We start from the raw sequence: 55,495 nt of genomic DNA, 5'->3' as shown, positions 1-55,495 counted from the left end.
CCTTCACGAACTCCGAGAGCTCGAGGAGGGTGAGTTCCTTGAACTGGTCGAGCAGTTCTTCAGTGCTGAGCTTCGCCATTGTGGCGTCCTTCCTGTAAGTCCCATGTCGCCGATCCGCGACCGGGCGGGGTTGTCAGTGATGCGCGGGTGCGGATCAGCTTTCGGCGGCCTCGGCGGACGACCCGCCCTCGGCAGCCTTCTTCTCCTGCAGCGCGGCGGCCAGACGGGCCACCTGCGACGCGGGAGCGTTGAACAGGCCTGCGGCCTTTGCCAAGTTGCCCTTCATCGCGCCGGCGAGCTTGGCCAGCAGGACCTCGCGGGACTCGAGGTCCGCGATCTGCTCGACCTGCTGCACGGACAGCGGAGCGCCGTCCATGTAGCCGCCCTTGATGACGAGAGCCTTGTTGTCCTTCGCGAAGTTCTTCAGCGCCTTCGCGGCGTCGACCGGCTCGCCCTTGATGAATGCAATGGCGGTCGGACCGACGAACAGATCGTCAAGACCCTCGACGCCCGCTTCTGCAGCGGCGCGCTTGACCAGGGTGTTCTTGGCGACGGAGTAGGTGGCACCTTCTCCGAGAGCGCGTCGCAGAGTCGTGATGCTGCCCACCGAGAGACCGCGGTACTCCGTGATCACAGCGGCAGTCGAACCCTTGAACTGCTCGGTGATCTCCGCAACCGCGGAAACCTTCTCAGGCTTTGCCATACTTCGCCTCCTCTCGTGACAGTCGTTGTCCCCAGCTTCGACCGCGCGCCGATCGGGGTTGCCGACTGACACACCCTGAACATGCAAAACGCCCCGGGCGCAGGCCACGGGGCGTCACAGAGAAGGCAGTCGCAGCTCGCACCGCGGCGCCGTCCCTCACCTCGTTCTCCTGCGTGGGCCGCCGGACAGGTCCGGGCTTTCAATCACGACCGGCGCAGCCGGACATGATCACCAACGGTCTCGGGTAGAACATGATTTCGGGATGGAGGACGCTCGAACCGAACGAACTCCGTAGGACAGAGTACGCGAAGCGCCCACCACCTGCAAAATCGTCCACGCTCGGACGACGGGGCGCACAACTCCGGGATATACCCGTTACACGTAGTTACATGTATTGCTACGGTGCTCGGCATGACGGTTCTCACCCCGCCCGTACCCGGGCTCTCCCGCGTACGCCGATTCGCGGCACTGGCCGTGATCTGCCTCGCCGAACTCCTCGTCGTGCTCGACAACACGGTCGTCAACGTCGCCCTGCCGTCGCTCGGCGTCGAACTGCGCACCTCGGTGAGCGGGCTGCAGTGGGTCGTCGACGCGTACACCCTCACCTTCGCGGGCCTGCTCCTCGCGTTCGGCAACCTCGGCGACCGGTACGGCCGAAGGCGGATCATGGTCGTCGGCCTCGTGGGCGTCGCGGCGATGTCGACCGCCGGTGCCCTCTCCGGCTCGCTCGAACAGGTGATCGCCGCACGCGCCGCGATGGGCGTGTTCGCCGCCGCGGTCTTCCCCGCGACGCTCGCGCTGATCATCAACATCTTCACCGACGCCCGCGAACGCGCACTCGCGATCGCGGCGTGGACCGCGATGGCCGGGTTCGCGATCGCGATCGGCCCCACGGCGGGCGGGTGGCTGCTCGAGCACTTCAGCTGGCACTCGGTGTTCTGGATGAACGTGCCGGTGGCAGCGGTCGCCGTGCTCGCCGTGCTCGCGCTCGTGCCCGAATCGCGCGCGACGACCGTCGGACGGTTCGACCTCGTCGGCATCGTGACCTCGGTCGTCGGCATCACCGTGCTCGTGTGGGCAATCATCGAAGCGCCGCACCACGGGTGGCTCTCGCCCACGACCCTCACCGCGGCCACGCTCGCCGTCGTCGCGCTCGCCGCGTTCGTGTGGCGCGAGCTGCGCGTGACGCACCCGATCCTCGACCTCCGGCTCTTCCGCAACCGCAGGTTCGCACTGCCCGCACTCGCCATCGCTGTCGCCTACTTCTCGCTGTTCGGCTTCCTGTTCCTCATCACGCAGTACTTCCAGGGAGTGCGGGAGTACAGCCCGCTCGCGTTCGGCATCGCGTCTCTCCCGTTCGCGGTCGCCGTCGCACTCGGCGCACCGATCGCGACCTTGCTCGCCCAACGCGTCGGCGCCGCCGCCGTCATCGTGCTCGGCCTCGCGTTCACCGCGGTCGGACTGTTCATCGCGGGCACGGTCGAGGTGGACAGCAGCTACCTCACGGTCGTGCTCCCGTCGATGGTGTCGATGGCCCTCGGCATCGGCATCGTGCAGGGCCCTGCGACCGAGTCGATCATGTCCACGCTCCCGCTCGACCAGGCAGGCGCGGGATCAGCCGTCAACGACACGACCCGCGAGATCGGCGGCACCCTCGGCGTCGCAGTGCTCGGCTCGATCGTCGCGTCGTACTACACGACCAGGATCCGTCCGGCTCTCGACGCGGTGCCCGCGACCCTCATGACCGACGACCAGAAGGACTTCGCGAGTGCATCGGTGCTCAGCGTCCTCGAGATCCGCAAGGCAGACCTGCCTGCCTTCCTCGACAGCCGCCGGGAGGAGCTGATCCTCACGATGAAGACCACGGTGCTCGAGGGCGTCACGACCGCGTCACTCGTCGCGAGCGGGGCCGTCGTGCTCGCGGCGATCGCGGTCGCGGTGTTCATGCCGTGGCGGCCCGACGGCCGCGGCACCATGCTCGCGTTCCGCGACGGTGACCGGACAGTCGCGTTCCGCGACGGTGACCGGACGGTCGCGTTCCGCGACGGTGACGAGTAGCGCGGCACCCACAGACACCAGAAGGGCCGGCACGGAATGTCCGTGCCGGCCCTTCTGCGCTGTTTCGTCGAAGCGACTTACGCGTCGGTGTCCTCGAGAAGGTTGCGCGTGCGGTTCGGGTCCACCGGGATGCCCGGTCCGGTGGTGGTCGAAACCGTGACCTTCTTGACGTAGCGGCCCTTCGCCGACGACGGCTTCGCACGCAGGATCTCGTCCAGCGCGGCGCCGTAGTTCTCGACCAGCTTCGCGTCGTCGAAGGACGCCTTGCCGATCACGAAGTGCAGGTTGGCCTGCTTGTCGACGCGGAAGTTGATCTTGCCGCCCTTGATGTCGTTGACAGCCTTCGTGACGTCCGCCGTGACCGTGCCGGTCTTCGGGTTCGGCATCAGGCCACGCGGTCCCAGCACGCGGGCGATGCGGCCGACCTTGGCCATCTGGTCCGGCGTCGCAATCGCGGCGTCGAAGTCGGTCCAGCCACCCTGGATGCGCTCGATGAGGTCCTCGGAGCCCACCGCGTCGGCGCCTGCGGCCTCGGCCTCGGCGGCCTTCTCGCCGACGGCGAACACGACGACACGTGCCGTCTTGCCGGTGCCGTTGGGCAGGTTGACGGTGCCGCGCACCATCTGGTCCGCCTTGCGGGGGTCGACGCCCAGGCGAACCGCGACCTCGACGGTCGCGTCCATCTTGGACGACGAGGTTTCCTTCGCGAGCTTCGCAGCCTGGAGGGGGCTGTAGAGCTTGCTGCTGTCGATCTTCTCGGCTGCGGCGCGATACGCCTTGCTGCGCTGTGCCATGTCTTCACGTCCTAACGTCTCGCCCGTGTGGGCGAATGGATCGATGTGGTGACGGGGCCTGGCCGGCCCTCCCACGGGGGTGCGGAGGCGGATCAGCCGTTGACGGTGATGCCCATCGAGCGCGCGGTGCCTGCGATGATCTTCGCGGCCTGCTCGATGTCCTTCGCGTTGAGGTCTTCCTGCTTGGTCTTCGCGATCTCGCGCACCTGGTCCATGGTGACCGACGCCACCTTGGTCTTGTGCGGCTCGCCCGAGCCCTTCTGCACGCCCGCTGCCTTGAGGAGCAGCTTGGCGGCAGGCGGGGTCTTGAGCTTGAAGTCGAACGAACGGTCTTCGTAGACCGAGATCTCGACCGGGATCACGTTGCCACGCTGCGACTCGGTCGCCGCGTTGTAGGCCTTGCAGAACTCCATGATGTTCACGCCGTGCTGGCCCAGCGCGGGACCGACGGGCGGAGCAGGGTTGGCCTGACCGGCCTGGATCTGAAGCTTGATCAGCCCTGCGAGCTTCTTCTTCTTGGGGGGCATCTTTTCGTTCCTAGTTTCTTGCTGGGTGTGGTTCTTGCGTACTGCAGTGCAAGTTCGATGTGCGGTCGCGCCGCGTCAGATCTTCTCGACCTGGTTGAAGCCCAACTCGACCGGCGTCTCACGACCGAAGATCGACACCAGGACCTTGAGCTTCTGCTGCTCGGCGTTGACCTCGCTGATGCTCGCGGGAAGCGTGGCGAACGGGCCGTCCATGACGGTGACCGACTCGCCGACCTCGAAGTCGACCTCGATGGCCGGCTTCGCGACCGCCTCGCCCGCGGCCTGTTCGCCACCGGCGGCCGGTGCTGCGGCCGTCTTCTTCTGGTCCTGCTGCGGGAGCAGGAACTTGACGACCTCGTTGATCGACAGCGGCGACGGCCTCGACGTGGCGCCGACGAAGCCTGTGACTCCCGGCGTGTTGCGCACCGCGCCCCACGACTCGTCGTTGAGTTCCATCCGCACCAGGATGTAGCCCGGCAGCACCTTGCGGTTGACCTGCTTGCGCTGGCCGTTCTTGATCTCGGTGACCGACTCGGTGGGCACCTCGACCTGGAAGATGTAGTCGCCCACGTCGAGGTTCTGGACGCGAGTCTCGAGGTTGGCCTTCACCTTGTTCTCGTAGCCGGCGTACGAGTGGATGACATACCAGTCGCCCGGCGCGCGCCGCTGCGCGGCCTTGAACTCCGCAACCGGGTCGACCTCTGCTTCGTCCACCTCTGCTTCGTCGACCGCTGCCGCGTCGCCGGACACGGCGGCGTCCGCATCGCCCGCGGCGTCGGCCTGGGAATCGGCGTCCTCCGTGGCAGCCTCGACGTCCACTTCGGCGGCCGCCTCGGCAGAGACACGCTCGTCGACCGCGGCGTCGTCGGCCGTGGCCTCATTCGTGTCGTTCTCGGGGGTGCTCACTGGGGCACTCGCTTCCTTTCGTGACTCGTGGCGTCGATCCAGCGGACCGGATCAGCCGAACAACCAGGTGACGCCCTTGATGACGCCGAGGTCGAGAAGTCCGATGAATGCCACCATGAACGCCACGAACACGAGCACGACGGTCGTGTAGGTGACCATCTGCTTGCGGTTGGGCCAGATGACCTTGCGGAGCTCGGCGACGACCTCGCGGAAGAACCGGACGAGCCGCTTGAAGATGTTCTCCTTGCGGTCGGCGGACTTCTTTTTCTTGGCTGCCTTGCCGTTGCCGGCTGTCTTGCCGTCTGCAGTTTTCGTGCGCGCGGACCGCGAGTCCGCGACAGTCACTTTGCCACGCGCACCTGCGCCGTCGTCGGAGTTCGCGCCGGTTGCCCGGCCGCGACGCTTGCCGCTCGGCTTGCCGGTGGGTGCGACGGAGCGAGCGGAGCCGGTGGCGTCGACGCCCTCGGGGTCGACGGACCCGGAAGTGTCGCCGTCGCGCTTCGCGCGATCCTCGCTCACGTCGTTCCTCTCGGTCGCTGGCATTCCAGGGCAGGGGCGACAGGACTTGAACCTGCAACCTGCGGTTTTGGAGACCGCTGCTCTGCCAATTGAGCTACGCCCCTTCGGTGGATCGGAACCCACCGCTCTGCGGCTACACAACACGCGCGCCACCCGTCACATCCGCCGAAACGGATCGAAGGGCAGCGCGCAGCGCTAGGCAACCCCAGAAATCTCAGTGTACTTCAATGCCCCGGAACTAACCCAATCCGCCTGGTCACGCCAGGCGAACCGTTGCCGTGGCCCGTCCGAAGATCTTCTTGCCCTCGGACTTCGCCACGATAGCGACCACTGCCGTCCTGTTTTCCCCGTCGACCGACTTCACCTTGCCGGTGAACTCGACCGACGCAGCCCTGCCCGCCTCGACGTAGACCGGGCTGGTGAACCTCACGCTGTACTCGGTGACCGCACCGGGGTCGCCGAGCCACTCGGTGACGAACCCCGCACCCAATCCCATCGACAGCATGCCGTGCGCGACCACATTCGGCAGGCCGGCCAGCGCCACGACCTCGTCGCTCCAGTGGATCGGGTTGGCATCGCCGGACACGCCTGCGTAGTTGACGAGATCGCCACGCGTGAGCTTGACGATGCGATCGGGCAACTCCTCCCCGACCTGGACGTCGTCGAATCTACGAAGCGACACCGTGCATCACCACCTCTCGCACCGAGTCCATCCACTGCTCGTCGACCTCGCCGCCGCTGCGTGCCACGAGCGTCGTGTACGTGGTCATGACCAGCTCGTCGTGCTGGTCGGACACGATGTTCTTCGTGACGATCAGATCGCTGCCCGCGACCTGCCGGAACGAATCGAGGTAGACATCGCACACGAGCCGGTCGCCGACCTGGATCGGACGATGGAACTGCAACACCTGATCGGTCTGCATGATCTGGCTCAAGTCGTATCCACGCACGATCTCGGAGAACAGCCGGTTCTGCGCGATGATGCCGACGAGCGAGATGAACGTGAGCGGCGCGAGCAGGCCGTCGTAGCCGAGCCCCTTCGCGGCGTCCTCGCTCCAGTGCGCGGGGTGGTAGTCCTGCACGGCCCGCGCGTACTCGCGCACCTTCTCGCGGCCGACCTCGTAGAAGTCCTCGACGCGGTAGTGGTGGCCGACCATGGCCTTCGCGTTCTCGGCGGGATCGAACGTCACGGCATCGGCAGGTACGGCGTCCGTCGCGGAGCCCTCTGGGTTCTTCACGTCGGTCTCAGTCACGCTCTGGTCACCTTTCACCCCGCGGCGCGACGGCCGGGCCGAGCCCGGCACGCGTCGCCGTCACGTCCTCACGAGCAAACGGGGCCCGACGGCGTGTGCCGCCGCGGCCCCGGTGCGACGCAGGTTCTACTTGGACTCGCGGTGCGCGCGATGCGTGCCGCAGTTCGGGCAGAACTTCTTCAGCTCGAGGCGGTCGGGATCGTTGCGACGATTCTTCTTGGTGATGTAGTTGCGGTGCTTGCAAACCTCGCAGGCCAAGGTGATCTTGGGCCGGACGTCAGTCGAGGAGGCCACGTGATGCCTTCTTTCGGGTGGTTCTGATCATGGTCGATCATTCGTACTGTGTAGCGGTGACCGGACTTGAACCGGCGACGCAACGATTATGAGTCGTTTGCTCTACCAACTGAGCTACACCGCCTCGGTGGTGCGGCACGCGAGGTGCCACCTCAATCCAGCGAGCCCCCTGACGGAATCGAACCGTCGACCTTTTCCTTACCATGGAAACGCTCTGCCGACTGAGCTAAGGGGGCGTGCTTCATTCGCGCAGTGCTGCGCGCCGAAGCCTTGACGAGATTACACAGAGTTCGCGCCCTCCACCAAATTGCCTGTTCAGCGACGTTCGGCGGACAACACCCCGTGCGCTCGCGGGTCGGCTCTCGACCCTCACGCCGGAACCCCCGGCGGGCATGTGCTCGCCGGGGGTTCCGGGGTGTGGCAGGTGTAGGATTCGAACCTACGTAGGCGTAAGCCGACGGATTTACAGTCCGCTCCCATTGGCCGCTCGGGCAACCTGCCGTTGCAGCGCATACCGGCCGAGGCCTCTGCGCTGCGGATGGAAGAATACAACGAACCGCCCCCCACAATGCAAACCGGGTGCATACAGCCATGCGGACCGGGTGCCTGCCGGCGGGCGAACGGGTGGATACCGGCGGTCCGCACCCGATAGCGTCGAGGCCGACCCGCCCGCAATGGGCACCTCGAACTCGAACCGGGAGAGATACCAGTGGCAGATTCGTCCTTCGACGTGGTGAGCAAAGTCGACCGTCAGGAGGTCGACAACGCGCTGCATCAGGCCGCCAAGGAGCTGTCGACCCGCTACGACTTCCGTGGCACCGGTGCGTCGATCGACTGGGCAGGCGACGAAGCGATCACCCTCACCGCGGAGACCGAGGAGCGTCTCCAGGCCGCGCTCGAGGTGTTCAAGGAGAAGCTGATCCGCCGCGACATCTCGCTCAAGGCCTTCGACGCCGGCGAACCGCAGCAATCGGGCAAGTCGTTCAAGCTCACCGGTTCCCTCGTACAGGGGATCTCCAGCGAGAACGCGAAGAAGATCTCGAAGAAGATCCGCGACGAAGGCCCGAAGGGTGTCAAGGCGCAGATCCAGGGCGACGAGTTGCGTGTCACCAGCAAGAAGCGCGACGACCTCCAGGCCGTGATCGCCCTGCTCAAGAACGAGGACTTCGGCATCGCGCTGCAGTTCGTCAACTACCGCTGACCCGCTCCCCCATGCCTGCCGACCCCGGCCCCGCGTCGGGGCCGGGGCGGGGCGGGGCCTCAGCGGTCGCCGTACGCCATGCGTTCGAGCCGCTCGATGCGTTCGTTCATGGGCGGGTGCGTCGAGAACAGCCGCGCCGCACGCTCGCCCGCGCGGAAGGGGTTCGCGATCATCGCGTGCGACTGCGCCTCGATCTTCGGGTCGGGCGGCAACGGTGCCGCCTGCGCGCCCGCCTCGATCTTGCGCAGCGCCGACGCCAGACCCAGCGGGTCGCCCGTCAGCTCGGCACCCGACTGATCGGCCTGGTACTCCCGCGAGCGCGACACCGCGAGCTTGACGACGGTCGCCGCGATCGGGCCGAGGAGAGACACGAGAAGCAGCGCGATCGGGTTCGCGTTCTGGCCCCCACCGCGGCCGCCGAACATGTTCGCGAACATCGCGAAGTTCGCGAGACCGGAGATGACCGCGGCCATCGCGCCCGCGATCGACGAGATGAGGATGTCGCGGTTGTACACGTGCGACAGCTCGTGCCCGAGCACCGCGCGCAACTCGCGCTCGTTGAGCAACTGCAGGATGCCGGTGGTGCAGCACACCGCCGCGTTACGCGGGTTGCGGCCCGTCGCGAAGGCATTGGGCGCCTGCGTCGGGCTGATGTAGAGCCGCGGCATCGGCTGGTGCGCGGTCGTCGCGAGTTCGCGCACGATCCGGTACATCTCGGGCGCCTGGACCTCGGTGACCGGCTGCGCGTGCATCGACTTGAGAGCGAGCTTGTCGCTGTTGAAGTAGACGTAGCCGTTCATCGCGACCGCGAATACGATCGCCACCACCAGGATCGTGCTGTTGTTGAACAGCGATCCGATGAAGACGATGAGTGCGGACATGCCCACGAGCAGTCCGAAAGTCTTCGCGCCGTTGGAGAAGCTGTTCACGGCTCCCGCCCTTCCTGTCGAGTCGTTCGCAAGAAGAACGTCCGAATCACACGCGCGAGTTCCCGATCACCCGACGGCAGGATTGCGGGATGCGCGAACGCGCGTCAGCCGACCCGCTCGATCGTGTAGTCGACGAGCCGGGCGAGCGCGTGGTTCGCGGGCCCCTGCGGCAACGCCGCGAGCTCCGTGCGGGCGCGATCGGCGTACTCGCCGAGTTTCGCCTTCGCGGCGGCCATGCCCGCCGAGCGCCCCAGCAGTTCGAGGGCCTCGGCGACGGCGGAGTCCTCGTCCACCGGACCGGCCAGCAGCTCGCGCAGCCGATCGGAGTCGGCACCCTCGTCGCGCAGCGCGTACAGCACGGGAAGGGTGTGCACGCCCTCGCGGAGGTCGGTGCCGGGCGTCTTGCCGGACTGTGCCGCAACCGAGGAGATGTCGATGATGTCGTCGGAGATCTGGAAGGCGGTGCCGACGATGTCGCCGAGCCGGCCGAGCCGCTCGACCTGGTCTTCGGACGCACCCGAGAAGGTGCCGCCGAAGCGGCCCGCCGCCGCGATGAGCGAACCCGTCTTCTCCCACACGACCTCGAGGTAGTGGTCGACGGGATCCTGTTCGGCCTTCGCGCCGATCGTCTCGCGCATCTGGCCGGTGACGAGTTCGGCGAACGTCTCGGCGATGGTGGTGACCGCTTCCGGGCCGAGCGTCGACACCAGCCGCGAGGCGTGTGCGAAGAGGTAGTCGCCCGCGAGGATCGCGACACTGTTGCCCCACCGGGCGTTCGCGCTGGTCGCACCGCGACGCATCGCGGCTTCGTCCATGACGTCGTCGTGGTAGAGCGTCGCCAGGTGCACGAGCTCGACCACGGTGGCCGCCGTGACGACGTCGGGGTCCGACGGCTTGGGGCCGAGTTGCGCGGTGAGCACCGTGAACAGCGGCCGGAACCGCTTGCCCCCGGCCTTCGCCAGGTGCAGTGCGGCTTCGGTGAGGAAGTCCTCGCCCCCGGACAGCTCGGTGACGAGCAGTTCCTCGACGTCGGCCAGACCCGCGCGGACCGTGGCCGCGAGCGCAGGCTCGCCCAGATCGACCCCTGCGACCACAGTGCCCTGTGCGTCCGCAGCGGCGTGCGCGGTCCCCTCGGTACTCACGATGTCTGATCCCAATCCTGTCGTCGGCGACGGCCGTGTTGTCACGGTAGAAGAACCTACTGTGTCGGACCCGAACCTACTTCCACCGAAACCTACTGTGTGCGCCCGGCCGGTGCGCGCTCGCCCGGGCCCGGCCATGTCGTCAGCCACACGAGTGCATGCCGTGACCGACGCGAGTGCGAGGATGACCGGCGTGTCCGATACGCAACATCCCGGCAGGCAACGTCCAGCGGGCGCGCTGCCCGACACCACCGAGGTCCTGGTCGTCGGGGCCGGGCCTGCGGGGTCGTCGGCGGCCGCGTGGGCCGCGCGTTCAGGCCGCGACGTCGTCCTGGCCGATGCCGCCGAGTTCCCGCGCGACAAGACGTGCGGCGACGGCCTGACGCCACGCGCGATCGCGGAACTGGACCGCCTCGGCCTCGGCGACTGGGTTCGGGAGCACACCAGGAGCAGGGGTCTGCGCCTGATCGGCTTCGGCCACACCCACGAGCTCGAATGGCCCGCCGGCCCGTTCCCGACGGTGGGCAGCGCCGTGCGGCGCACCGAGTTCGACGACCGCGTCCGTGCACAGGCGGCCGAGGAGGGCGCGACGGTCGTCGCACGGGCCCGCGCCGTCGACGTCGAACGCAGCGCGGGCCGCGTCACGGCCGTGGTGTTCGACACGCCGGACGGTACGCGCACGGTGCGCTGCCGCACGCTCGTCGTCGCGGACGGCGTGCGCTCCCCGCTCGGCAAGGTGCTCGGGCGTCGGTGGCACCGCGACACCGCATACGGCGTCGCGGCACGCAGTTACGTCGCGACTCCCCACAGCGACGACCCGTGGATCACGTCGCACCTCGAGTTGCGCGGCGACGACGGCACGCTCCATCCCGGCTACGGCTGGATCTTCCCGCTCGGCAGCGGCATCGGCGGTGGCGACGTCAACCTCGGTGTGGGCACGCTCGCGACGTCGAAGCGTGGCGCCCCGGGGGCACTGCGCCCGCTGCTCGACAGCTACGTCTCACGGATGCGCGACGAGTGGGATTTCACGACGCCGCCGCGCGACGTCACCTCGGCACTGCTGCCGATGGGCGGCGCGGTGTCGGGTGTCGCGGGACCCAACTGGGCGCTCGTCGGCGACGCGGCAGCATGCGTCAACCCACTCAACGGTGAAGGCATCGACTACGGGCTCGAGGGCGGCCGACTGCTCGCGCACCTGCTCGACGAGCCCGACCTGGCCGTCGCGTGGCCCGCGACGCTGCGCGAGCACTACGGCAGGGCGTTCTCCGTCGCACGGCGACTGGCTGCGATCGTGACGGTGCCACGGGTGCTGCCCGCCGCGGGGCCGGTCGCGATGCGCTCGCGGCTCGCGATGACGGCGGCGGTGCGGGTGATGGGCAATCTCGTCGACGACGCGGATGCCGATCTGACGGCGCGGCTGTGGCGGGGCGCAGGTACTGCTTCCCGCGCGCTCGACAGGCGGCCGCTGTTCGCCTAGCCCTGCCGCGCGCGTCGCGCAGAGCACTGCTCAGCGCGTCGCGCGATGCAGGGCGACGATGCCCCCGGTGAGATTGCGCCACTGCACGCCGTGCCAGCCGGCGGCGGCGATACGCTCGGCGAGTTCGGCCTGGTCGGGCCACGCACGGATCGACTCCGCGAGGTACACGTACGCGTCCGGGTTGCTGCTCACGGTCTCGGCGACCCGCGGGAGCGCCTTCATGAGGTACTCCATGTAGACGGTGCGGAAGGGCGCGAACACGGGCGTCGAGAACTCGCACACCACGAGCCTGCCGCCCGGCTTGGTGACGCGCGCGATCTCGCGCAGCCCCGCGTCGAAATCGGACACATTGCGCAGCCCGAACGAGATCGTCGCGGCGTCGAACACGCCGTCGGCGAACGGCAGGTGCATCGCATCGCCTGCCACCTTCGGCACGTTCCGCTCCGCGCCCGCCGACAGCATGCCGAGCGAGAAGTCGGTGGCCACGCACCATGCACCCGAGCGGGAGAGTTCGACGGTCGACACCCCGGTGCCCGCCGCGAGGTCGAGTACCCGCTCGCCGGGGTTCAAGCCGAGCGCGGTGCGCGTGGCACGACGCCAGCCCCGATCCTGACCGAACGACAGCACCGTGTTGGTGAGGTCGTAGCGCTTGGCGACGCCGTCGAACATCGACGCGACGTCGCGGGGATCCTTGTCGAGGGTCGCACGCGAGCCCTGCCTGGTAGCCACGGTAGCGACGCTACCAACGAGCCCGTGGGACGCGATCGTGGGCGTCGCCGGTGTCTGCGTCCTCCTCGGTCCCGGCCCCCGCCTCGTGCGGCGCCGCCGGTTCGCGCGCGACCTGCGGGCGGCCGATCCACTGCGCGACGAGCGGGTTCGACGTCGCGAGCGAGCGCACCGCGGTCGCGGTGACCGGATTGAGCAGGATCGCGACGGCGACCGTGACGAGGAGACCCCACGCAGCGCCTGCCACGACATCGTGCGGATAGTGCGCACCCTGCAGCACGCGCGCGGCGCCCGCGAGCGCGGCGACGGGCAGGGCCGCCCACAACAGGCGCGGCACGAGGATGCCGACGGCGGCCGCGAGGCCGAACGCGATGCCGGTGTGGTTGCTGGGGAACGACCAGTCGCCCACCTCGGGACACTCCGCGAGGACCACCTCGGCACGGCAGGGACGCTCCTCGGTGACGACGGTCTTGACGAGTTCGCTCGCGAGATATGCGACGACCACCCCCACCCCGCCCGTGAGTATCGCCGAGATGCGCGCGTACGGGCCGCCGCGCACGCTCCACGCGGCCCACGCGAACATCGCGATCAGCAACAGGATCGCGATTTCCGCGACGAGCCCCATACCGGGCAGCGACGCGGTGTGCGGGACGAGCGCGCGGTACACCGCGGCGCTGGGCGACGTCAGCGCGTGACACACCGTCAGCACGACGACCGCGACCGCCACGAGCGACGCGGGGAACACGAGTGACGTGGGGGCGAACGGGCGAGGGCGCATAGGTGAACGACGGTACAGGCGCCGGGGCACCTCGTCGCGAGGTGCCCGGGGATCACCCCGAGGTCGTCGAGGGTTCCGAGTGCGACGAAGCGTCGTCCTGGTCGGACCGCCGCAGGTACCACATGGCCGGTACCGCGACGAGCCACGTCACCACCACGACGGACGCCGCGGGCACGATCGCGACGGCGGCGGAGCGCCCCGCCACGCGTACGAGGTCGGGATCGGACTTCGCGTACTCGACCTCGATGCGCTGCCCGACCGTGAGGTTCGTGGGGTAGAGCACACCGAGCTCGGGATTGTGCGTGACGCCGTCGGGCGTGACGAAGCTGACAGCCGAGCGCAGCGAGCCCGCGGAGAGCACCTCGGCGGTGTCGACACCCATGTCCGCCTCGATCGTGCTGTCGTTACGCCACGCACCGACCACGAGCAGCGCCGCGAGCACCGAGATCCCGATCGCCGCGACGAGCACGCCGCGACGGATGCGTCCGAGGGCGCTCACAGTGCCGCACGGACTGCGGCGTGGAGCTCGCGCAGCCCGGAACGATCGGTGGCGACCTCGAGGACGCGGATGCCGTCGTTCGACGCGTCGAGGGCCTTGCGCAGTCCTTCGAGGTCGACGGCCTCGTGGTGGATGCGGTAGGCGGCGCACAACGCGGCGAGGTCCATGCCGTGTGGGGTGCCGAAGATCCGTTCGAACACGCCGGAGTACTGCGGGTCACCCTGTTCGAGGAGCTCGAAGATCCCTCCGCCGTCGTCGTTGGCGACGACGATCGTGAGGTCGGCGGGCCGCGGCTCGCCGCGACCGATCAGCAGCCCCGACGCGTCGTGCAGGAAGGTGAGGTCGCCGAGCAACGCGATCGTGCGGCCGGAATGGACGAGTGCGGCGCCGACGGCACTCGACACGGTGCCGTCGATGCCGGCGACACCGCGGTTCGACACGACCGCGACGCCGTCCGCGGGCCTGCCGACGAGCGCCGCGTCGCGGACCGGGTTGGACGCGCCGAGCAGCAGTTGGTCGCCGCTGCGCGCCGAGTCCACCACCGCGGCCGCGACGTGCAACCCGGTGACGTGCGGGTGCGACGCGAGCTGGCCACGCACCGCGGCGTCGGCACGCGACGAGACGTTCGCGCACCGGGCGAGCCACGCACCGTCCGGTGTGCCGGTGGTGACGGCGCGGGTGCCGGTGGCGCGGACGTTGCCGGACACGTCGGGCCAGCGGGGGCCGGTGGTGAGGGCGTAGACGTCGACGGCGGGATCGGCGAGCACCGCCGACACCTGCCGGTGCAGCGTGGGGCGGCCGGTGATGATCGCCTGCCGTGGGCTCAAGTGGGCCAACGCGAGTGGGTTGACTGCGAATCCGTGTACCGGTGCGGTGGGTTCGGCGACGGTGGGCAGGCCCGCGAGCTCGGGTCGCAGGGCGGAGCCGTGCCCGGAGACGACGAGCGTGTCGGGTGTGAGGTCGAGGTCCATCGGCACGTCGAGAGTGGCGTGCTGCGTCGTGGTCCAGGCGGCGCCGTCGGGGCGGCCCTCCGCGACGGACCCGGGCATGTGATGTTCGGGCACGAGCGGCTCACGGAGCGGAATGTCGAAGTGCACCGGGCCCGCGTTGCCGGATCGGGTGCCCCGTGCGGCCGCGAGGACGCGGCACACCGCCGCACGCCACTTGCTGTTCTGCTCGGCGAGCGTGCCCGCATCGGGGCCGCCTTCCGCGAGGCCCAGGCTGATCGTGGTGCGCACCTGACTGCCGAACAGACCGAGTTGCTCGACGGTCTGGTTGGCGCCGGTGCCGAGCATCTCGTAGGGCCGGTTGGCGCTGAGGACCACGAGCGGAAGGCGTGCGTAGTTGGCCTCGAGAACAGCGGGGCCGAGGTTCGCGACGGCGGTGCCGGAGGTCATCACGATCGGGACCGGCCTGCCGCTCGCGACGGCCAGTCCGAGCGCGAGAAAGCCCGCGGTGCGCTCGTCGATCCGCATGTGCAGGCGCAACCGTCCGTCGCGATCGGCCGCCTCGAGCGCGAAGGCCAGCGGCGCATTGCGCGAACCGGGGCACAGCACCACGTCGCGGACGCCGCCGCGCGCGAGTTCGTCGACGACTGCGGTGGCCTGGGCGGTGGACGGGTTCACTCCTCAAGATTGTCAGACTGCGGCGAGACGCGCCGCATCACCCCGATCGGCGATCGGCACTGCCGCCTCGCCCGATCCCAGGTTAGGGTTACCTATGAAGCAACTCGCACAGTAGAGGACAGCCGAATGGCACGAAGCAAGTACGTCAAGCCGGAGAACCCGAGCATCGTCCGCGCGCGCGTCGCCGCGAGCGAGCGCGTCAGTCCGCACTTCGTACGCGTCACGGTGACCGGGCCCGAGCTGGACTCGATCGCCCCGATGGGCGCCGATCAATGGTTCCGGCTGTTCCTCCCCCGACCGGGGCAGACTGAGCTCCGACTGCCCACCGCGTCGAGCAAGATGTGGTACGCGCAGTTCAAGCTCATGCCCGAGGCCGTGCGGCCGATCGTGCGCAACTACACGATCCGCGCGCTGCGTACGCCGGGCGCGGGGCGGTTCGGCGAGCACACCGAGATCGACATCGACTTCGCCGACCACGGCGACACCGGTCCGGCGTCACAGTGGGCGCGCTCCGCGTCGGAAGGCGACGAGGTGGGCCTGCTCGACGAGGGCCTGATCTACAACCCACCCGCCGCGTCCGACTGGCACCTGCTCGTGGGCGACGAGAGCGCACTGCCCGCGATCGCGGGGATCCTCGACTCGGCACCCGAGGGATTTCGCGCACACGTCTTCGTCGAGATCCCCGACGAACGCGACCGGCAGGAGGTGACGGTGCCCGACGGCGTCGAGATGCGATGGATCGTGCGCACGTCGGCCGAACACGGCATGGACGCGCTCGCGGCGGTGCGCGAGGCCGAGTTGCCGGCGGGGCGCGCCTACACCTTCGTCGCCGGCGAGAGCGCGCTGCCGACCGAGCTGCGCAGACACCTCGTGCGCGACCGGGGATTCGACAAGGGGGACATCAGTTTCACCGGGTTCTGGCGCCGCGGCCACGCCGCGTCGTGACACAGCGGCCACGCCGCGTCTCGACACCGAACGACGAACGCCGTTGGGGCGGGCAGGTACTCGACCCGCCCGCCCCAACGGCGTTGCATGCGCTGTGTCGCGTGAACTCAGCCCGCGTACTTCTGCACGAGCGCGCCCAGACGGGGAAGCGCCTCGACGACATGCTTCTTCGCCGAGCCACGCAGCGACGAGTACACCTTCTTGACGGCGGCGCGGTCGCTGCCCTCGATGCGCGTGTCGGTGACGCCGAGCAGGGAATCGGCCGCGGCGTCGCCCCGCGCGGCGAGGAAGTCGGCGAACGACGACTCGCCACTGCCTGCGAAGTCCTGCCAGTAGGGCTCGAGCTTGTCGACGAATGCGGGCAGCAGACCCTCGATGGCGTCGGGGACGATGGACGGCCCGACCTTCTTGACCGCGGCGTAGCCGCCCTTGAGTGCGAGTCCGGACGCTCCCGACTTGTCGGCGACCTCGGCGTCGACGAGGTTCTGGACGTCCGCGACGACCTCGCTGGTGCGGGACTCGTCGAGGAGTGTTTCCTTAAGTGCTGCAACCACTTTCAATGCCTCCGTATTCGGCTCTGCGATCAGTCCGGGCGCTTACGCTATACGACGATCTCGACCCCGCGCCGCTCGAGCACGGCGTGAGCGCGGCGCAGCCGGTCCGTCCACCAGCGCACGCGGTCGGGCGGTGCGGCGAGGGCACGCAGGCGGGCCCAGTCTGGCACGACCGTACCAGTCACGAGCGTGCCGGATTCGTCCGGCCCGTGGTCTGCAACGTCCTCCACGAACAGCCTCCCGGTGCCGAGGCCGCACGCGAAATCCAGCTCCGGCAGCGCCGCGGCCGCCGACGTGCCGACACCGATGCCGACGGCCGTGTCGAGGGCACTCGACACCACGACAGGCACGCCGTAATCCGCGAGTTCGGCGGCGAGACGCTGCAGCCGCCGAGCACCACCGAGCGGAGCGACCTTCACGACGGCGACGTCCGCGGCACCCGCGCGCACCACCGCGAGCGGATCGTCGGCGCGCCGGATGCTCTCGTCGGCCGCGACCCGCACACCGGGCACCCGGGCCCGCACCTGCGCGAGTTCGGCGACGGTCGCACACGGCTGTTCGGCGTACTCGAGGGTGCCGTTCTCGGTGAGCGCGCGCAAGGCCGTCACGGCGTCGTCGACGGACCAGCCACCGTTCGCATCGACGCGCACGTGCGGCACGAGCGCGCGCACCGCATCGACGCGCGCGAGATCGTCGGCCAGGGTCTGGCCGCGCTCGGCGACCTTGACCTTTGCGGTGCGCGCCCCGGCGAAGCGTGCGACGACGGCGGGCACGTCCGAGGCGGGCACCGCAGGCACCGTCGCATTGACCGGGACCCGCTCGCGCACCGGTGCGGGCACGCCTGCCCACGCGGCTTCGAGGCCCGCGAGCAGCCAGTCGGCGGCCTCGTCGTCGGGGTACTCGACGAACGGCGCGAACTCGCCCCATCCGGCGGGACCACGCACGAGCATCGCCTCGCGAACGGTGATGCCACGGAAGCGCACTCGCATGGGGAGTTGCAGCACGACGGCGTCGGCGAGGACGTCGGCGAGTGCGGGCAGTCGCACGGCTACCGCTGCCCCGGCAGCAGCTGGATCATGAGCGCCTCGCACTCCGCGAGCAGGGTGTCCCCGTGCAGCAGGCGCGCCTTGACGAACGTCTTGCGGCCGTCGACGCGCTCGACCGCGCCCTCGGCGACGAGTTCGGTGTCGAGCGGGGTGACGGCACGATAGTCGACGTGCAGGTAGGCGGTGCGACTGATCGGACGGCCGTACGCGTGCACGATCATGCCCATGAGGTCGTCGAACAGCAGCGGCAGCGTGCCGCCGTGCGCGACGCCGTTGCCGCCCAGGTGGTAGCGCCGGAACACGCCGCGGCTGCGGACACCGTCGGCGTCGAACTTCTCGATCTGCCACGGCAACATCAGCAGGCTGCCCCGGCCGGGCAGGTCGAGGACGCGACCTGCGGGCGAGCGGCCCTCGGGGACGACGTAGGGCGTGAGTTCGTCGACGATCTTCTCGAGCCGGTCGGCGACATCGGCGACGAGTTCGCCCGGTGCGTCGATAGACACGGCGCGATCCTGCATCGTGCGCATCGCCTCGACGAACCGCCCCCATTCGGGGCCGGGCTCGGCGATCTCGTACCTCGGGAAGCCGCCGTGGTGCTCGTATTCGGGATCGTCCTCGGGCACCACGCCGTCCGCCCGGTTCGCGTCGCTGGTCATGGCTGCACGGTAACCGGTCGCACCGCCGCATGCGGTCCGGGCCTATTGTCGAGGCGTGACCTTCGACCCGCAGCTCTGGCGCACCGTCCCCGGTTTCGAGGACCTCACCGACATCACGTACCACCGGCACGTCACGCACGGCATCGTCCGCGTCGCGTTCGACCGGCCCGAGGTACGCAACGCTTTCCGGCCACACACCGTCGACGAGCTCTACCGCGCACTCGACCACGCGCGGCAGACGTCCGACGTCGGTGCGGTGCTGCTCACCGGCAACGGGCCGAGCCCGAAGGACGGCGGGTGGGCGTTCTGCTCGGGTGGCGATCAACGTATCCGCGGCCGCAGTGGCTACCAGTACGCGGGAGGCGAGACCGCCGACACCGTCGACCCGGCACGTGCGGGCCGGCTGCACATCCTCGAGGTGCAGCGGCTCATCCGCTTCATGCCCAAGGTCGTCATCGCGCTCGTGGGCGGGTGGGCCGCGGGCGGCGGCCACAGCCTCCACGTCGTGTGCGACCTGACGCTCGCCTCGCGCGAGCACGCTCGGTTCAAGCAGACCGATGCCGATGTCGGCAGCTTCGACGGCGGCTTCGGCAGCGCGTACCTCGCGAAGATGGTGGGACAGAAGTTCGCCCGGGAGATCTTCTTCCTCGGCGAGCCGTACACCGCGGAGCAGATGCACCAGATGGGCGCGGTCAACCGCGTCGTCGACCACGACGAGCTCGAGAATGTCGGCATCGAGTGGGGACGCAAGATCCTCGGCAAGTCGCCACAGGCGCAGCGCATGCTCAAGTACGCGTTCAATCTCACCGACGACGGACTCGTGGGTCAGCAGTTGTTCGCGGGCGAGGCGACACGTCTCGCCTACATGACCGACGAGGCAGTCGAGGGCCGCGACTCGTTCCTCGAGAAGCGCGACCCCGACTGGTCCGGGCATCCCTGGCATTTCTGACCGGAACAGTCGAGGTCGCGGAAACGACGGCGTGGACGCGGCGGCGCGTGCGCGCAGGGGTTAGGAGGGCATGCACGTGGAAGTTCTCAGCAGCCGAACGATCCTTCGGCCGCGCGACTACGACGCGACACTCGCGTTCTACCGCGACGTGCTCGGGCTGGCGATCGCGCGTGAGTATCCCGGTGGCACGGTCTTCTTCGCGGGCCAAGGCCTCGTCGAGATCGCGGCGCACGGCGGGGCCGGCGAGTCGTCCCGCTTCGACGGCGCGCTGTGGCTGCAGGTGCGCGACATCACCGCCGCGCAGACCGAACTCGTGCTGGCAGGCATCAAGATCGTCCGCGAAGCGCGACAGGAGCCGTGGGGTCTGCACGAGCTGTGGATCGCCGACCCCGACGGCATCCCGATCGTCCTCGTCGAGATTCCGGCCGACCACCCGATCCGACGGGACTCGCGGACGCCGTGACGGCCGCGCACGGCCCCGGCCGTCGCTCGGCGCGATAGCGTGGGATGCGCTCACAGCTGCGACCCGGGAGGTTCGACGTGTGCCAGTACTGCGGATGTCGTGACATGCCCCTGCTACGCGACTACACCGCCGAGCACGAGCGGGCGGTGAACCTGGGCGGCGACGCCGTGCGCGCGATGGATGCGGGCGACCTTGCGCGGGCAGCCGGCCTCGCACGCGCGCTGGCCGACGAACTCCGCACGCACTGGCAGGGCGAGGAGAACGGACTGTTCGCCGAACTCCTCGCGAGCGACGACATGTTCGCCGACTACATCGCCCCGCTGGTCGCCGAGCACCGTGATCTCGACGCCTTCCTCCGCACGATGGATTTCTCCGCGCCTGCCGACCGCGAGAGCTTCCGGGGCGCGGTGTTCGACCTCCACGAACACATCGCGAAAGAAGAGGACGCCCTGTTCCCGGCGTCGGTCACGACGCTCGACGGCGACCAGTGGGATGCCGCGATCGCCGCGTGGCAACGCGCACATCCCGGCGAGCGGATGCTCGGTTCCTGAAGGCCCACGGCCCGCGACCGGTCAGGCGGCGATCACCTCGTCGGAGAAGCGGCGCACTGCGCGCAGACGTGCGCGCGCATCGGCCGGGTCGGCGCCGTACAGGTGCCACGGCGACACCCGGAACTCGGTGGCGCCGAGCTCCTCGAGTTCCCGGTACCCGTCGAGATCCCGCACCCCGGTGGGCGACACGTTGACGACGAAGGGCTTTGCGGCGCGGCCGTATTCGGCGCGCAGCGCATCGAGCTTCCCGATCGCGGTGGCAAGCTCGTCCGCCGTGGTGTTCACCGAGATCCAGCCGTCGCCGAGTCGCGCTGCGCGCCGCAGCCCGGCATCGCTGTGCCCGCCCACGTACACCGGCACCGGACGGTCCGGCGCCGGGCTGATCATCAACCGGTCGAAGTCGTAGTGCCTGCCGTGGTGCTCGACCCATTCCGGCCCGCGGCCCGCGCATACCGCGCGCACGATCTCGATCGCCTCGTCGGTGCGGGCACCTCGGGTACGCATGTCGGTGCCCGTGAACGCGAACTCCTCGGGGATCCACGACAGTCCGACACCGATCGCGATCCGGTTGTCGGACATCACGGCCATCGTCGCGATCTGCTTGGCAGTGAGCAGCGGGTCACGCAGCGGCAGCTTGAGCACGTTGGTGTAGAAGCGGATCCGTTCCGTGACGGCGGCCATCGACGTCATCGCGACGAAGGGATCGGGCATCGGCGTCTCCCCCGTCCACATCCTGGTGCCGTCCGTCGAGTACGGGTACGGGGCGGACACGGTTTCGGGGTAGAAGACCGAGTCCGGCAACGCGATCGAGTCGAAGCCGGCGTCCTCGGCACCGCGCGCGAGGTCACGCAACTCGCGCGCGTCGATCATCGCGACCGGAAGCGACCATTTCACAGCGTGATCACCTTGGCGGTCGGGATGGGATGCGAGTCGGCCTTGATCCAGCGCATCGCCCACGTGCCCTCGGTGTGACCGTCGGTGCTGATCCAGTTGCCGTACCCGGGATCCTTCGCGGACACCACGATCGTCAGCGTCCCGTCGTCGTTCAGCTTCGCGGTGTGATTGTTGACGTAGATGTTCGCCCGGCGGTAGTCGAGCGATTCCACCCAGAAGTTCTGGAGCACGAAGTTGTAGTACTCGCAGTTCGGGACCTCGGTCTCGATCACCCACGCCTCGTTTTCGGCGAGCTTCCAGTAACCGTGGAAGTAGAAGATCGTCGGATCGCCACCGGCGTTCTGGAAGTAGTCCTGGCCCCAGTCGAAGATCTCGTTCGCGTGCGGCATGAACTTGCGCGACCACTCCAGGAAGGTGTTCGCGGTGCCGCGGAACATGCCGATGGCCTTGTCGAGGCGTTGCCCCATCTCGGCCTCGGTCAGCGGGACGAACTCGCCGTCGGGGTCGAGGCATTCGATCGACAACTCGGCTGGAACCTCGCTGCGGCGGTCCCGGTAGGTCTGCCGCACCGAGATGAGGTTGCTCTCCGGATCCATCGGCAGCCACGCGGACCCGTCGGTCGGCTTCTCCGCGCTCGCGACGAACTCGAAACGACCGTGCTCGTCGACCTCGAGGTCGTGGATGTGCAGGTCGCCGGTCTGCAGCATGGTGCCGTCGATGTGGTACCGGTTGATGCGCGAACCGAATGTCACCAGCGGGACGGTGCCCCGGGTTCCCGTGATCCGGTAGGTGTACTTGCCGGAGATGTTGGCGCGCATGTAGATGTTGTCCGGATTGTCGGCGCCGATCTTCGTCATCATGTTCGGGTTCGGCGCGGACGTGAACTCCGGCAAGCGCGGGTCGGTGTACTCGACACAGTTGATCGTCGCGTACCGCAGCAGGCGCGACAGGTAGCGCACCCCCTCGGCCTGTGTCAGGTCGTCCTGGGGCACGATCGGGTCCGACAGGATGGTGCCGACGTCGCGGAGGTCGGCGCAGAACTTCTCCCAGGTGGCGTTCATGGTGGTTTCCTATCCGGGTGAGGGGTCAGACGGTGGCGAACTTGGCGTCGACGTCGGCAGAGGCGATTCCGAAGTCTTCGAGCGAGTACGTGTGCGACGGTCGACGATGGTCGGCGAGGCTGGCCTCGTGGGCGACGGCGATCGCGCGGCGCGCCTCGTCGGAGAACGGCAGGGAGAACCGGGTGTAGATCTCCTCGGCCGTCCCGATCGGGTCGGCCACGAAGTCCCGGTAGTCGACGTCGACGAACTGGTCGGGGTCGTGTCGGGCCCGGGCCTGACGGAAGTGCGCGTTCCCGCGCGCCCACAGGTCCAGCTGGGTACGTCCGATCGTCGTGCGGTCGAAGGCCTTCGACATGCCGTGCCCGCCCTGCTCGGCGAGGCTGAACGTCGACGCCATCGAGGTGTGCGGGTCCCGGAAGGTGCGGACGAACAGCGCGTCCGGGAACACCGTCAGGATCTCGTCGATCGCGAAGACGTGGCTCGGGCTCTTGAGCACCCAGCGGCGGTCACGATCGTTCATGCCGATCAGCTGCAGGTTCTTCTTGTAGCGGGCGTAGGTGTCGGTCCAGTCCTGCTTCGCCAGCCACTGCGTGTACGACGGCACGTACGCGATGGTGTCGAACGAGGTCGAGCGCATCGTCTGCTGGAGCAGTCGCCAGCATTCCTCCACCTCTTCGGCACCCATGAAGTGGACCTTCATCAGGTCCGCCTCGTTCGCCTGACGCGCCCGGTAGAAGGCGTCACAGCGGACGAAATCGGGGTTCTCGGGCCAGGTTTCACGGGCGGGACGAGGCTGCGGCGCCTCCGCCAGCCACATCTCGACGCCCTGGTGGGCAGGGTCTGCGCTGAGGAGGCGATGCAGCGCGGTGGTGCCGGTGCGGGTCAGTCCACACATGAAGATCGGTCGCTCGATCGGGGTGTCGACGTGCTCGGGGTGACGCGCGAATGCGGCCTCGCTGATCAACCGGCTCCGGAGCGCGGACACGATCATCTTCCGGGCGATCACGCGCCCGTGCGGGGTGAGGTCGGCCTCGTTCGCGAACGAGTCCAGCAGAATCCGCAGACCCTCGAGATGGTCGTCGCCACCGAAGTCGGTGAGGCCGGTCTCGTCACGGGCCTGCGCGTGCAGGTCCTCGATGGAACCGATGCCGTCGTAGTCGTGTGTCATCCGTACGTCCTTGTGAGAATCGATCAGTGGTGGGCGTGCCCGCAGTTGACGTCCAGGCACTGCCCGGTGACAGCGCGGGCAAGGTCGGAGGCGAGGAACAGCACCGCGTTCGCGATGTCGTCGGGTTCGGGCAGCCGCCGCAGGTCGGTGCCCGCGGCGATCTCGGCGTAGATCTCGGCGGGATCGACACCGCGCTGCTCGGCCTGCTTGTCGACCATCCGCTGCACCCGCTCGGCCCAGATGTAGCCCGGTGCCACGGAGTTCACCCGCACGCCCATCGGGCCCATCTCCACCGACAGGCCGCGGGCGAGCGCGAGCAGCCCGGCCTTCATCACCCGGTAGGCCCCGAAGTTCGGCAGCTGGTTGCGCAGCACCATCGAGTTGATCATCACGACCGACCCCTGGGACTTCTCCAGCGCCGGGACGAGCTTGCGGGTCAGGTTCAGCGCCGCCAGCAGGTTGATGTCCAGGCCCTGCCGCACCGACTCGAACTCGGTGTCGAGCAGGCGCTCGTGGGGTGGCTGCACGAACGCGTTGTGCACCACCGTGTCGACGGTGCCGAACTCCGCGAGCGCCGTGTCGACGAGGTTCGTCGCGGACGCGTCGTCGGTGAGGTCCGTCGGGACGCACAGCGCAGTGCCGCCCAGCTCGGCGATCTCGGCGGCGACGTCGGTCAGCCGCGACTCGGTGCGCGCGGCCAGCACGACGCGGGCGCCTGCCCTCGCGCCACGCACCGCCACCGACCGCCCGAGCCCCGATCCGACACCGGAGACGAGGAGAACCTTCCCGTCGAGCATCGCCGGCATCAGTGCCGCGGTCACGCGTGCGCCTGCGGGTCCAGTACGACGCTCAGGGACACGATCCTGCAGTTGCCGTCGAACTCGAAGAGATCGGTGGACAGGAAGTCGGGCATACCCTCGCGCTGCACCCGGAGTTGCATCGCGGCGAACCGTCCGGTGACGGTGATCGGCGAGTGCCGGCTGACGGTGAAGTCGACCTTCGCATTCTCCGTGTCGAACGCCCGGATCTCGGCGATTCCTCGATAGGTGTGCACGCCCATCGGCTCGTGCTGCACGGCGTCGTCCGCGAACAGCGACACCAGAGCGTCGACATCGTGGCTCGCGAGATGCTTCACGTAGGCGTCGACGGCAGAACAGATCTCGTCGCGGGTAGGCACCTTTCCTCCTTCGTGTGTCACGCGAGCACTCCCCGGCCGCGTAGGAATTCGACGATCAGGGTCCCGGCATCGACAGGCGACGTCACGGTCGTGTCGATCCGCAGTTCCGGGTTTTCCGGCGCCTCGTACGGCGAGTCCACACCGGTGAAGTTGACGAGGTCGCCGCGCCGCGCCTTCTTGTAGAGGCCCTTGGGGTCGCGCTCCTCGGCGACCTCGAGCGGTGTGTCGACGAACACCTCGCAGAACCGGTCTGCGCCGATCAACTCGCGCGCAGCATCGCGCTCCGCGCGGAACGGCGAGATGAACGACGCCAGCACGATCAGTCCGGCATCGGCCATCAGCCGGGCGACCTCGGTGACGCGACGGACGTTCTCGACGCGGTCTGCCTCGGTGAACCCGAGGTCGCGGTTCAGTCCGTGGCGCACATTGTCGCCGTCGAGCAGGTAGGTGTGACAGCCGAGGGCGTGCAGCCTGCGTTCGAGCTCGTTCGCGATCGTCGACTTACCCGATCCGGACAGCCCGGTGAACCACAGGATCTGGGGTTCATGGCCTTTCAGCGCGGATCGCGCTCCGGCGTCGACATCGACGGCCTGCCAGTGGATGTTGTCCGACCGGCGCAGCGAGTGCGCAATCATTCCGGCGCCGACGGTGGTGCCTGTCATGCGATCGATCAGCACGAAGCCGCCCATGTCACGATTGGCGTCGTACGCGTCGAACGGCACGGGGCGGTCGAAACTGAGGTTGCACACACCGATCTCGTTGAGCGCGAGCGTGTTCGTCGCGGTGTGCTCGAGCGTGTTGACGTTGATCTTGTACTTCGGCCGGGTGATGCGGGCCTGCACGGTCATCGTGCCGACGCGGCACAGGTAGGGACGTTCGGGAAGCATGTCGTCCTCGCCCATCCACACGACGTGCGCCTCGAACTGGTCGGCGACACCGGGCGGTGCGTCGGCCGCGGTGAGCACGTCTCCCCTGCTGACGTCGATCTCGTCGGCCAGGGTGATCGTGACGGACTGTCCGTCGACTGCCTCGCCCAGGTCGCCGTCCATCGTGACGATGCGGTCGACGGTGGACTCGCGGCCGCCGGGCAGCACCCGCAGGCGGTCGCCGGGACGAACGGTGCCGCCGACGATCTGGCCCGCGAAACCGCGGAAATCGAGGTCGGGGCGATTGACCCACTGCACCGGCATCCTGAAGGGGCCTGCGCGCCGGTCGTCGTCGACGGGCACGGTCTCGAGGTGGTCGAGCAGAGTGGGGCCGTCGTACCAGGGCGTGTTCGTGCTGCGTTCGGTGAGATTGTCGCCCCGGTAGGCCGACATCGGGATCGCGACGACCTCGGCGATCCCGATGCGCTGTGCGAACTCCGTGTACTCACGCGAGATCTCCTCGAAAACCTCGCGCGAGTAGTCGACGAGATCGAGCTTGTTGACCGCGAGCACGACGTGGCGGATACCGAGGAGCGCCACGAGATACGAGTGCCTGCGGGTCTGCGTCAACACGCCCTTGCGGGCGTCGACGAGGATGACCGCGAGATCGGCCGTCGAGGCGCCCGTGACCATGTTGCGGGTGTACTGCTCGTGCCCCGGGGTGTCCGCGACGACGAACTTGCGACGATCGGTGGTGAAGTAGCGGTACGCGACGTCGATCGTGATCCCCTGTTCGCGCTCCGCCGCGAGACCGTCGACGAGCAACGCGAAGTCGAGTCCCTCTCCCTGCGTCCCGACTTTGCGCGAATCGGTTTCGAGAGCACTGAGCTGGTCCTCGAACACGAGTTTCGATTCGTACAGCAGCCGACCGATCAGCGTGCTCTTGCCGTCGTCGACGCTGCCGCACGTGAGGAACCGCAGCATGCCCTTGCTCGCGTGCCGCTCGAGATACTGCTCGACATCGTGGACGAGGAGGGAATCCTGTCCGGAAGTATTGTCGCCCATCAGAAGTAGCCCTCCTGCTTCTTCTTCTCCATCGACGCCGCACTGTCGTGGTCGATGACACGCCCTTGGCGTTCGGACGTGGTGGTGAGGAGCATTTCCTGGATGATCTCGGTGAGCGTCGTCGCCGTCGACTCGACCGCGCCGGTCAACGGATAACAGCCGAGCGTGCGAAAACGGACGCTCTTCCACTGTGGAACCTCACCCGGGCGCAGCGGCATCCGGTCGTCGTCGACCATGATGAGAGCTCCGTCGCGCTCGACGACGGGGCGTTTGGCTGCGAAGTACAGCGGCACGATCGGGATGTCCTCGCGCCGGATGTACTCCCACACGTCGAGTTCGGTCCAGTTCGACAGCGGGAACACGCGCAGGCTCTCGCCGGGCGACTTGCGGACGTTGTACGTGTGCCACAGTTCGGGACGCTGCCGCTTGGGATCCCACCGATGCTGCGGCGAGCGGATCGAGAAGACACGTTCCTTCGCACGGGACTTCTCCTCGTCGCGGCGCGCGCCGCCGAACGCCGCGTCGAACTTGTGGAGATCGAGTGCCTGCTTGAGCCCTTCTGTCTTCCACATGTCGGTGTGTGTGGCGCTGCCGTGTGTGAACGGATTGATCCCCTTCTCGAGGCACTCGGGATTCTGGTACACGATCAGGTCGAAATCGCCTGTCGCCGCGCTCTTGTCACGCAGTTCGTACATCGCGCGGAACTTCCACGTGGTGTCCACGTGCAGGAGCGGGAAGGGCAGCCTCGACGGGTGGAAGGCCTTGCGGGCGAGGTGGAGCATCACCGCGGAGTCCTTGCCGACCGAGTAGAGCATCACGGGGTTCTCGCTCTGCGCGACGGCCTCGCGCATGATGTGGATGCTCTCGGCTTCGAGACGGTCGAGATGAGACAGTGTGCGGGTCACGGGGCGAGTACCTCCAGGACGTCCGCGGCGAGTTCGGGCCTGCAGACCAGCAGATCGGGCAGCCACGGATTCGGTTGGTTGTAGACGAGAGGTGAGCCGTCGAGGCGTGAGACGTGCAGACCGGCCGCCCGGGCGACCGCGACCGGCGCCGCGGAGTCCCACTCGTACTGGCCGCCGGTGTGCGCGTAGACGTCGGCGTCGCCGCGCACGACCGCCATCGCCTTGGCGCCCGCCGAGCCCATCTCGATCAGCTCGGCCCGGAGCGCTGACGCCATCGTCATGACGGCCTCGGGTCGTCGGGTGCGGCTGACCAGTACGCGCGGACGCGCGGGCACCGGGGATTCGGTGCCGGACAGCGGGGCGGTGTCAGCGCTCGAGTAGGTCACCCCCAGCGCGGGAAGTGCGACCGCACCCGCGACGAGATCTCCGCGCTCCACGAGCGCGACGTGTACCGCCCAGTCGGTCCGGCCGGCTTCGCCGAACTCGCGGGTGCCGTCGAGCGGATCGACGATCCACACGCGCTCGGCGGTGAGCCGGTCGGCGTGGTCCGCGCCCTCTTCGGAGAGCACGGCGTCGGCCGGGCGCACTCGCGCGAGTTCGGCGACGAGGTACTCGTGCGACAGTCGGTCGCCCGCGGCGCGCACGTCCGCGGCCGGCAGGACCCGCCTTTCGGCGTCGGCGCGGTGCGCGAGCAGCAGTCGGCCCGCAGCGGTGGCGAGGTCGGCGGCGACCAGGTGGTCCGGGTCGCGGCGGTCTGGGTCGTGACGGTCTGGGTCGTGACGGTCTGGACCGACCGTGGAATGCGGCGTGGTGTCCGCTGTTTCTCGGGTCACCCCGTGACGGTAACCACAGAATGAACAAAGTTCAATCCCAGATCGAACATTGTTCATTCTTTGCTCCGAGTCGGACACCGCGCAGCTCGCCCGCTACGGTGAGCTCGTGAGTTCTCCGAACGGGAAGTCGATCTACGGCGACGCCGAGGCCCGGCGACGCCGCACTCTCGACGCCGCGGCCGAGCTGCTGGACGAAGGGGGGTACACCGCGCTCACCATTCGGTCCGTCGCGGCACGTGCCGGCACCAGCACCGGGCTGATCTACCAGTACTTCACCGACAAACAGGACATCTTCGCGACACTGCTCAACGAGAGCCAGCTCGAATCGGCACGGTTCGTGGCCGCGCTTCCCCGCGACCGTGGAGTCGCGGCGCTCGTCGCTGCCGTCATCCCCGAATCTGCGCGACAGTGGGCGCGCATCGGACGCCTCGCCGCGGTATGGCGCGACCTGGATGCTCGCGAGGGCCGCGACTCCACGGGCGCGCGCCGCACCGCGCGCGAGTCGGTCGGTCGCCTGCGCGTCACGGCCGAGCAGTACAACGCCGAACTGCTGCGGGCGATCACCGAGGCCGCGCAGGCGGAAGGCAGACCGCTGCGGGAAGATCCGGCGATGCTGCCGTTCGTGCTCTCGGGCCTCATGGGGGTAGCCGACACGCTCGTCAACAACTGGGCGGCTCATCTGGATCCAGCGGACCTCGTCGAGTTCACCGCGGACGCGATCACCCGCGGCATCAGCCGCTGAGCCCGACACGGCGCCCGCCCGACCGGACCCCGACCGCCCCGACCCGGCCGGTCGGCTACGACTCGTCCCGCCGGTTCTCGTACAGCTGGCGCAGCAGCCACAGCCGCAGCACGCGCGACACCGCGCCGGCCAGATAGAGCGCGCCGCCGATCACCGTGACCGCGAGCAGCGCCGATGCAAGTATCTGGTACGACGCGATATTGCGCGGGTCGTCGAGGCTGAGCGACGCGAGGTAGACGACGAACGACGCGATCACGCCGACCACCATCAGAACGAGACCGCCGATACGGGCGCGGGCGTCGGCGCGTCCGCTGCCCCCGGTCTTCGACTTCAACGCGGCCACGTCCTTCTCGAACTGGTCCCGCCGGTCCTCCGCGGTTGCGGTCATCGTTGTCCTCCTAGGTAACTGGTGGAAAGTTCACGGTCGATCTCGGCGGGGTCGCCGATGCGGACGACGCGGCCCTGCAGCATCAGGGCCGCCGTGGTCGCGATCGGCAGTACGGCGCGGGCGAACTGTTCGGCGACGAGGATCGACAAGCCCTCGTCTGCGAGTTGCCCGACGACGTCGTACATCTCGGTGACGACGCGTGGCGCGAGTCCCATCGACAGTTCGTCGAGGAGCAGCACCGTGGGGCTCGTACCCAGAGCACGCGACAGCGCGAGCATCTGCTGTTCGCCGCCGGACATCGATCCGGCGAGCTGGTCACGACGCTTCCCGAGGATCGGGAAGCGTCCGTACGCGATCTCTTCGAGGCGGGCGAGATCGGTCCCGGTGCCGGTCGCGACCCACAGGTTCTCTCGCACGGTGAGGTTCGCGAAGATGCCGCGGCCCTCGGGGATCGTGCAGATGCCCAGGCGCGCGAGCGCCGCCGCGTCGACACCGTTGACACACCGGCCTGCGAGCCGGAATTCGCCCGACGCAACCGGCAGCAAGCCCGAACAGATCTTCAGCGTCGACGTCTTGCCGCCGCCGTTCGGCCCGAGCAGCGCGACGACCGCGCCCGGTCGCAGCGCGAGATCGACTCCGTGGAGCACCTCGATGGGACCGTACCCGGCGCGCACGCCGACGAGTTCGAGCAACGGTGCCGGGGCGTCGGATGCCGAACCCGTTCCCGGCGAGACTGCCTCGTGCTGCGCAGCGATTCCGGCAGCGGGCGTGTTCATGCGACCTCCTCCGTTCCGATGTAGGCCGCGACGACCGCGGGATCGTTCTGGATCTGTGCGGGGTCGCCGGACGCGATGCACGACCCGTAGTCGAGAACGTGGATGTGCGAGCACACCTTCATCACGAGCGGCAGGTCGTGTTCGACGAGACAGATCCCGAGCCCGTCGGCGGCGAGCCGCACGAGCAACTCGGCGAAATCCTCGGTCTCCTTCTCCGTCTGGCCGGACGCGGGTTCGTCGAGCAACAGCACGCGTGGATCGGTCATGAGCGCCCGCGCGACCTCGACGACGCGCGCACGGCCGGTCGGGATGTCGGAGACGTCCTGGTCCGCGACGTCGGTGAGGCCGGTCAGCTCGAGCAATCGGTCGGTTTCGGCGTCGAGGTCGCGCCGGTGGCGCACCCCGGCGCCTCCTCGTCCCGCGTGGTGGACCAGCCCCGTGTGGTGGATGTCGCCCGCGACCCGGATGTTGTCACGCACGGACAGCGACAGGAACAGTTCGAGCCGCTGGAAGGTGCGTGCGAGACCTTTGCGCGCCCGCTTGTACGGGGCCTTGCGAGTGACGTCCTCACCGTCGATCAGCACCCGCCCTGCCGTCGGCTTCTGCAGGCCGGTGACCGTGTTGAACAGCGTGGTCTTGCCGGCGCCGTTGGGCCCGATCAAGCCGGTCACAGCGCCGGCCCGCACCGCGATCGACACGTCGTTCACCGCCACGTGACCGCCGAATCGCACGGTGATGCCGCGGGTTTCGAGGATCGGGCGAGCCGCGACGGCGGCTTCGGAATCAGGAGACGACATCGGTGAGCTCCTTGCTGTGCTGGGTCGCGGGGGCACGGCGTCGCGGTTCGGCCGGCAGCCCGAGTTCGCGGTCGACGCGGGCCATGGTGTCGTCGTCGTACGGCTCCCCGAGCCCGACCGTCTCGGGGTCGAGAGGGCGCCTGCGCGCCGCTTCCTCCGGACCGAGCACCGCGGTGGGCATGATCATCTCGCCCGCCACCGGCAGCGCGAACACCGTCACGATCGTGATGGTGGCGAACCACCAGTTGTCGAGGACTCCGGTGAGCGCGAGCAGGTAGGACACCGAGACGATCGCGGCACCGCCTGCGAGCACCGGCTTGGCGTCACGCAGCTTGCGGTACCCCTCGACCACCTGGTGCACGGTTCCGGACGGGTTGTGGCCCACGCCGATACCGATCAGCGCAGGGCTGACCGCGGCGATGTTGCCGAGCAACAGGTAGAGCCCCTCCAGATCGGGTTGCGCCTTGGCGAGGTTGTTGAACGAGACCATGATGATCGAGAAGCCGACACCGGCCATGACGCCGCCGAAGAACGCGCCGCTGACGTAGCCGATGCCAGCGACGACCGTGAGCATGAGCAGCGTGAGACTGATGACGATCGTGAAGGTTTCGCCGGACACCGAGCCCATCGCCGACGACATCAGGATGCCGCCGAGACCCGCGATGGCCGCGGAGAGGACGAACACACTCAGCTTGAGCTTCACCAGGTTCTGCCCGAGCATCGCCGACGCCGCGGGGCTGTCCTTCATCGCGGTCAGCCGCCTGCCGTATCCACTGTTGCGCAGTGCCACGAGCAGGACGCCGACGACCGCGAACACGACGGTGACGGTCATCAGGAAGGTCGTCGGGTCGGCGAGATCGACGGGACCGACCTTCAGCGGCGGGATCACCAGGTTGCCGCCGGTGAACAGCGAGAACTTGACGCCGAACAGTTCGTGCTCGGTGGTGTCGCGCAGCACCATGTTCGACAGGAACACGCCGAACGCCATCGTCGCGAGTGCGAGGTAGAGCCCCCGCAGGCGCAACGCGGGTAGCGCGACGAGCCCGCCGACGAGCGCCGCGACGATCACGCCCGCCACGATGCCGATCAGCGTGAGCCGCTGCGCGAGACCGGATCCGCTGATCCCGAAGTGGTACACGACGATCGTCGCGATCGCGCCGAACGACAGTGGTGCGAGGTTCATCTCGCCCGCGTAGCCGGTGAGCACGGTGAGCGAAAGCGCGACGATCGCGAAGCAGATGCCGATCGTCAGTGTGGTCACGGCCGACTCGACCATCAGCAGCCGGATCAGGAACACGATCACGACGAGCGCGACGCCCCACACGATCGCCTTGCCCACGCTCGGCACGTGATAGCGCTCGCGCGTGCGCACCGCGGCCCCGCGCAGGCGGTCGTGCGGCAGCACGATCAGTACGACGAACAGTGCGATCATCGGCAGCGACACCCGCAGGTTCGACGTCCAGGTCCAGGTCGAGGGGGCATACCCGAGCAGGTAGGTCCCGGACATGCCGAGCACGATCGCGCCGACGAATGTGCGCGGGATGCTGCGCAGGCGGCCGAACATCGCGGCCGCGAACGCATCGATCACGAGCAGCGTCAACAGGTTCGCTTCGAGCGTGCCACCACTGATCGGGGTGATGAGGATGCCGGCGAGCACCGCGAGCATCGAACTCAGTGCCCACGAGAAGCCCGCGATGCGTTCGGGATTGTGGCCGCTGAGCCGCAGCAGGTCCGGGTCGTCGACGACGCCGCGCATCGTCGCGCCCATCCGGGTGCGGGTGAACAACAGCCGCAGGCCGACGGCGATCGCGACCGCCGCAGCCAGGCACAGCAACTCGTGCACCCGCACGGTGGCGCCGAGGACGGTGATCTTGGCGTCGTCGCCGAAGAACATGCGCAGCGTGCGCGGTTTCTCCGGGTGCCAGAACCACTGTGAGAGGAACAGCATCCCCAGCATCACCGACACCGTGACCACGATCTTGGTGACATCCGCGGTGTCGCGCAGACCGCGCATGATGACGACGTACAGGCCCAGGCCCATCATCGGCCCGAACACGAAGAGCACGATCAGTACGGCAGGCAGCGTCGGCATCCCCCAGCCGATCGTGAGCTGCCAGTAGAGAAACGCGCCGAGCATGGCCTGCGCGCCGTGAGCGAAGTTGAATATCCCCGAAGTGTTGTAGGTGAGCACCAGCCCGGAGGCGGCGATCGCGTACACGGATCCGAGCACGAGGCCCAGAATCGTGAACGTCACGAATGTGTCCATGAGCTAACCCTTGTCAGTGGAGACCCGCCGGTCGGGTGGACTCGCAGTGGTCCGAGCGTGCGGGGCGGTACCGGATCCGGCACCGCCCCGGCGTGCCCGGTGGTGACCGGTGCGGTCAGACCTGCGGCTTGATCACGTTCGGGCCGAGGTACTTGGTGGAGATGCGGTCGGGGCCCAGTTCGGTGCCCCATGTCGACGGCTCGGTCTTGATCAGATACTCGTCACTGCAGTCGAACTCGGCCTTCTTCTCCGGGAACGCCTGCGTGTACTCGCCGCCTTCGAGCGCGACCATCAGACCGCACTTCGCCGGCATGTTCTTGCCCGGATCGGTCACCGCGTGCAGGCCGCCACCGTCCCACTCGTGGATGCTCGCGAGCTCGTCGATCATGCACTGACGCGTGAGATCCGACCCGCATTCCTTCGCGGCCGTCGCCCACAACAGGAACGACGACGTCGCCTGCATACCCAGCAGCGCGGTCTTGCCGCCCTGCGCTTCGACGAGCTCCTGGTACTTCGCGACCGCGGGCACCTCGTCGGCATTCTCGAGCATCTGGAAGGTCATGTCGGCGTTGAGGTTGTCGAGCAGGCCCGAGCCCTCGTTGAACTCGCTGGCCGTGTCCGCGTACCAGGTCGCCTCACCGAAGATGATCGGGTCGAGGCCCACCTGCTGGACCGCCTTGAAGAAGTTGAATTCGTTGGGCACCGGCGACCGCGACGTCCACAGTCCCTTGACGCCGCACTGCTTGTACTTCTCGGCGAACGGCAGGTAGCTGGGCTCACCCTGGTAGTTGATCGTGACGCCGCAGTTCTTGAGCTCGAACCCGGCGGCCTCCGCCATCGAGCGCGTCTTCTGCAACGACGTGATGATCGTCGGCATCGTCGATCCGACGAGGTCGAAGTCCTTCAGCATGTCCGGATGCATCTTCGCCATCTGGAACCACGCGGCGCCGTTGGCGTAGTCGACGGGGAAGGGCACCCCTTGGAAGGTCATAGGGCCGTTCGCGGCGTCCGGGGACACCGTGTACGCGGGAACCGCTGCCATGTTGCACGCGACGCGGGTCTGCTCGGCGGTCTGGTCCATCGCGAAGCCGTGGCCGACCATCATGAACTCGGAGCGGCACGCTTCCTGCATCACCGTGTTCGCCTGCGTCATCGCGGCGTCGTAGTCGGTGCCGACGATCGTGCGGCCGTTGATACCGCCCTGCTCGTTGCACCAGTCGATCATCGCGGTGACGGCGTCGGACATCTCCTTGTTCAGTCCGGGGCTCTGCGCGTAGCCGCGGTCGTCGCCGTAGCCGATCTTGATCTCGGTGTCGCTGACTCCCTGATCGGTGGCGCCGCTCGCGTCGCCCTCGCCGCACGGCGATTCGAGCGTGCCGAAGTCCTGCGACCCGCCCGAACTCTCCTGCGCCTCCGCGGCCTGCGTTCCGCTGCCGATCGGCGACGCCCCGCGTTCCGTGGCGCACGACGTGATCGTGAGCACCGCGGCCGCGAGCATCGCCGCGGCCGTCACCGCCTTGCGACCGCGCCTGCGCCGACACCGGCTGACCGGTGGTTCCGAAATCGATGTCACGACGAGGGCCTCCTTCTGCTCGTTCGCAGCGCCGCCGTGGACACGGCGCTGCCTGTGCAACCACCAGGACAAAAGGAATTTCCCCAGGTGTGGCGGCGAAAGTAGCGACGACGGGGCCACTGGGACCGGACGTTCTCGGTCAGTGGGACTTCGGGGTGAGCTTCGCCACATCGCCTACCCGAAAGTGACGTGGACCGGCATTCTCGGGAACCACAGCGCGCGGGCTCGCCCCTCGTGCCGCGTACACGTGCGCGGCTGTACTTTTGCGCGGCCGATCCCCCACAATCGATGCGTGACCGCAGAGCTCGTCGTCCTACTGGTCGTGGTCGTCACGGCCCTCGCTTTCGACTTCACCAACGGCTTTCACGACACGGGCAACGCGATGGCCACCTCGATCGCGACCGGAGCTCTGCGCCCCAAGGTCGCGGTCGCACTGTCCGCCACGCTCAACCTCGTCGGCGCGTTCCTGTCGGTCGAGGTCGCCGCGACTGTCGCGAAAGGGGTCGTCGACCTCGGCACCGTGAGCGGCGAAGCGCTGTTGCTCATCGTGTTCGCGGGTCTGGTCGGCGGCATCATCTGGAATCTCACGACGTGGCTCCTCGGCCTGCCGTCGAGCTCGTCGCACGCGCTGTTCGGCGGCCTCATCGGTGCCGCGATCGCGTCGCTCGGCATGAGCGGTGTCGAGTGGGGCGGCGTGCTCGGCAAGGTGGTCGTGCCTGCCCTCCTCGCGCCCGTCGTCGCGGCACTCGTCGCCGCGGTCGGCACCCGCCTCGTCTACAAGCTCACCGACTCGGTGTCCGAGGACCGGCGCACACGCGGCTTCCGGCTCGGCCAGATCGGGTCGGCCTCGCTCGTCTCGCTCGCGCACGGCACGAACGACGCGCAGAAGACGATGGGCGTCATCTTCCTCGCGCTCGTCGCGCACGGTTCCCTCACCGCCGACGACGAGATGCCCTTCTGGGTCAAGTTCACCTGTGCCGTCGCGATCGCACTCGGCACCTATCTGGGCGGATGGCGCATCATTCGCACGCTCGGCAAGGGTCTCGTCGAGATCGCGGCGCCGCAGGGCATGGCCGCCGAGTCGTCGTCCGCGGCGATCATCCTCACGTCCAGCCACTTCGGCCTCCCGCTGTCGACGACGCACGTCGCGACCGGCTCGATCCTCGGCACCGGGCTCGGCCGCAAAGGCGCCGAGGTGCGCTGGGGCGTCGCGGGCCGCATGGTCGTGGCGTGGCTGGTCACCCTGCCGTCGGCGGCCGTCGTCGGGGCGGTGTGCTGGGCCGTCGCGCATCTGATCGGCGGACTGCCCGGCGTCGTGGTCGTGTTCGCGGCGCTGTGCGCGCTCGCCGGCTACATGTTCCTGCGCTCGCAGCGGCAACCCGTCCACGCGGGCAATGTCAACGACGAGTGGCAGGGCGGCTCCGACGACGGGCACACGCTGCCTGCGTCGGCCCACGGTGTCTCGCCCGACACCGACCTCCCCTCCGAGTCCGATCCGCTGCGACAGGGCCGCCGATGACACTCCTCACCGACACCCTCGACTCGCTGTGGCAGGTCGTCGCGGTCGGCCTGCTGTTCGGTGCAGGCCTGCCTGCACTGTTCGCTCTCGGCCTGCGCGTGCTCGACTCCGGCAGCGACGAGCACGGGCGCACGAGCCCGCTCGCGCACGTCGGCGCGTGGCTGTGTTTCGCCGTCGTGCTGATTGCCATCGCCGCTGGGATACTGATGCTGACGAAGGACTTCCTGGCCGGCACGTTCGGCCTGAACTTCTTCTGAGGAAGCACCGCACCCGCGCGTCGCACCCGCGCTCCACGCGCCGCACGGCAGTGTTTCCCCCGACGAAATGAGGTACCCGTGGTGAAGAACTCGATCGGTGCGGTCCTCGACTGGCTGCGCGCGGGCTACCCCGACGGCGTGCCGACGAAGGACCATTTCGCGCTGCTCGCCGTGCTGCGCCGCCGGCTGACCGCAGCCGAACTCGACGACGTCGTCGCGCTCGCGATCGACACGGCAGGCGACCATCCCGAACGCGTCGTCGACTACGACAATCTCGTGCGCGTCATCGCCGACGTCACGCACGAGGAGCCGACCGACGAGGACATCGACCGCGTCACCGCGGTACTGGCCCGGGCGGGCTGGCCCGTCGAGGACGCCGAGACGGACAGTGGCACCGAGACGGACAGTGCCGACGCGGCCGGGGACAGGGACGGATGAGCATGCCCCCGTTGCTGACGTCGATCGTCGCGTGGCTGCGGGCCGGGTATCCCGACGGCGTGCCCGAACAGGACTACGTCCCGTTGTTCGCACTGCTCAGCAGGCGCCTCACCGAGAGCGAGGTCGCGGCCGTGGCCGACCGCCTCGTCGACGACGGCGACCTCCCGATCGACAAGACCGACATCGCGGTACTGGTCACGAAGGTCACCAACGAGATGCCGCTCGAGTCGGACGTCGACCGCGTGCGTCGTCACCTGCGTGCCGGCGGGTGGCCACTCACCGATCCCCCGTCGCCCGAATGAGCCGCGGGCGCGCGATTCCGATCCGGATGCCTGCGCGCGGCCGCGATTCGTGCGCGTGACAATCTGACAGCGTGTCCGTTCTCCGTCCGCTTCCCGTCCCCACCGGTGCAGGCGTCCACGCGCTCCTGCCCACCCTCGCCGACGCCCTCGCAGGTCGCGGCCCCGCATGGTTGCCGGTGCCCGCGAGCGACGCGCGTGAGACCGCGCGGCTCGCCGCCGCGCTCGCCCCGGACACCCCGATCGACGACGACGTCGCACTCGTCGTGGCGACGTCGGGCACCACGGGTGTGCCGAAGGGTGCCCAGTTGAGCGCCTCGGCGCTACGCGCGAGCGGCGACGCGACCCACCGCCGTATCGGCGGCACGGGCTCGTGGCTGCTCGCACTGCCCGCGCAGCACATCGCGGGCATGCAGGTGTTGCTGCGCAGCGTGCTGTCGGGTACCGAGCCGACCGTGCTCGACGTGTCGGGCGGATTCGACCCGCACGCGCTGCCCGACACGATCGCGGCGATGCCCGGTCCGCGCCGCTACTCGTCCCTCGTGCCGACGCAACTGGTCAAGGCCCTCGACGTGCCGGACGCGGTCGCGGCGCTCGCGGAACTCGACGCGATCCTGGTGGGCGCCGCGGCACTGCCGATCCCCGTGCTCGAACGCGCCCGCGCCGCCGGCCTGACGATCGTCCGCACGTACGGCATGAGCGAGACGTGCGGTGGCTGCGTGTACGACGGCGTCCCGCTCGACGGCGTCCGCGTCCGGATCGACGGCGACAGCCGGGTGCTGCTGGGCGGGTCGGTACTCGCATCGGGCTATCGCGGGCTGCCCGAACATCCCGCGTTCGCCGAGTCCGGCTGGTTCCGCACCGACGACGCGGGCGTGTTCGACGACGGCGTGCTGCGCATCCTCGGGCGGCTCGACGAGGCGATCTCGACGGGCGGACTCACGGTGGTCCCGCAGGTGGTCGAGGCCGCGCTCGCGGGGCACCCGGACGTGCGCGAATGCGCGATCGTGGGTGTTCCCGACGACCGGCTCGGGCAGCGCGTCGTCGCGGTCGTGGTGCCCGCCGCCGATCGCACGCCCACGCTCGAGTCGCTGCGCGAGTTCGCGGGACGCACGGTGGACAGGACAGCGTGCCCCCGCGAGCTGTTCGTCGTCGACGCGCTGCCGCTGCGCGGCCCGGGCAAGATCGACCGCCGCGCACTCGTCACGCGAATCTCCCGCTGACCCGGCAGGGCGCTGACCTGCACCGACGATCCCACGCGCGCGTGTGGCCGTGCCGTGCAAGCGCAACGCAAGGGCCGTGCAAGAGGTGCCCGGCACCGTAGTCGGCATGACTTCTTCACCGCACTCCGCCGTCCCCGCGATCGAGGCCGACGGGCTGGTCAAGCTGTTCGGCAAGCAGCGCGCCGTCGACGGCGTGAGCCTCGCGGTGCCGCAGGGCACCGTGTACGGCGTCCTCGGCCCCAACGGCGCGGGCAAGACGACGACCGTCCGGATGCTCGCGACCCTGCTGCGGCCGGACGGCGGGCGGGCCCGCGTCTTCGGCCACGACGTCGTCGCCGAACCCAACGCCGTGCGCTCGCTCGTCGGCGTGACCGGTCAGTACGCGTCGGTCGACGAGGACCTGTCGGCGACCGAGAACCTCATGATCTTCTCCCGCCTGCTCGGCCTGAGCGGGCGCGACGCGAAACGCAAGTCGACCGAACTCCTCGAGGAATTCGGCCTCACCGAGGCCGCGGACAAGCCGCTGAAGAACTTCTCCGGCGGCATGCGCAGGCGTCTCGACCTCGCGGCGAGCCTCATCTCGCACCCGCCGCTGCTGTTCCTGGACGAACCGACCACGGGCCTCGATCCGCGCACCCGCGCACAGATGTGGGACACGATCCGCCGCCTCGTCGCCGACGGGTCGACGGTCCTGCTGACGACGCAATATCTCGACGAAGCCGATCAGCTCGCCGACCGTATCGCGGTGATCGACCGCGGCCGCGTGATCGCCGACGGCACCGCGAACGAACTCAAGGCGTCCGTCGGCACGTCGTCGCTGGGTCTCGTACTGGTCGACCGCACCGACACCGAGCGCGCGCGGGTGATCCTGTCCGGCTTCCTCGGCGTCGAGGTGTCGGTCACCCCCGAGGCCGGCGGCCTCACCGCGCCGCTGACCGATGCGTCGATCACGCCGGAACTACTCATCCGGCTGCGCGACGAAGGCATCGCCGTCGACGAGATCACCGTGCAGAAACCCAGCCTCGACGAGGTCTTCCTCACCATCACCGGTCACGACGCCCCCGGCGACACGACCGAACCCGAACGGAGCATCGCATGACCACCACGATCGAACGACCCGGCGCAGCCGTCCGCGCCACTCCCCAGGCGGCCGGCCGGATCGGCCTCGACCAGGCCGTCCGCAACACCCTGACGATGGCGCGGCGCGGGCTGCTGAAGATCAAGCACAACCCCGAGCAGCTGTTCGACGTCTCGATCCAGCCGATCATCTTCACCCTGATGTTCACGTACATCTTCGGTGGCGCGATCTCGGGTGACGTGGCGAGCTACCTGCCGATCATCATCCCCGGCATCCTGGTGCAGACCGTGATCACGACGTCGATCGTGACGGGCACCCAGTTGCGCGAGGACATGGACAAGGGCGTGTTCGACCGCTTCAAGTCGCTCCCGATCGCGCGTATCGCCCCACTGTCCGGCGCGCTGACGGCCGACGTCGTGCGCTACGCGATCGCCACGACCATCACCCTCGTGATGGGCCTGCTGATGGGTTACCGGCCAGGCGGCGGCGTGGTCGGGGTCGTCGCCGCCGGCCTGCTCGTGATGGTGTGCGCGTTCGCGATCAGCTGGATCTTCGCGCTGATGGGCGTCGTGATGCGCAAGGCATCGACCGTGCAGGGTGTCTCGATGCTCGTGCTCTTCCCGCTCACGTTCATGTCCAATGCGTTCGTTCCCGCCGACACGATGCCCGGCTGGATGCAGGCGTTCGTGAAGATCAACCCGGTCTCGCACCTCGTGACGGCGGTCCGCGAACTCGCCAACAACGGGCATGCGGGCATGGATCTGGTGTGGGCCCTCGTCGGTGCCGCCGTCATCGTCGCGATCATGGCTCCGGTCACCGTGCGCGCCTACATGCGCAAGGCCTGAGCGGCGGCGTCGCGCCCCGCGACCCGGCCGAAGGCGAGGGCGTCGGCGATGTGGAATCCGCCGTCCTTGGCCCAGCTGTACGTCGAACTCAGCTCACCCGCCGCGTACAGCCCACGGACGACGTGCCCGTGTGTGTCCAGCACCCGGGCACGTTCGTCCCGTCGGGGCCCGCCGTTGCTCCACCCCAGCAGCGGGGTCACCGTGAGCGCGTAGAACGGCGGCTGCGCGACCGGCCCGAGCCGCTCCGCCGGTCGACCGAAGGCGTCGTCCCGGCCTGTGGCGCACGCCGCGTTGTATGCGGCGACCGTGCGCCCCAGCGTCTCCGGGTCGACGCCGATCGCCCGCGCGAGATCCTCGATCGAATCGGCACGGGCGATCAGACCCGACTCGATCTCGGCGCTGTTGTCCTCGCTCCACGCGTCGCCTTCGACGAGCATCTTCCACCCGACCGGAAGGACTCCACGCGGCGGGCTCAGCGGCCCGGCGACGCGCATGCGTTCGTCGAACACCATGTGGAACGGGCGGAGCGGAAAGAGCTCGAGGGTGCCGTTGCGGTCGATGTGACCGTGCCGGTTGGCGGCGCATTCGTCGACGAAACGTCGACCGTCCTTCGCCACGTACACGAAGTGCGACGCGGCCGCCATCAGAAAGAACCCGGCGTCGCCGGCCCCCCGCACACCCTCGATCGTCATCATGTTGTCCATGTGCCACAGGTCGGCGCCGACGGACTGGGCGAGCGCGTGGCCGTCTCCGGTCGACAGCGGCGAACCCCACCGCACGTACTCCGGGACCCGCAGGTAGTCGCGCACCATCGACGGATTCGCCGAGAACCCGCCGGTCGCGAGAACCACGCCGCCCCGGGCCCGCAGCCGCGCAGTACCGGACGGTCCTTCGACCTCGACTCCGGTCACCGCGCCACCGTCCGTGAGCAGAGCGACCACCCGTGTCGAGAGCCGCGGCGCGAGACCACGAGCCGCCAACGCCTTCGCCAGGACGTCGGCGAGCAAGCCCTCCCCCATGCGGCCGCCGACGGTGTCCATGCCCAGGTAGCACTCGCTTCCCGGTACACCCGCGTACTCGGCTTCGACGTGATAGTCACCGCTGCGTCCCACGTCGGCCCCGAGCTCTTTCAGCCACCGCGAGTTCCCGGCGGTCTCGCGCGCCCACACCTCCACCACCTCGTCCGCCACCGGGTAGTCGCCGCACAGCGCTCGGAGGAAGGTCGCTGCACGAGCCGGATCGTCGTGCACGAACCAGCCTCCGCCCGACACCCGAGTGTTGCCTCCCACAGTCGACTCGTCGCCCTTGTCGACCACCACGACGGTCGCCCCTGCCGCGTGTGCGGCGAGGGCCGCTGCGGCGCCCGCCGCACCGGCACCGACCACGATCACGTCGCACTGTTCCGAGACGGTCTGTCCCCCGGCGGCGTCGGTCATGTGTTCCTCCTGTTTCGGTGTGGTCCGTGTCGGTTCGGCCGTGCCGTGTCGAGTGACGGCCTGTCGAGCGACTGTGCTCGCCGGGGAACCCGACGGCAGCGGCCGATCCCGCTACGCGGAACGCCCACAGCCTGCCCTGGCGGCGGTGGGCGGACGGCGACCACGGTTCGACTCGCAGGTCACGGGTATCCCCCTCCCATGGATGCCCACCGACTGCTGCCGACCGCGGAGTCGCTCGCCGTCCTCGACCGCCCGACCGCCGCGGAGGGCGGGGCCCCGATCACCCCTGCGCCGGGCTGAGCGGGAGGTTCGTTGCAGGCGCGAACGATCGCCGACCTTGCGGCATTTCTGCGGGCCCCCGTCGTCGGGGGCTCGCAGAACGCGATCGACAGGTCGGACGGCGCCCTTCACGACCTCGCCCTTCACGACCTCGCCCTTCACGATCTCGTCGACGATTCGCGCACGGTGTCCCCCGGCGACGCGTATCTCGCGGTCGCCGGGGCGCACCGGCACGGGCTCGACTTCGAGGACGACGTCGTCGACGCGGGTGCCGTCGCGGCGGTGAGCGATCGGCCCGCACGACACCTGCCCACCGTGGTCGTCGAGGACGCGCGCCGCATCGCGGGGCCGCTCGCCTCGTGGTTCCACGGCGAGCCGTCCCGGCAGCTGCAGGTGTTCGGGGTGACCGGCACGAACGGCAAGACCAGCACGACCCACTTCCTGCACACCGCGCTCGACGCCCAGGCACCTGCCGGTCTCGCGTCGGGTGCGGCGGTGACGGGCGAGCCGGTGCGCCCCGAGCGCACGACACCCGAGGCAACGGTTCTGCAACGCACTCTGCGACGGTTCCTCGACGACGGCCGCACCGCCGCGGCGCTCGAGGTGTCCTCGCACGCGCTCGTGCAGCAGCGGGTGGACGGCGTGCACTTCCGTGTCGCGGCCTTCACCAACCTGAGCCGCGACCACCTCGACTTCCACCACACGATGGACGCCTACTTCCGGGCGAAGGCGTCGCTGTTCGTTCCGGAACGCACCGACCTCGCGGTAGTCGGTGTCACCGATCGGTACGGCAGGCGGCTGGCAGCGCAGACTCGGGTGCCGACGTGGACGTGCTCGCCCACCGACCGATCGGCCGACGTGTGCGCGACCGATCTCGAGGCCGGACCGCACGGCGCGTACCGGTTCACCGCGCGCACCCCGGCGGGCGACGCTCCCGTACGCCTGCGGCTCAGTGGACCCCATCAGGTGCCCAACGCGCTGGTCGCCCTCGCTGCGGCGGTGGCGGCGGGCCGCGACGTCGTCGCCGCCGCCGACGCGATCTCCCGGCTGCCGGGTGTGCCCGGTCGGTGCGAACCCGTGTACTGCGGCCAGCCCTTCACCGCGCTCGTCGACTACATGCACAATGCCGCCGGTGCCCGCGCGATGCTGCCGTATCTGCGCGAGCGCACGCCGGGGCGGCTCATCATGGTGACCGGCACGACCGGCGAACGCGATCGCGGCAAACGCCGCCCCTTCGGTCGGCTCGCGGGCCGCTACGCGGACCTCGTGATCGTCACCGACGAGAATCCGTACGGCGAGGACCCGGCCACCCTGCGGGCCGACATGCTCGCAGGTGTCCACAGCGCCGCGCACGCCGTCGTCGTCGAGGAGCCCGACCGGCGCACCGCGATGCGCCTCGCGACAAGCCTCGCCGACGCGGGCGACACCGTCGTCGTCACCGGACGCGGCAGCGACCAATGGCAGTACTTCGGCTCGCGCCCAGTGCGTTTCGACGATCGCATCGAGCTCGCCGACGCGATCGCCGCCACTCGCCCGCCGGACACGATGTCACACGATGTGCGCTCGTCGATGCGCAGGATGTGACATCGCGACCGCGGGCCGGGCGCTCACAGGGTGCAGGCGACCTCGCCGAGCGCGGCAAGGGTGCGATCCCACCGGGCGACACGCGAGAGACCGCGTGCCCTCGAATATGCTTCGCGCCATCGTGATTCGCCGACAACCTCCGCCGCGGCCGCGATCTGGGCGTCGTGACGCAGCATGCCGAAGTCCTGCCGTCCACCCCCGGTGACGCCCAGCGCGAGCAGTTCGAGGCCTGCATCCTCGCGGCCGGACGCGACCAGCGCACCGCCGACGGCGACCACGACCGCGCCGGTGAGCGGGCGGTCGACGAAGTCCGGCCGGTCCTTGCGCCCCACGGTGGCCCGCACGGTACGGGCGGTGAGCTCGCGCACCTCGCCCGCGCGGCCCGCGAGCACGAACGCCGCGATCGCCGACGCCGCCACGAGCAGACCGAAGGGATCGCCGTAGGTGTCCTCGAAGACCTGCGACTCGACGACGGCGAGCGCTTCGCGGTAGCCGGCGAGACCACGCTCGACGTCCCCGTCCGCGAGGTCCGCCTCGGCGAGGGTGGCGACGAGCGCGGCGCGGCTCTGCTCGAGATCGCGCGGATCGGCCGGCCCCGGGTCGTCGACCACCGCGCGGAGCAGTGCACGCGCGTCGTCGACGCGGCCCGCGGAGATCAGCGACGACGCACGGTAGCTGTGCAACTGACGTGCCTCGTCGACGGCGCCGAGAGCGTCGAGCGCCACGGCCGCCTCGGCGTAGTACTCGGCCGCATCGCCGGGATTGCCCGTCTGCCCGAGCATCGACCCGACGAACTGGAATGCGACAGCACGCGACCAGATCCCGCCCGCTTCGCGGCTCGCCTCGACACCGAGCCACCCGTCACGCAGCGCCCCCTCGACGTCGCCCAGGTTCTCGCGCAGGTGGGCGCGCGTGGCGAGCGCCGCCATCCGTGTCACGGGGTCGTCGGAGCGGACGCCCTCGGCGACGGTCCGGCCCACCCGTACAGGCTTGCCGATCGCGAGCACGAGGTCGACGAGAAACCGCAGGATCGCGCGACGTGGCGGATGTGCGCGCACCCGGCGCCGGAGCGCGAGGCGCACCCGAGCCTGCCCACGGGGCACCTCCGCGAACACGACATGCGGGCCGAGCAGAAGCCACACGGTCACGATCGAATCGTCGGATCCCGGTGCAAGGTCGCCGTTCTCGAGGACCTCGAGCACGCGCGACGTCCAGGTGATGACCTCGGAGTGCGCGCCTCGCACCGACCACAGCGCCGCGAGCACCGCGAACGTCGACGCGGTGGTGACGGCATCCTCCGATGCCACAGCCTGCCGTAGCACCGCAAGCAGGTTGTCGTGGTCGGCGTCGACGGAGCGCAGCCCCTGCAGTTCGTCGTCCCATGCTGAGGCGATGGCCCGGTCGGCGAACGCGCGAGCCCATGCCGCCTGGCGGCGGTACACCTCGTCACTCTCCCCTGCCTCGGCATCCGCCAGTCGCATCTCGCCGTACTCGCGCACCGTTTCGAGCATGAGGTAGCGGATCGTGGGACTGCCGTCGGGCGCGTCGGCGTCGACGACGGTCAGCAGCGACTGGTTCACGAGCCCTTCGAGCGCGCTGTCGACGGGGTCGCCGAACGCGCCGGCCAGGTCGCCCCAGTCCGCGACGGCACGTGCGGCCTCAGCCGTGAAACCCGCCGGGAATCGGCACAGCCTGCGCAGCACGATCTGCTCGTGCTCGCCGAGCAGCTGCCAGCTCCAGTCGATCACGGCGTGCAGGGTGCGGTGCCGCTCGGGCGACGTGCGGTCGTGCGAGCGCAACAGCGCGAAACGGTCGGCGAGCCGGTCCGCGATCTCCTCGAGGCTCATGGTGCGCACCCGCGCCGCCGCGAGCTCGAGCGCGAGCGGCAAACCGTCCAGTGTGCGGCAGATACGTTGCACGACGGCGGGATCGAGGGACGCCGACGGCCGCACCGCACGGGCTCGGCTCTCGAACAGCAGCACCGCGGGCGCGTCCGCGTCCGCATAGCCGAGAGGCGCGAGCGGGTAGACGACCTCCGCACCGAGATGCAGCGGCGACCGGCTCGTCGTGAGCACGGTGAGCTGTTCCGCGGCGCTCACGAGGTCGGCCACGAGGTCGGCCACAGAATCGCCGACGTGCTCGCAGTTGTCCAGGATCAACAGCAGCGAACGACCGCGCAGTTCGGACCGCAGGCGGTCGCGTGCCGAGTGCAGGCGACCGATCGTGCGCCCGGGCGCGAGATCGACCTCGCTGAGCCCGAGGGTCGCGCTGACCGCCGCCAGCACGTCCTCACCGCTGCGCAGCGACGCGAGTTCGACGAGTGCCACCGACTCCTTCTCCGCGACGCGACGACCCAGTTCGTTGACGAGCCGGGTCTTGCCGGTTCCGCCGGGCCCGAGCACCGTGACGACGCGCGCGGCGGCGAGCAGTGTGTCGAGCGCGGCGAGATCGTCGTCGCGGCCGAGCAACGCATTCGGTGCCGCCCGCAGCCCGACAGCGGAGCCGCGCGGCGCCGGGGCGAGCACGGACTGCTCCGGTTGCGGGCCGGCCGATGCGGGACGGACCGGGGCCGCCGGACCGTCGACGTCACCGCGCAGGATCTGTGCGTTGAGGTCGACCAGCACGGGCGACGGGTCTGCGCCCATCCGGTCGGCGACGGACCGTCGGTACTGCGCGAACAGCGCGAGCCCGTCGGTGCTGCGGCCCGACCGCGCGAGCGCGAGCATCGCGTGCCCGACGGCCTGCTCGTCCCACGGCCGCCGTTCGACCCGCACGACGGCCCGCGACACCGCTTCGGCGGTCTCGCCCGCGGCGAGCAGGGCGTCGATCTCCGCGGCCTCGAGCCGTTCGTGCACACGCGCCGCGGTTTCGGTCAGTTCGTCGGCGGCGGCCCCTGGTGTCAGATCGGTGCCCGGCTCGCCACGCCACAACGCGAGCGCCGAGCGCAGGCGCCCCAGCGGCACCGACGCGGTGCGGTCCCACTCGTCGGCGGCGTCCTCGGCGACCGCGAGATCGACCGCGGCGCGCGGCAGTCGCAGCCGGTATCCGGACCCGACACTCTCGAGGACGTCGCGCGGCAGCACCGCGCGCAGCCGCGAGATCTGCGTGTGCAGCGCATTGCCGGGAGACTTCGGCGGCCGGTCGCCCCACACCTCGTCGACGAGCGCCGCAGCCGATCGCACCCGGCCGGGGGTGCGCGCGAGTGCCGCGAGCAGGCTGCGGGCCCGGATGCCGGGCACCGCGACCAACTCGTCCGCGGTGGCCGACCCCACGGTACGACGAGTCGCGACGTCACCCAGCAGGGCGACGTCGATGCGTACGTCGCCGTCGCGCACCGCGTCGAGACTCATGTACTGCTCACCGTCGTCGATCGTATGGCACCACACGCCGGGCGTGCCCGCGCGCCGGTGCGAACCGCGACGCTGCGAAGATCGAGTCATGGCAACCGCTGCACAGTGGATCGAAGGCGCACGTCCGCGCACCCTCCCGAACGCGATCGCGCCCGTCCTCGCCGGTACCGGCGCGGCCGCGTCGCTCGACGGCGCGGTGTGGTGGAAGGCCGTTCTCGCGCTCGTGGTCTCGCTCGCGCTCAACATCGGCGTCAACTACGCGAACGACTACTCCGACGGGATCCGCGGCACCGACGACGAACGCGTCGGGCCGATGCGGCTCGTCGGATCGAAGGCCGCGTCGCCGGGCGCCGTGAAGGTCGCCGCGCTCGCGTCGTTCTCGGTCGCCGCCGTCGCCGGCCTCGTCCTCGCCGTCACCACCGCGTGGTGGCTCGTCGTCGTGGGCGTGGTGTGCATCCTCGGCGCCTGGTACTACACCGGCGGCCGCACCCCGTACGGCTACAACGGGCTCGGCGAGATCGCCGTGTTCGTGTTCTTCGGCCTCGTCGCGGTGCTCGGCACACAGTTCGTGCAGGCCGAGCGGGTCGACTGGGCGGGACTCGCCGCAGCCGTCGCGCTCGGCGCGCTCTCGTGCGCCGTGCTGGTCGCGAACAACCTCCGCGACATCCCGAGCGACACCGAGACCGGCAAGCGCACACTCGCGGTGCGCATCGGCGACGCGAAGACGCGCATGCTGCACCTGGCGCTCGTGAGCGTGCCGTTCGTCGCGACCCTCGTCCTGATCGTGCGCACCCCGTGGGCCCTGCTCGGCCTGCTCGCGTTGCCGTTCGCATGGCGCGCGAACGCACCGGTGCGCGGCGGCAGGCACGGACTCGAACTGATCCCCGCGCTACGCGACTCGGGCCTCGCGATGCTCGTGTGGGGCGCCGCGACGGGCATCGCACTGGCCGTCGGCTGAGCCGCCGGCCCCGGCCTCAGTTCTTGTCCGGGACCAGCGCGCTGAGCACGAAGTTGACCACCGAGATGATGAGGGCGCCCCACACCGCGGTCCAGAACCCGTCGACGGTAAGACCGTATTCGGTCTGCGACGAGATCCACGCCGTGAGCATGAGCATCAGCGCATTGATCACGAGCGTGAACAACCCGAGCGTGACGATGAGCAGCGGGAACGACAGCAGCTTGACGATCGGCTTGACGAACGCGTTGACCACGGTGAAGACGAGCGCGACGAACAACAACACGAGCACGTCGCCGCCGGTGCCCTGAACACCGCCGTCCTGACCTGTGGTCGCGATCTGGATGCCCGCGAGCCACGCCGACGCGAGCCAGATCGCGAGCGCGTTGATGACCAGCCGTATCAAGAAGCTCATGGCGTGCATGCTGGCACACGCGCACCATGCTGGGCGAATGAGAGTGCGGCCCACACGGCGAACGAGAGTGCGGCCCGCACGCTCACCACCGCGCGGCGGCCCCGTCGACCGCCGCTTGCAGATCGGCCGCGACGGTGCGGGTGATCTCGGCCGGTCGAGCGCCGAACTCGAACAGCGGCGCGCCGAGGAACACGCTCGCCTCGCGAACCGCCTCGCGCGGGCGGCCGTACGCGGATTCGGGTCCGTACGAGAGCCCGATCGACAGCAGCACCGGCGTCGCACCGCGCTTGGCGGCGCGCATCGCGATGTGACCGATGCCCGAGTTGATGTCGGTGAGCACCGCGGGATCGCCGAGATTGCATGTGCCTTCGGGGAAGATCGCGAGGCTGTCGCCCGCCGCGACCCGTTCGGCCCCGACATCCATCATGCGACGCCCCGCATCCGCGACGGCCCGCATCCCGTGGTTCTTGCCGCGGAAGACGGGGATGCCGCCCATCAGGTCGATGCGCCTGCGCAGTGCGGGTTCACGGAAGAGCTCGTCCTTGGCGAGCACACGCGTGCGGCCGACGATCGGGCGCAGTGCGCTGCGCCAGGCCGCCGCCGCCAGGACGTACGGATCGTTCTCGGTCAGATGGTTGACCGCGACGACGAACGGCCGGTGCACCTGCAGCGCCGCACGGATGCCCGCGGCGGCGCCGGGTGCGTACGCGACGCGGGGCCGGAACCGCCGCCCGAGCAGTGCGTACGCGGCGCGCGCGAGCGGCACGTTCTGCCGGTGCACGGCGTAGAAGTCGTACACCGCGTCCTGGTTGTCGAGAGTCACCTCGGGTCGCGCCGCCATGAGCCACCTTCCGTCCTGAACCTACGGATTCGTAGGTTACGACAACGTAGGGTCCGGATCTTCGCCGGGCTCTCGCACGTCGGCACTCGAATCGGGTAGAACGGACGAGTGATCCGCCCGGCCACACCGAAGGACATCTCCACCCTCCGCGACATCGAAGTCGCTGCCGGTTCACCCTTTCGCGCCCTCGGGATGGACGCGGTGGCGGACGATCCGCCACCCACCGTCGCCGAGTTCACACACGCGATGCACGACGGTCACGTGTGGGTGCACGATCACCCCGACGTCCGGGTCGCAGGCGATCGGCCCGTCGCGTACGCGGTCGTGTTCGTCGTCGACGACGGCGCGCACCTCGAGCAGGTGTCGGTCCACCCCGATCACGCCCACCATGGGCTCGGTGCAGGCCTGATCGAGCACGTGAGCCGGTGGGCCGCACGCCGGGGCATCCGCAGACTCACGCTCACCACATTCGTCGACGTGCCGTGGAATGCGCCCTACTACCGCAGGCTGGGGTTCACGACGATGCCGGACGCCGACGTCACACCGGGCCTCGAGGCGATACGCGCACGCGAGTCACGGCTCGCCGAGCTCTGGCCGCGCGTGATCATGACCCGCCCGGTGGCCGTCCCCGGTGAGGTCGGACGCGAACGCGAGCTGACGCCGCCCGGGTAACCGTCAGGTCTTCCAGCGGCCCGTCGCCACGAATGCGTCGAGAGTCGCGCTCGGGTCGGTCAGGTCGAGCCCCTGCTCGCGGACCCAGTCGTCGTTGTAGTAGGTGTCGGCGTACCGCTCGCCGCCGTCGCACAGCACCGTCACGACACTGCCCGTGCGCCCCTGCGCGCGCATCTCGCCGACCACGCTGAACGCACCCCACATGTTGGTGCCGGTCGAGCCGCCGACCTTGCGGCCGAGTGCATTCGCGGTGTGCCTCATCGCGGCGATCGACGCCGCATCGGGCACCCGCATCATGCGGTCGATGACCTGACCGATGAACGACGGTTCCACGCGGGGACGGCCGATGCCTTCGATGCGCGACGGCATGCCCGTCGCGTAGTCGGCCGAACCGGTCTCGTAGCCGCCCAGAAAGGCCGAGTTCTCGGGATCGACGACGAGCAGCCGTGTGGCATGACGCCGGTAGCGGATGTAGCGGCCGAGCGTCGCGCTGGTGCCGCCGGTGCCCGCGCTCATCACGAGCCACTCCGGCACGGGATGTGCTTCCTGCTGCATCTGCTGGAAGATCGACTCGGCGATGTTGTTGTTGCCGCGCCAGTCCGTCGCGCGTTCGGCGTGCGTGAACTGGTCGAGATAGTGACCACCGGTCTCGTCGGCGAGCCTGCGCGCCTCGGTGTAGATCTCGGGCGGGCGGTCGATGAAGTGGCACCGGCCGCCCTGCGCCTCGATGAGCGCGATCTTCGCCCGGCTCGTGCTGCGCGGCATCACCGCGACGAACTCGAGCCCGAGCAGCTTCGCGAAGTACGCCTCGCTGACTGCGGTCGAACCCGACGAGGCCTCGATGACCGGTGTGCCTTCGGTGATCCATCCGTTGCAGATCGAGTACAGGAACAGCGAGCGTGCGAGCCGATGCTTGAGGCTGCCTGTGATGTGCGTCGACTCGTCCTTGAGGTAGAGCTGGATGCCCCACTCGTCGGGCAGCGGGTACCGCAACAGGTGGGTGTCGGCGCTGCGCTGCGCGTCGGCGTTGATCAGCCGGACCGCGTTGTCGACCCAGTCGCGCGGTGCGCTGTGGTCGACGACCTCCGGCGCCGAGCTCACTTGCGATCGCCCGGGTCGCGCAGACGCGCGTGCAGCTGCTCGCGGTCCGCGCGGCGCTGCGCGTCGAAGCCGGCGATCGCGGTGTTGACGCGACGGCGCAGCGACGAGAACAGCACGAGCGACAGCGGCATCGCGATGAGGACGGCGAAGATCGCACCCACGAGGAGCGGCACCTCGACGCCCACGGCACGGCCACCGAACAGAATGACTGCCGCGATCACCACGACGAGCAGCAGGCGCGCCAGCGTGTAGAGGGCCAGGTCGCCTGCGAGCCGCCCCTTGGTGACGGGCTGCCCGTCCGGGCTGTTCGTGGCGGAACGGGACTGACGATCGGGCGACTCACTCACGTGACCAGGGTACCTGTCGACGCGCCGCGGCCCCGCGCCTCGCCCGACAGCCCACTGTCCAGCCGATCTGCACTGCCTGTCCAGCCGATCTGCACTGCCTGTCCAGCCGATCTGCTCTTCCTGTCCAGTTTGTCCATTACCTCCCCTTTACCAACATTAGACAAGTCGAGTAACCAGGGGTCTCGGTGCCACGATGGTCGGGAGCACAGTTTGGATGCACACGTCGGCCCGCGCGCCGGCGGCGAGATTCGGAGGACACGAAGTGAGCGCTCCCGCCTACAACGGACAGAACGATGCCCTGATGACCCCTGGCCAGGTGGCTGCGCTGTTCCACGTCGACCCCAAGACCGTCACGCGATGGGCACACGCGGGCCGACTCGGATCGCTGCGCACGCCCGGTGGCCACCGCCGGTTCCGCGAGGCCGAGGTCATGCAGCTGCTCCGCTCCCTCACCACCGAGGCCGCTCGGCCCTGACCACACCGTGGTCCGCTCGGCCCTGACCACACCGTGGTCCGTCGGCCTGCCCTGACGAAACGACCACGAACGCCCGTGCCCCGGTGCGTTACCCTCGTGCTGTACCGCGTCCCGTCGCGCGAGGAGGTGCAGGGTGCTCTACCTGCTGGCCCTGATCGGTCTGGTGACCGTGCTCGTACTGCTGTGGAAGGCGTTCGGGCCGCGCCCGTCGTCCACGGTGCCGCCGCGGGTCAAGGGCCCGGACGACGACGCCGAGTTCCTGTGGCGCGTCACTCGCGACACGCAGCGGCGACGCACGGACGAGCGAGGCGACTCGGGCACTCCCGAAACCGACTGAACCGCTGAGCCACCGAATCACCGTTCGTCACGACGGCGGAGACCCACCCGGGTCTCCGCCGTCGTCGCGTGTGGGGTCGCTACTGCTTGGAGAACGCGCCCGGCGCTGAGAAGTCGCCCGCCACGGCGGCTGCGAGTTCGAGCAGCGCGTGACGAGTCTTGGGCCGCAACCGCTCGAGTTCGATCTCCGCGCCTTCCTCGAGATGCGGATCGAACGGAATCAGGCACACGGCGCGGCACCGTTGCTCGAAGTGCTCGACGACCTTCGGCAGGTCGACCTTCCCCGAGCGCGGACGCACCGCATTGACCACGGCGACCGATTTCGCGACGAGATCGCGGTAACCGTGCGCGTCGAGCCAGTCCATCGTCGCGGACGCGCTGCGCACACCGTCGACCGAGCCCGAGCTGACCACGACGATCGCGTCCGCCTCGTGCAGCACCGACGACATCGCCGAGTGCATCAGTCCGGTGCCGCAGTCGGTGAGCACGATGCTGTAGAACTTCTCGAGCAGCGCGACGGCCCGCGCGTAGTCGTCGCCGCTGAACGCCTCGGACACGGCGGGATCGCTGTCGGACGCGAGCACCTCGAGCCGGTGCCGCGACTGCGAGGTGTAGCTCCTGACGTCGCTGTACTTCTCGATCGTCTTGGCGTCGCGGAGCAGGTTGCGCACCGTCGCGGGGGTCTCGAGCGGAATCTTCTGGCTCAGTGTGCCGCGATCGGGATTGGCATCGACGGCGATCACGCGGTCGCCGCGCAGCGTGGCGAAGGTCGACCCGAGGGTCGCGGTGATCGTGGTCTTGCCGACACCGCCTTTGAGGCTCAGCAGCGCGATCTTGTAGCACCCGTGCAGCGGCGCGTCGACCTCGCTCACGAGGTCGAGCCGGTGCTGTTCCTTGCGGCTGTTGCCGAGGTTGAGCCGTCGGCCGGTGATGCGGTAGATCGCCTTGCGCCAGCCCTTCGTGGGCGCCGGCTTCGCCTTCTTCAGCAGCAGCGACGAGGGCAGGTCGCGGGACGACACGGTGTACTGCGATCGTTCGCCGTCGTACGCGTGCTCGGCGGGATCTGTGACCGGTTCGTCGACGGGCGGCGGCCAGGGTTGCCGCGCCTGGTGCGGCTGCTGCGGGCTGGGCGGCGGGTACTGCTGGGACGGCGTGGCCTCGCCCTGCGGTGCGGCCGGGCGCGGGGGCCCAGGAGGCTGCTGGGTCGGCGCCGGTCGCCCCTGCGCCGGAGGCGGCGTCTGCGGTGGTGGTGGCGGTGGCGGTGCCGGCTGCTGCGGCGGAGCATCCTGCCGATTCCAGGCCGGCGGCGCGAACGGGTTCGGGCCGGGCGGCGGCTGGACATACGGCCGTGCACGCTCGTCCGGCTGCGGCCTACGCGGCCGCTCGTCCGGGCGTGGGTCTTCGCGTCCGGAACCGCTGCCGGCTCCGGAGTCGCCCGGTCCGGAAGAGTCGGCCATGGGTACGCCTCCCTTCGAGGTTCGGTCGCTGGTTGCCAGTTGTCGCCGGCTGCTAGTTGAGGCCCGCGTACGAGTGCAGGCCCGAGACCACCATGTTGATGATGAACAGGTTGAACAGCATCGCGACGAAACCGGCCACGTTGATCCACGCCGCCTTCGTGTCACGCCAGCCGGAGGTCGCACGCGCGTGCAGATACGCCGCGTAGATGACCCACGCGATGAACGACACCGTTTCCTTCGGGTCCCAGCCCCAGAAGCGGCCCCAGGCCGCCTCGGCCCAGATCGCACCGAGAATCACACCCGCGCCGAACAGCGGGAACCCGATGATCGTGGTCTTGTACGCGAGCCGGTCGAGAGTCTGCGCGTCGGGCAGCCGTTCCGCGATGCGCGCGAACAGGCCAGCGCCTTCGGTGCCACTCTGGTACCGCATGCGCAGCAGGTACAGCAGGCTCGCGATGCCGGAGATCATGAACACGCCCGAGCCCACGCTGACGATCGTGACGTGGATCGGCAACCAGAACGACCGCAGCGCGGGCACGACGGGCGCCGCATCGGCGTACAGGACGGTCGCGGCGAGGAACATCAGGATCAGCACCGGCACGAGCAGGAAGACCCACAGCGACCGGTATGCGGGCTTGCGCAGCAGAACCAGGCCGAGGGCCAGTGCGGCCGCGCACGCCATCGCGACGAACTCGTACATGTTGCCGAGTGGGAAGCGTTCGGTGGCGAAGCCGCGCAGCACGATCGACGCGAGGATCAGGATCGTGCCGACGAGGAGTACCGCGCGACCCATGTTGCCGAACCGGTCGGCGAGCGAACGCCGCGGAGCCTCTGCAACACGTCCCGGCGCAGGCGCGTCGGGAACCGCGGTTCCGCCGCCGCCCGCCGCGACGAGGGCGGCCTCGCGCTTCGCCTCGTTGTCCTGCACGGCGACCGCGCGCGACGACGCGTACTGCACGATCAGCAGCACGAGCGCGAGCACCAAGACCGCGAACGAGGATTCGAAGGCCAAGTCGCTGTACTGCGACAGCGTCTCGTTGATCGTCATCGGTTGCTCTCCTGCAACTCAGGCGTGGTCGTGTGGTCTGCCAGCAGGCGGTCACAGAGTCGGTCGAACTCGTCGCCCCAGCCGGCCTGATCGGTCCGGGCGAGCCCACCCAGCTCTACTACCGTACGTCGTGCTCCGTCGGGCGAGGCATCCGACGGGTGGATCCGGGCCCAGATCCGGCGGCGTTTGACGAGCAGCGACACGAGCAGGCCGCCCATCGCGGTGAGCGCGAACACGAGCACCCACTGCTGCGCCGGGTCGTGCGACACCTGCAGGTTCGCGAAGTCGACGGCGCCGTCGAAACGCACCTGTGTGCCGTCGGCGAGGGTCGCGCTCTCCCCTGGGTAGAGGTTGACTCTGTCCTGTTTGCCGCGCCGCCCCTGGTCGACGAGCGACGAGTCGAGCGAGAACAGCTGCTGCGGCATCCCGGTGTC

Annotated in this window: 60 protein-coding genes and 4 tRNA genes (2 of these 64 running past the window's edge); 20 read left to right on the top strand and 44 right to left on the bottom strand. The window is 69.3% G+C overall.

Going from position 1 to position 55,495, the window contains the following annotated elements; genetic code table 11:
* A protein-coding gene (gene rplL / locus HCA44_RS15585; RefSeq protein WP_169649978.1) for a 50S ribosomal protein L7/L12 crosses the window boundary here: on the bottom strand, window positions 1-79 show its start. 314 nt of this gene lie to the left of the window's left edge; only the first 79 of its 393 coding nucleotides appear in the window; the start codon lies at window positions 77-79; its stop codon lies beyond the left edge, outside the window.
* A gap of 75 nt (window positions 80-154) precedes the next feature.
* Window positions 155-703 (bottom strand): 50S ribosomal protein L10, encoded by a 549-nt coding sequence (rplJ, locus tag HCA44_RS15580; protein WP_169649976.1) that lies wholly within the window; start codon window positions 701-703, stop codon window positions 155-157.
* A gap of 411 nt (window positions 704-1,114) precedes the next feature.
* On the opposite strand from rplJ, the gene HCA44_RS15575 reads away from it, so the two are divergent.
* Window positions 1,115-2,761: an MFS transporter gene (locus tag HCA44_RS15575; RefSeq protein WP_169649974.1), complete on the top strand. Its 1,647-nt coding sequence runs from the start codon at window positions 1,115-1,117 to the stop codon at window positions 2,759-2,761.
* Window positions 2,762-2,838: 77 nt separating this feature from the next.
* On the opposite strand, the gene rplA is transcribed toward HCA44_RS15575, so the two are convergent.
* From rplA to HCA44_RS15520, 11 genes are all read right to left on the bottom strand, one after another.
* Window positions 2,839-3,555 carry a 50S ribosomal protein L1 gene (rplA, locus tag HCA44_RS15570; RefSeq protein WP_169649972.1) on the bottom strand — a complete coding sequence of 239 codons (717 nt, stop codon included), beginning with the start codon at window positions 3,553-3,555 and terminating at the stop codon, window positions 2,839-2,841.
* Window positions 3,556-3,647: 92 nt separating this feature from the next.
* Entirely contained in the window at window positions 3,648-4,082 is a 435-nt protein-coding gene (gene rplK, locus HCA44_RS15565) for a 50S ribosomal protein L11 (protein ID WP_169649970.1), read from the bottom strand.
* Between the two features lie 75 nt (window positions 4,083-4,157).
* Window positions 4,158-4,988, bottom strand: a complete 831-nt coding sequence (gene nusG / locus HCA44_RS15560; RefSeq protein ID WP_169649968.1) for a transcription termination/antitermination protein NusG — start codon at window positions 4,986-4,988, stop codon at window positions 4,158-4,160.
* A gap of 51 nt (window positions 4,989-5,039) precedes the next feature.
* On the bottom strand, window positions 5,040-5,507 hold the full coding sequence (secE, locus tag HCA44_RS15555; RefSeq protein ID WP_169649967.1) for a preprotein translocase subunit SecE: 468 nt from the start codon (window positions 5,505-5,507) through the stop codon (window positions 5,040-5,042).
* 31 nt (window positions 5,508-5,538) lie between these two features.
* Window positions 5,539-5,611 (bottom strand) — tRNA-Trp (locus HCA44_RS15550).
* 152 nt (window positions 5,612-5,763) lie between these two features.
* Window positions 5,764-6,189: a (3R)-hydroxyacyl-ACP dehydratase subunit HadB gene (gene hadB, locus HCA44_RS15545; protein WP_169649965.1), complete on the bottom strand. Its 426-nt coding sequence runs from the start codon at window positions 6,187-6,189 to the stop codon at window positions 5,764-5,766.
* Window positions 6,176-6,664: a (3R)-hydroxyacyl-ACP dehydratase subunit HadA gene (hadA, locus tag HCA44_RS15540; RefSeq protein WP_169650035.1), complete on the bottom strand. Its 489-nt coding sequence runs from the start codon at window positions 6,662-6,664 to the stop codon at window positions 6,176-6,178. The genes hadB and hadA overlap by 14 nt, the downstream gene beginning before the upstream one ends.
* Window positions 6,665-6,886: 222 nt before the next feature.
* Window positions 6,887-7,054, bottom strand: a complete 168-nt coding sequence (gene rpmG / locus HCA44_RS15535; RefSeq protein ID WP_003937613.1) for a 50S ribosomal protein L33 — start codon at window positions 7,052-7,054, stop codon at window positions 6,887-6,889.
* A gap of 51 nt (window positions 7,055-7,105) precedes the next feature.
* Window positions 7,106-7,178: transfer RNA gene (locus tag HCA44_RS15530), tRNA-Met, on the bottom strand.
* Window positions 7,179-7,217: 39 nt separating this feature from the next.
* Window positions 7,218-7,290 (bottom strand) — tRNA-Thr (locus HCA44_RS15525).
* 182 nt (window positions 7,291-7,472) lie between these two features.
* Window positions 7,473-7,555: transfer RNA gene (locus HCA44_RS15520), tRNA-Tyr, on the bottom strand.
* Window positions 7,556-7,763: 208 nt separating this feature from the next.
* Between HCA44_RS15520 and HCA44_RS15515 the strand changes: the two genes are divergently transcribed.
* Complete coding sequence (locus HCA44_RS15515; RefSeq protein WP_169649963.1) at window positions 7,764-8,255, top strand: YajQ family cyclic di-GMP-binding protein; 492 nt, start codon at window positions 7,764-7,766, stop codon at window positions 8,253-8,255.
* A 59-nt stretch (window positions 8,256-8,314) separates the two neighbouring features.
* On the opposite strand, the gene htpX is transcribed toward HCA44_RS15515, so the two are convergent.
* Window positions 8,315-9,184, bottom strand: a complete 870-nt coding sequence (htpX, locus tag HCA44_RS15510; protein WP_169649961.1) for a zinc metalloprotease HtpX — start codon at window positions 9,182-9,184, stop codon at window positions 8,315-8,317.
* A gap of 104 nt (window positions 9,185-9,288) precedes the next feature.
* Window positions 9,289-10,326, bottom strand: coding sequence for a polyprenyl synthetase family protein (locus HCA44_RS15505; RefSeq protein ID WP_346764744.1), 1,038 nt, complete (start codon window positions 10,324-10,326; stop codon window positions 9,289-9,291).
* A 193-nt stretch (window positions 10,327-10,519) separates the two neighbouring features.
* On the opposite strand from HCA44_RS15505, the gene HCA44_RS15500 reads away from it, so the two are divergent.
* Window positions 10,520-11,803: a geranylgeranyl reductase family protein gene (locus HCA44_RS15500; RefSeq protein ID WP_346764743.1), complete on the top strand. Its 1,284-nt coding sequence runs from the start codon at window positions 10,520-10,522 to the stop codon at window positions 11,801-11,803.
* A gap of 30 nt (window positions 11,804-11,833) precedes the next feature.
* On the opposite strand, the gene HCA44_RS15495 is transcribed toward HCA44_RS15500, so the two are convergent.
* From HCA44_RS15495 to menD, 4 genes are read right to left on the bottom strand one after another with little or no spacing between them, the layout of a single operon-like run.
* Window positions 11,834-12,532, bottom strand: coding sequence for a demethylmenaquinone methyltransferase (locus HCA44_RS15495; protein WP_169649957.1), 699 nt, complete (start codon window positions 12,530-12,532; stop codon window positions 11,834-11,836).
* Between the two features lie 10 nt (window positions 12,533-12,542).
* A complete protein-coding gene (locus tag HCA44_RS15490) occupies window positions 12,543-13,307 on the bottom strand; it encodes a phosphatase PAP2 family protein (protein WP_169649955.1) in 765 nt (254 codons plus the stop codon).
* 52 nt (window positions 13,308-13,359) lie between these two features.
* Entirely contained in the window at window positions 13,360-13,806 is a 447-nt protein-coding gene (locus HCA44_RS15485) for a DUF3592 domain-containing protein (protein ID WP_169649953.1), read from the bottom strand.
* Window positions 13,803-15,431, bottom strand: coding sequence for a 2-succinyl-5-enolpyruvyl-6-hydroxy-3-cyclohexene-1-carboxylic-acid synthase (gene menD / locus HCA44_RS15480; protein ID WP_169649951.1), 1,629 nt, complete (start codon window positions 15,429-15,431; stop codon window positions 13,803-13,805). The genes HCA44_RS15485 and menD overlap by 4 nt, the downstream gene beginning before the upstream one ends.
* Window positions 15,432-15,557: 126 nt before the next feature.
* Between menD and HCA44_RS15475 the strand changes: the two genes are divergently transcribed.
* Window positions 15,558-16,376: a siderophore-interacting protein gene (locus HCA44_RS15475; RefSeq protein WP_169649949.1), complete on the top strand. Its 819-nt coding sequence runs from the start codon at window positions 15,558-15,560 to the stop codon at window positions 16,374-16,376.
* A gap of 107 nt (window positions 16,377-16,483) precedes the next feature.
* Here the strand turns inward: HCA44_RS15475 and HCA44_RS15470 are convergent, their stop codons facing one another.
* Genes HCA44_RS15470 through HCA44_RS15460 form a run of 3 tightly spaced genes read right to left on the bottom strand, consistent with a single transcriptional unit; the run spans window position 16,484 to window position 18,632 of the window.
* The gene (locus HCA44_RS15470) at window positions 16,484-16,930 is read right to left on the bottom strand and encodes a hypothetical protein (protein ID WP_169649947.1); all 447 of its coding nucleotides are present in this window, start codon (window positions 16,928-16,930) and stop codon (window positions 16,484-16,486) included.
* A 47-nt stretch (window positions 16,931-16,977) separates the two neighbouring features.
* Window positions 16,978-17,976 carry an o-succinylbenzoate synthase gene (locus HCA44_RS15465; RefSeq protein ID WP_169649945.1) on the bottom strand — a complete coding sequence of 333 codons (999 nt, stop codon included), beginning with the start codon at window positions 17,974-17,976 and terminating at the stop codon, window positions 16,978-16,980.
* Window positions 17,977-17,978: 2 nt separating this feature from the next.
* On the bottom strand, window positions 17,979-18,632 hold the full coding sequence (locus HCA44_RS15460; protein ID WP_169649943.1) for a PaaI family thioesterase: 654 nt from the start codon (window positions 18,630-18,632) through the stop codon (window positions 17,979-17,981).
* Window positions 18,633-18,687: 55 nt separating this feature from the next.
* Between HCA44_RS15460 and HCA44_RS15455 the strand changes: the two genes are divergently transcribed.
* The 3 genes from HCA44_RS15455 to HCA44_RS15445 all read left to right on the top strand — a co-directional run bounded on the left by HCA44_RS15455 (window position 18,688) and on the right by HCA44_RS15445 (window position 20,595).
* Entirely contained in the window at window positions 18,688-19,581 is an 894-nt protein-coding gene (locus HCA44_RS15455) for a 1,4-dihydroxy-2-naphthoyl-CoA synthase (protein ID WP_169649941.1), read from the top strand.
* Window positions 19,582-19,657: 76 nt separating this feature from the next.
* Entirely contained in the window at window positions 19,658-20,044 is a 387-nt protein-coding gene (locus HCA44_RS15450; protein WP_169649939.1) for a VOC family protein, read from the top strand.
* Window positions 20,045-20,148: 104 nt separating this feature from the next.
* Window positions 20,149-20,595 (top strand): hemerythrin domain-containing protein, encoded by a 447-nt coding sequence (locus tag HCA44_RS15445; protein ID WP_169649936.1) that lies wholly within the window; start codon window positions 20,149-20,151, stop codon window positions 20,593-20,595.
* Between the two features lie 21 nt (window positions 20,596-20,616).
* Here HCA44_RS15445 and HCA44_RS15440 read toward each other — a convergent pair whose 3' ends face one another.
* Genes HCA44_RS15440 through HCA44_RS15405 form a run of 8 tightly spaced genes read right to left on the bottom strand, consistent with a single transcriptional unit; the run spans window position 20,617 to window position 28,465 of the window.
* Window positions 20,617-21,489, bottom strand: coding sequence for a TIGR03619 family F420-dependent LLM class oxidoreductase (locus tag HCA44_RS15440; RefSeq protein ID WP_169649934.1), 873 nt, complete (start codon window positions 21,487-21,489; stop codon window positions 20,617-20,619).
* Window positions 21,486-22,550 carry a DUF1214 domain-containing protein gene (locus HCA44_RS15435; protein WP_169649932.1) on the bottom strand — a complete coding sequence of 355 codons (1,065 nt, stop codon included), beginning with the start codon at window positions 22,548-22,550 and terminating at the stop codon, window positions 21,486-21,488. Before HCA44_RS15435 ends, HCA44_RS15440 begins: the two co-directional genes overlap by 4 nt.
* A gap of 25 nt (window positions 22,551-22,575) precedes the next feature.
* A complete protein-coding gene (locus tag HCA44_RS15430; protein WP_169649930.1) occupies window positions 22,576-23,718 on the bottom strand; it encodes a sulfotransferase in 1,143 nt (380 codons plus the stop codon).
* Between the two features lie 23 nt (window positions 23,719-23,741).
* Window positions 23,742-24,524, bottom strand: a complete 783-nt coding sequence (locus tag HCA44_RS15425; RefSeq protein WP_169650031.1) for an SDR family oxidoreductase — start codon at window positions 24,522-24,524, stop codon at window positions 23,742-23,744.
* 11 nt (window positions 24,525-24,535) lie between these two features.
* Window positions 24,536-24,895, bottom strand: a complete 360-nt coding sequence (locus tag HCA44_RS15420; protein ID WP_169649928.1) for a nuclear transport factor 2 family protein — start codon at window positions 24,893-24,895, stop codon at window positions 24,536-24,538.
* 17 nt (window positions 24,896-24,912) lie between these two features.
* The gene (gene cysN, locus HCA44_RS15415) at window positions 24,913-26,826 is read right to left on the bottom strand and encodes a sulfate adenylyltransferase subunit CysN (RefSeq protein WP_169649926.1); all 1,914 of its coding nucleotides are present in this window, start codon (window positions 26,824-26,826) and stop codon (window positions 24,913-24,915) included.
* Complete coding sequence (cysD, locus tag HCA44_RS15410) at window positions 26,826-27,731, bottom strand: sulfate adenylyltransferase subunit CysD (RefSeq protein ID WP_169649924.1); 906 nt, start codon at window positions 27,729-27,731, stop codon at window positions 26,826-26,828. Before cysD ends, cysN begins: the two co-directional genes overlap by 1 nt.
* Entirely contained in the window at window positions 27,728-28,465 is a 738-nt protein-coding gene (locus HCA44_RS15405; protein WP_240945566.1) for a 3'(2'),5'-bisphosphate nucleotidase CysQ, read from the bottom strand. Before HCA44_RS15405 ends, cysD begins: the two co-directional genes overlap by 4 nt.
* Window positions 28,466-28,670: 205 nt before the next feature.
* Here HCA44_RS15405 and HCA44_RS15400 point away from each other — a divergent pair, with 205 nt between their 5' ends.
* Window positions 28,671-29,306, top strand: coding sequence for a TetR/AcrR family transcriptional regulator (locus HCA44_RS15400; RefSeq protein ID WP_169649920.1), 636 nt, complete (start codon window positions 28,671-28,673; stop codon window positions 29,304-29,306).
* A 55-nt stretch (window positions 29,307-29,361) separates the two neighbouring features.
* On the opposite strand, the gene HCA44_RS15395 is transcribed toward HCA44_RS15400, so the two are convergent.
* The 5 genes from HCA44_RS15395 to HCA44_RS15375 all read right to left on the bottom strand — a co-directional run bounded on the left by HCA44_RS15395 (window position 29,362) and on the right by HCA44_RS15375 (window position 35,031).
* A complete protein-coding gene (locus HCA44_RS15395) occupies window positions 29,362-29,694 on the bottom strand; it encodes a hypothetical protein (protein ID WP_169649918.1) in 333 nt (110 codons plus the stop codon).
* The gene (locus HCA44_RS15390) at window positions 29,691-30,470 is read right to left on the bottom strand and encodes an ABC transporter ATP-binding protein (protein WP_169649916.1); all 780 of its coding nucleotides are present in this window, start codon (window positions 30,468-30,470) and stop codon (window positions 29,691-29,693) included. The genes HCA44_RS15395 and HCA44_RS15390 overlap by 4 nt, the downstream gene beginning before the upstream one ends.
* The gene (locus tag HCA44_RS15385) at window positions 30,467-31,267 is read right to left on the bottom strand and encodes an ABC transporter ATP-binding protein (protein WP_169649914.1); all 801 of its coding nucleotides are present in this window, start codon (window positions 31,265-31,267) and stop codon (window positions 30,467-30,469) included. The genes HCA44_RS15390 and HCA44_RS15385 overlap by 4 nt, the downstream gene beginning before the upstream one ends.
* The gene (locus tag HCA44_RS15380) at window positions 31,254-33,533 is read right to left on the bottom strand and encodes an ABC transporter permease (RefSeq protein ID WP_169649912.1); all 2,280 of its coding nucleotides are present in this window, start codon (window positions 33,531-33,533) and stop codon (window positions 31,254-31,256) included. Before HCA44_RS15380 ends, HCA44_RS15385 begins: the two co-directional genes overlap by 14 nt.
* Window positions 33,534-33,648: 115 nt before the next feature.
* A complete protein-coding gene (locus tag HCA44_RS15375; RefSeq protein ID WP_169650029.1) occupies window positions 33,649-35,031 on the bottom strand; it encodes an ABC transporter substrate-binding protein in 1,383 nt (460 codons plus the stop codon).
* 367 nt (window positions 35,032-35,398) lie between these two features.
* On the opposite strand from HCA44_RS15375, the gene HCA44_RS15370 reads away from it, so the two are divergent.
* The 7 genes from HCA44_RS15370 to HCA44_RS15340 all read left to right on the top strand — a co-directional run bounded on the left by HCA44_RS15370 (window position 35,399) and on the right by HCA44_RS15340 (window position 40,765).
* Window positions 35,399-36,625, top strand: a complete 1,227-nt coding sequence (locus tag HCA44_RS15370) for an inorganic phosphate transporter (protein WP_169649910.1) — start codon at window positions 35,399-35,401, stop codon at window positions 36,623-36,625.
* A complete protein-coding gene (locus HCA44_RS15365) occupies window positions 36,622-36,882 on the top strand; it encodes a hypothetical protein (RefSeq protein ID WP_169649907.1) in 261 nt (86 codons plus the stop codon). The genes HCA44_RS15370 and HCA44_RS15365 overlap by 4 nt, the downstream gene beginning before the upstream one ends.
* Window positions 36,883-36,960: 78 nt before the next feature.
* On the top strand, window positions 36,961-37,320 hold the full coding sequence (locus HCA44_RS15360; RefSeq protein WP_169649905.1) for a DUF3349 domain-containing protein: 360 nt from the start codon (window positions 36,961-36,963) through the stop codon (window positions 37,318-37,320).
* A complete protein-coding gene (locus HCA44_RS15355; protein ID WP_169649903.1) occupies window positions 37,317-37,622 on the top strand; it encodes a DUF3349 domain-containing protein in 306 nt (101 codons plus the stop codon). The genes HCA44_RS15360 and HCA44_RS15355 overlap by 4 nt, the downstream gene beginning before the upstream one ends.
* A gap of 71 nt (window positions 37,623-37,693) precedes the next feature.
* Window positions 37,694-38,842, top strand: coding sequence for an o-succinylbenzoate--CoA ligase (menE, locus tag HCA44_RS15350; protein ID WP_169649901.1), 1,149 nt, complete (start codon window positions 37,694-37,696; stop codon window positions 38,840-38,842).
* Between the two features lie 106 nt (window positions 38,843-38,948).
* Complete coding sequence (locus tag HCA44_RS15345) at window positions 38,949-39,941, top strand: ATP-binding cassette domain-containing protein (protein ID WP_169649899.1); 993 nt, start codon at window positions 38,949-38,951, stop codon at window positions 39,939-39,941.
* Window positions 39,938-40,765 carry an ABC transporter permease gene (locus HCA44_RS15340; RefSeq protein ID WP_169649897.1) on the top strand — a complete coding sequence of 276 codons (828 nt, stop codon included), beginning with the start codon at window positions 39,938-39,940 and terminating at the stop codon, window positions 40,763-40,765. Before HCA44_RS15345 ends, HCA44_RS15340 begins: the two co-directional genes overlap by 4 nt.
* On the opposite strand, the gene HCA44_RS15335 is transcribed toward HCA44_RS15340, so the two are convergent.
* The gene (locus HCA44_RS15335) at window positions 40,747-42,201 is read right to left on the bottom strand and encodes an FAD-dependent oxidoreductase (RefSeq protein WP_169649895.1); all 1,455 of its coding nucleotides are present in this window, start codon (window positions 42,199-42,201) and stop codon (window positions 40,747-40,749) included. The genes HCA44_RS15340 and HCA44_RS15335 overlap by 19 nt on opposite strands.
* A gap of 312 nt (window positions 42,202-42,513) precedes the next feature.
* Between HCA44_RS15335 and HCA44_RS15330 the strand changes: the two genes are divergently transcribed.
* Window positions 42,514-44,064, top strand: a complete 1,551-nt coding sequence (locus HCA44_RS15330) for a UDP-N-acetylmuramoyl-L-alanyl-D-glutamate--2,6-diaminopimelate ligase (RefSeq protein ID WP_169649893.1) — start codon at window positions 42,514-42,516, stop codon at window positions 44,062-44,064.
* Window positions 44,065-44,087: 23 nt separating this feature from the next.
* Here HCA44_RS15330 and HCA44_RS15325 read toward each other — a convergent pair whose 3' ends face one another.
* A complete protein-coding gene (locus tag HCA44_RS15325) occupies window positions 44,088-47,504 on the bottom strand; it encodes a BTAD domain-containing putative transcriptional regulator (protein ID WP_169649892.1) in 3,417 nt (1,138 codons plus the stop codon).
* Between HCA44_RS15325 and HCA44_RS15320 the strand changes: the two genes are divergently transcribed.
* A complete protein-coding gene (locus HCA44_RS15320) occupies window positions 47,503-48,372 on the top strand; it encodes a 1,4-dihydroxy-2-naphthoate polyprenyltransferase (protein ID WP_169649890.1) in 870 nt (289 codons plus the stop codon). The genes HCA44_RS15325 and HCA44_RS15320 overlap by 2 nt on opposite strands.
* A 16-nt stretch (window positions 48,373-48,388) precedes the next feature.
* Here HCA44_RS15320 and HCA44_RS15315 read toward each other — a convergent pair whose 3' ends face one another.
* Window positions 48,389-48,784, bottom strand: coding sequence for a phage holin family protein (locus tag HCA44_RS15315; protein ID WP_169649888.1), 396 nt, complete (start codon window positions 48,782-48,784; stop codon window positions 48,389-48,391).
* Between the two features lie 82 nt (window positions 48,785-48,866).
* Window positions 48,867-49,625, bottom strand: a complete 759-nt coding sequence (locus tag HCA44_RS15310; protein ID WP_169649886.1) for a lysophospholipid acyltransferase family protein — start codon at window positions 49,623-49,625, stop codon at window positions 48,867-48,869.
* Between the two features lie 108 nt (window positions 49,626-49,733).
* Here HCA44_RS15310 and HCA44_RS15305 point away from each other — a divergent pair, with 108 nt between their 5' ends.
* The gene (locus tag HCA44_RS15305; protein ID WP_169649884.1) at window positions 49,734-50,297 is read left to right on the top strand and encodes a GNAT family N-acetyltransferase; all 564 of its coding nucleotides are present in this window, start codon (window positions 49,734-49,736) and stop codon (window positions 50,295-50,297) included.
* Window positions 50,298-50,300: 3 nt separating this feature from the next.
* On the opposite strand, the gene HCA44_RS15300 is transcribed toward HCA44_RS15305, so the two are convergent.
* Together HCA44_RS15300 and HCA44_RS21070 are read right to left on the bottom strand one after the other, a co-directional pair.
* The gene (locus HCA44_RS15300; RefSeq protein ID WP_169649882.1) at window positions 50,301-51,398 is read right to left on the bottom strand and encodes a PLP-dependent cysteine synthase family protein; all 1,098 of its coding nucleotides are present in this window, start codon (window positions 51,396-51,398) and stop codon (window positions 50,301-50,303) included.
* A complete protein-coding gene (locus tag HCA44_RS21070; RefSeq protein WP_169649880.1) occupies window positions 51,395-51,745 on the bottom strand; it encodes a DUF4229 domain-containing protein in 351 nt (116 codons plus the stop codon). The genes HCA44_RS15300 and HCA44_RS21070 overlap by 4 nt, the downstream gene beginning before the upstream one ends.
* Window positions 51,746-52,007: 262 nt before the next feature.
* Between HCA44_RS21070 and HCA44_RS15290 the strand changes: the two genes are divergently transcribed.
* Window positions 52,008-52,220: a BldC family transcriptional regulator gene (locus HCA44_RS15290; protein WP_169649878.1), complete on the top strand. Its 213-nt coding sequence runs from the start codon at window positions 52,008-52,010 to the stop codon at window positions 52,218-52,220.
* A 133-nt stretch (window positions 52,221-52,353) separates the two neighbouring features.
* Window positions 52,354-52,557 (top strand): hypothetical protein, encoded by a 204-nt coding sequence (locus HCA44_RS15285; RefSeq protein WP_169649876.1) that lies wholly within the window; start codon window positions 52,354-52,356, stop codon window positions 52,555-52,557.
* Between the two features lie 79 nt (window positions 52,558-52,636).
* Here the strand turns inward: HCA44_RS15285 and HCA44_RS15280 are convergent, their stop codons facing one another.
* The 3 genes in view from HCA44_RS15280 to HCA44_RS15270 are tightly spaced (at most 52 nt apart) and all read right to left on the bottom strand, a layout consistent with a single transcriptional unit that may run on beyond the window.
* Window positions 52,637-54,013: a MinD/ParA family protein gene (locus HCA44_RS15280; protein WP_169649875.1), complete on the bottom strand. Its 1,377-nt coding sequence runs from the start codon at window positions 54,011-54,013 to the stop codon at window positions 52,637-52,639.
* Between the two features lie 52 nt (window positions 54,014-54,065).
* Complete coding sequence (gene ccsB / locus HCA44_RS15275; protein ID WP_169649872.1) at window positions 54,066-55,061, bottom strand: c-type cytochrome biogenesis protein CcsB; 996 nt, start codon at window positions 55,059-55,061, stop codon at window positions 54,066-54,068.
* A protein-coding gene (locus HCA44_RS15270) for a cytochrome c biogenesis protein ResB (protein WP_169649870.1) crosses the window boundary here: on the bottom strand, window positions 55,058-55,495 show its end. 1,218 nt of this gene lie beyond the right edge of the window; only the last 438 of its 1,656 coding nucleotides appear in the window; the start codon falls outside the window, past its right edge; the stop codon is at window positions 55,058-55,060. The genes ccsB and HCA44_RS15270 overlap by 4 nt, the downstream gene beginning before the upstream one ends.

Source organism: Rhodococcus sp. HNM0569, assembly GCF_012726205.1.
In the GTDB taxonomy this organism is placed as follows: domain Bacteria; phylum Actinomycetota; class Actinomycetes; order Mycobacteriales; family Mycobacteriaceae; genus Rhodococcus_F.
Note: the sequence above shows the minus strand (reverse complement) of the source record. Positions and strands in the feature narration are given on the sequence as shown.

Bases quoted from the DNA above. Each gene is read 5' to 3' on its own strand.
- rplJ (WP_169649976.1), bottom strand. From the start codon at position 703: ATGGCAAAGCCTGAGAAGGTTTCCGCGGTTGCGGAGATCACCGAGCAG.
- HCA44_RS15575 (WP_169649974.1), top strand. From the start codon at position 1,115: ATGACGGTTCTCACCCCGCCCGTACCCGGGCTCTCCCGCGTACGCCGA.
- rplA (WP_169649972.1), bottom strand. From the start codon at position 3,555: ATGGCACAGCGCAGCAAGGCGTATCGCGCCGCAGCCGAGAAGATCGAC.
- rplK (WP_169649970.1), bottom strand. From the start codon at position 4,082: ATGCCCCCCAAGAAGAAGAAGCTCGCAGGGCTGATCAAGCTTCAGATC.
- hadA (WP_169650035.1), bottom strand. From the start codon at position 6,664: ATGGTCGGCCACCACTACCGCGTCGAGGACTTCTACGAGGTCGGCCGC.
- HCA44_RS15490 (WP_169649955.1), bottom strand. From the start codon at position 13,307: ATGCGCCCTCGCCCGTTCGCCCCCACGTCACTCGTGTTCCCCGCGTCG.
- HCA44_RS15475 (WP_169649949.1), top strand. From the start codon at position 15,558: ATGGCACGAAGCAAGTACGTCAAGCCGGAGAACCCGAGCATCGTCCGC.
- HCA44_RS15460 (WP_169649943.1), bottom strand. From the start codon at position 18,632: ATGACCAGCGACGCGAACCGGGCGGACGGCGTGGTGCCCGAGGACGAT.
- HCA44_RS15445 (WP_169649936.1), top strand. From the start codon at position 20,149: ATGCCCCTGCTACGCGACTACACCGCCGAGCACGAGCGGGCGGTGAAC.
- HCA44_RS15435 (WP_169649932.1), bottom strand. From the start codon at position 22,550: ATGAACGCCACCTGGGAGAAGTTCTGCGCCGACCTCCGCGACGTCGGC.
- HCA44_RS15430 (WP_169649930.1), bottom strand. From the start codon at position 23,718: ATGACACACGACTACGACGGCATCGGTTCCATCGAGGACCTGCACGCG.
- HCA44_RS15425 (WP_169650031.1), bottom strand. From the start codon at position 24,524: ATGCCGGCGATGCTCGACGGGAAGGTTCTCCTCGTCTCCGGTGTCGGA.
- cysN (WP_169649926.1), bottom strand. From the start codon at position 26,826: ATGGGCGACAATACTTCCGGACAGGATTCCCTCCTCGTCCACGATGTC.
- HCA44_RS15395 (WP_169649918.1), bottom strand. From the start codon at position 29,694: ATGACCGCAACCGCGGAGGACCGGCGGGACCAGTTCGAGAAGGACGTG.
- HCA44_RS15390 (WP_169649916.1), bottom strand. From the start codon at position 30,470: ATGAACACGCCCGCTGCCGGAATCGCTGCGCAGCACGAGGCAGTCTCG.
- HCA44_RS15385 (WP_169649914.1), bottom strand. From the start codon at position 31,267: ATGTCGTCTCCTGATTCCGAAGCCGCCGTCGCGGCTCGCCCGATCCTC.
- HCA44_RS15380 (WP_169649912.1), bottom strand. From the start codon at position 33,533: ATGGACACATTCGTGACGTTCACGATTCTGGGCCTCGTGCTCGGATCC.
- HCA44_RS15375 (WP_169650029.1), bottom strand. From the start codon at position 35,031: ATGCTCGCGGCCGCGGTGCTCACGATCACGTCGTGCGCCACGGAACGC.
- HCA44_RS15365 (WP_169649907.1), top strand. From the start codon at position 36,622: ATGACACTCCTCACCGACACCCTCGACTCGCTGTGGCAGGTCGTCGCG.
- HCA44_RS15355 (WP_169649903.1), top strand. From the start codon at position 37,317: ATGAGCATGCCCCCGTTGCTGACGTCGATCGTCGCGTGGCTGCGGGCC.
- HCA44_RS15345 (WP_169649899.1), top strand. From the start codon at position 38,949: ATGACTTCTTCACCGCACTCCGCCGTCCCCGCGATCGAGGCCGACGGG.
- HCA44_RS15340 (WP_169649897.1), top strand. From the start codon at position 39,938: ATGACCACCACGATCGAACGACCCGGCGCAGCCGTCCGCGCCACTCCC.
- HCA44_RS15335 (WP_169649895.1), bottom strand. From the start codon at position 42,201: ATGACCGACGCCGCCGGGGGACAGACCGTCTCGGAACAGTGCGACGTG.
- HCA44_RS15320 (WP_169649890.1), top strand. From the start codon at position 47,503: ATGGCAACCGCTGCACAGTGGATCGAAGGCGCACGTCCGCGCACCCTC.
- HCA44_RS15325 (WP_169649892.1), bottom strand. From the start codon at position 47,504: ATGACTCGATCTTCGCAGCGTCGCGGTTCGCACCGGCGCGCGGGCACG.
- HCA44_RS15315 (WP_169649888.1), bottom strand. From the start codon at position 48,784: ATGAGCTTCTTGATACGGCTGGTCATCAACGCGCTCGCGATCTGGCTC.
- HCA44_RS15310 (WP_169649886.1), bottom strand. From the start codon at position 49,625: ATGGCGGCGCGACCCGAGGTGACTCTCGACAACCAGGACGCGGTGTAC.
- HCA44_RS15280 (WP_169649875.1), bottom strand. From the start codon at position 54,013: ATGGCCGACTCTTCCGGACCGGGCGACTCCGGAGCCGGCAGCGGTTCC.
- ccsB (WP_169649872.1), bottom strand. From the start codon at position 55,061: ATGACGATCAACGAGACGCTGTCGCAGTACAGCGACTTGGCCTTCGAA.